The organism is Virgibacillus salinus (genome assembly GCF_900102415.1).
In the GTDB taxonomy this organism is placed as follows: Bacteria; Bacillota; Bacilli; order Bacillales; family Amphibacillaceae; genus Lentibacillus; species Lentibacillus subterraneus.
On the sequence record NZ_FNKD01000002.1, the window covers coordinates 576,714 to 634,384 of the forward strand.

The window sequence follows — 57,671 nt, forward strand, 5'->3', positions numbered from 1 at the left end:
ATAGGCCATATTATTAGACCACGTTTTAAAATAATCTTCATTCATGGAATACTTTCGCTTCCAAATGAACGCATTTCTACATTATGCTTATGCAGTACCATTCTTACATACCTGGAAGATACATTAGCGCATTTTCCAATTTCAGTTGTACTTTTACCTTTTACATATAACTTAATTACTTCCTGGCCAGTTAGTGTCCTTTTTCGTAACTTCTTAGTCCTCTCACCCATTAATTACTTTCCCCTATGTATAATTACAAGAACATGTGTTCTGTTTAATTGTATACCGGAGATAGAATAAACACAAATTTCACCCATTAAAAATTGGCTTATTGTGAAAATTTATGAGTATAGCCTTAGTTGCTCTTATGCTTTTATTTGACCTGATCCCCGAACAATATATTTCGTTGATGTAAGGGCGGGTAATCCCATTGGACCACGGGCATGTAATTTCTGCGTACTAATACCAATCTCTGCACCAAAACCGAACTCAAAACCATCGGTAAACCGTGTAGAAGCGTTATGATAGAGTGCAGCTGCATCTATTTTGTTAAAAAAAGCTTCCACACTATCTTTGTTTTCTGTAATTATTGCTTCCGAATGTTTTGACCCAAAGGTTTGAATATGTCCAATCGCCTCATCCAAACTACCCACAACACGTAGTGCAACTGTCAGGTTAAGGTATTCAGTTTTAAAATCTTCTTGAGTAGCAGGGAGCAAACTACTATCTAGTTGTCTAGCTTTATTATCAGCCCTAATTTCCACGTTATTTTCATTTAACGCTTGAATTAGCTTCTCAAAGTGCTGTTCAGCCCAATTTTGATGAACCAAAATTGTTTCTGCTGCATTACAAACAGATGGACGCTGTGTTTTTGCATTTACTGCAATTTCTACTGCCATATTTTTGCCAGCACTTTCATCAATAAAGACATGGCAGTTTCCTACACCAGTTTCAAGCACAGGTACTGAAGCATTATCAACCACTGTTTTAATTAAGTTTGCACCACCCCGTGGTATGAGTACATCTAAATATTCTGTGAGCTTGAACATTTTTGCTGCCGTTTCTCTACTCGTATCTTCTAACAATTGAACTGATTCAGTTGGTAACTCACTCTTCTCAAGTGCCCGGTGAATAACACTTACAATAGCCTTGTTTGAATTAATCGCTGATGAACTGCCACGTAATAAAACCGCGTTGCCAGTTTTTAAACAAAGGCTTGACGCGTCTACAGTGACATTAGGTCTTGCTTCAAAAATCATCCCGACAACGCCAAGAGGTACACGTATTTTTTCAAAGTGGAGCCCATTTGGGTTATCCCATCCCTCTAGTACCTCGCCAGTTGGATCAGATAAGGCTGCTACTTGCTGGACTCCTTCCGCCATATCATGAATTCGTTCCTTAGTCAGTTTTAGGCGATCAAGTAAATTATCATTCATACCATTATTTTTACCTGCTTCTAAATCCTTGTTATTCTCTGATAAAATAAACGCTGTCTCGTCTAACAGTTGTTTAGCTATCAGTTTTAATGCATCATTTTTTTGCTTTGTTGTGCACTGTGCAATAGTTGTTGCCAGATCACTAGCTTTTCGCCCTTTATCATTAAGTTCATTCATTTTATCCCACTCTCCTTTGTCACTGATACCCAATTGTTCCGGTGAATAACTTCTGGTCTGTTTTGCATCGTTATTACTTTAGCTTCTTTGCTGGAAAGGCCCTTTATCTGAAAAAGCTCATCAACTGTATAGTTTGTTTGCCCCTTACCGATAAGCTCTCCTTTTTCATTTAATACTTCAACAACATCACCTGATTTAAATGATCCTTCTAATGTTTTTACACCTGCCGGCAGTAAGCTTTTACCATGATGAATGATTGCAGACTCAGCACCTGAATCGATACCAATTTGTCCGGCAATGTTTGAATGGATACCTATCCACTGTTTTTTATTTTTTAATAATGTATTTGGAATATATCCTACATATGTTCCGTCGCCTTCACCAGAGATAATATCAAGTAGTTTGTTGATTCCCTCGCCTTTTCCAATAAAAACCTTAACTCCTACTAATAGTGCTGTTTTTGCAGCTTCCAATTTGGAACGCATCCCACCTGTTCCTACTTTTGAACCAGTATTACCAGCAATAGCAAGAAGATCATCTGTAATTTTTGCTAGAAAGTTATACTTTTTTGCTCTTGGATTCTGACGTGGATCCCCATCATAAAGACCATTTATATCAGTTAAAATAATTAGTAAATCTGCATGTATAAGACCACTGACTAAAGCGGATAGTACATCATTATCTCCAAATGTTAATTCATCGACAATAACTGAATCGTTTTCATTAATAATCGGCAGTATGCCACGTTTTAAAAGTTCAGAAAGTGTCGAATAAGCATTATTGTATTGTTCTTGTTGTGAGAAATCATGACGTGTCAATAATAGTTGTGCGGATACGATATCTTCCTTTTGAAATTGTTCAAAATAGCTTTGCATAAGGAGTCCCTGTCCGACAGCTGCCGCAGCTTGTTTGCCTTGTATTGTTACTGGCCTTGTTTGATATCCCAATACAGTAAAACCTGCTGCAACAGCTCCTGAAGTTATGAGTATTACTTCATTGCCTTCTCGCTTCAGTTTAGATAGTGCTGCAACGTGCTCCGCAATTTTCTCTTTCGAAAGACCACCGTGCGAATTAGTTAATGAACTGCTTCCGATTTTGACGACAATACGCTCTTTTGCCAAATAGATCCCCCCTTCTTATATTGTTAAAACAGTGAGAAAATTAAGTGTTTTATTTTGGGTATTAAAAAACCTCCCATCCTTCAAAGGACGGAAGAAATTTTTCCGATCGATCTGTGTTTGATCTAACCATAAATTAAACGGTATATACTATTTTCAACTAAATGCTTCGTCTTTTATTATCTTTTCATTGAAAATATTATAAGTTTATAAGTGAAATCCGTCAAGGTATAGCTTGACTAATTTTAAGCACATTAGATATATGCCTTTATCTATTCATCATCTGTTGTAATCCACGTTTTCCCATCTATATTATGTTGCACGGCCTCCTCAAGAGGCGAAAGCAGACTATCTTCCTTCTGATTTTCATTCTGCCCTGGATACTGTTCAAATCCACTTTCTATTACATCATTTAATATGGCTGGACTGTCTGTCTCCTCTTCTACATTTTTAATTTGTTTCTCAAACTTATTTCGCTTTTTCATTTTATGCCTCCATCCGTAAAGTATATTAATTCTTATTATCCCTATTTTTAATTTTTTTATTAGTTACTATAAGAATTCGTATTAATTTTCTCCATGCTTTTTAAGCACTCTAAAATTAGGAGATGATTTAATGACAGATAAAAGAAATACAATTAATGGTGATGAGGCAAAAGAAGGTTTCATATCTGACCCTGGTGAAAAAATATATTGGTATTAGAACAAATAAAAACAACCAATTCGCTAATCCTTTTGATGCGACTTCTTTAAGAAGAAACATAAACAGGAGAAATTAAACAAAACGTTATAATAGTACTGAGAGGGTGCTTGGACCTTGTGGTATCAAGCATTTAATTTTAGCCGTGCCGTTAAGAATTTATATTTCTTTCTTACTGCATAAGTGCAACTGAGTATTGGTGATAAGCCAAGCTTTCTAATGTATAAAAAAATGGCCACAATAAAGCGAACAGAATTCATACTGTTCGCTAAGCAGATATTACGAATAAAATTTTCATACTTCACTAATATCAAAAGAAACAATTCTATCTGTATTCGGATTATAAACAACATTTCCCCGAACTTTAATTCTTTCCTGTTGTGATTGCAAAGTATATTCATATGTTTCTTGCGTTTGTGTAGGAGATACTTGAGTTTCTCGTATGAAGTTGTATTCTCTTATATTGTAGTCAGGATATGCTAATTGAGTAAGTTCCAGTAAATATTTCCCCCATTTCTGCTGCTCTAATTCTGGGTTAGCAATAATTTCAACATCAATAACTCCTTGTGCTGTGTTTGCTCCTAGTGCTTCAAAAGCTCTTCGATGAAGGTTAATTTTGTTTTGCGGATAACCAGAAACCTCATCCACCACAGTTAACAAAAGTTCCCTCCCTGTTTGTGGGTTTCTTACTTTTATTGTTTGACGACATTCATATGGGGAATTTTTACCAACCGCTGCTGTCATATAACGATTTTGAGACCAAGGAATACCACATTTAGTTTCCTGACCTCCCTCTGTCCAGGTTGCCTGACCTCTAATTGGCTGTTGACGGTTGTAATAATCATAATAGTATCGATTATATGGACCACGTGGCTGCATATAATAGGGGTTATTTACATACTGGTATCCATTTATATTGTAAGGATCATTAAAAAACATACTTTTCCTCCTATCTTAAGTAGAACATTCTAGATAATATATGCACCGTATAATTGGCCTGTTACAGGAGCCTTGTTTAAAATGATTGTTCTTAGACAAGTTTATTTGAAAGTATAATAAGTTAGTTGGAAAGGAGTATGCCATGAGACATCTTGATTGGCAGATGATGCTATTTATTGGTTCATCTCTTTTGCATGATTATTGGGTTTACTGGGGGCTTCCAAGAGTTTACTGCTGGAATATTAAACGAAGGCAACTACAATCAGCAAGTAATATGAATAAAACGAAAAAAAGCTAGCTTAAGCACCAGCTTTTTTACTAATAATTATGTAGTTTGCTTTAAATATTTGCTTCCTTCTCGAACACTTAGTTTTGCCAGCCTATTTTCAGAAATAAATTGCTTTACTGACTTGGGATTTGTCTTAGAATATTCTCTCAAGGCCCATCCAATTGCTTTTTGAATAAAAAATTCCTTGCTATCCTTATTTTGTTTAATGTACCGATACAATAATTTATCATCTGTTTCGCTTTTGTACTTTAATTGAAAAAGAATTGCTGTTCGTCGAAGCCATAAATTATCCCCATATGCCCATCCTTCAATAGTCTCAGAAATAACATCAGGGTTGTTTCTGGCAATCTCTCCTACAGGTTTCTGAGCAAGCATATCTACCGTATCCCACCATGACTTTGTTGTAATTAAATGTTCGATAAAGTAGATATCATCTTTTTCAAGTTTTTTTAACGATCTGTCAATATAGTCAAGAGCGGCATTCTGAAATTCCCGCTCTTCCTTCTTCCATAACATTAATACAAATTCTTTTTGAAATGGCTCTTTTAAAATTCCGCTTTCATTGTAAAACTTTTTCATAATAGCTCTCCTCTCGGGTGTTTTAATACCGAGAAAAGGGAATTTATCTTTCATATATCGCTTCATTGGTATAGCCTGTTCTAGATCCTGGTTCTCCTCAAATAACCTTATTAGATATTCCAAAACGTATACTCCTTCTAAAATCGGACTATTTATTTTCAAACAGATTCATACTAAGATACCGTTCCCCAGTATCAGGTGCCATGCATAAAACTTTTTTCCCTTTACCAAGACGTTTTGCTACTTCAATTGCAGAATAGACTGCAGCTGCTCCAGACAATCCAATAAATATCCCTTCCGTTTGGGGTAGTTTTTTAAACATATCAACTGCATCTTTATCATCAATCAGCATTATATTATCATAAATAGACGTATTTAAGATATCTGGGATAAAACCAGGGCTTGTTCCAACTAATTTGTGTTTACCAGGCTTTCCACCTGATAAAACTGGCGATCCCTTTGGTTCTGCGACGGTAATTTCAAGGTTAGGGATTTTATCCTTCAACACTTCTCCAGTACCCGTTACAGTGCCACCAGTTCCAGCCGTAGCAACAAACGCATCCAATTCCCCATCCATCTGTTCAAAAATTTCTAATGCAGTGGTCGAGCGATGTATATCTGGATTATCGCTGTTTTCAAACTGCTGTGGTATAAAACTTCCCGGAATTTCCTGCTGCAGTTCTTTCGCTTTTTCAATCGCACCTGGCATTTTATCTTTACTTGGTGTCAGCACAACTTTCGCACCAAACGCTTTTAAAATATTTCTTCGTTCCTGAGTACTATTGTCAGGCATTACTAAAATTGCTTGATAACCTTTCGCTGCTGCATTCATCGCTAATCCTATTCCTGTATTACCGCTAGTTGGTTCGATGATTGTATCTCCGGGTTTAATTATTCCTTTATCTTCCGCAGCCTTTATCATATTATAAGCCGCACGATCCTTTACACTTTTGCTGGGATTTTGTGATTCCAGCTTTATAAAAATATCTGCTGCTTCTTCTGGTACAATATTGTTTAAACGAACTACAGGTGTTTCTCCAATTAATTCTGTTATGTTTTGCGCTACCCTCATAAGTTAAGACAACCTTCCTATAATAAACTTTTCCCTTTTTCGTAAAAATCCTTCATATCTTCTTCTGGTACGAGCGCTCCACCCGTCGCCCATGAGATATGTATTGCATTCTGTACATTCTGTACATCTAACTTCTTTTCGTTGGCATAATCATGAATTCGTTGTGGTCCAACAAGTCCAGCGGTTGCAGACGGTTCTAAGAATATTCCTTCAGAATCGGCTAGTAATGCTACCAATTTATATAATTCATTGTCTTCAATTGTATAAATACCACTAACCAATCGATCACTAATGACTGTCGCAAAGCTAGATGGACGTCCTACAGCTAGACCATCAGCTTCTGTCCGATTATCAATTCCAAAGTCCTGAACACTCACATTACTCATTTTCCTAGTAAGTAAACCGATCAATACTGATGGCGAATGTGTTGGTTCTACAAAGAAACAATGTACATGATCCCCGAAAACTTGTTTTAGTCCAAACGTAATACCGCCTGGTGCCCCGCCGACACCACATGGGAGGTATACGAACAACGGATGTTTCTCATTTACTTTTATATTTCTTTCCTCAAGTTGTTTCTCCAGCCTTAATGCTGCAACACTATAGCCTAAAAATAAATGCTTAGAATCCTCATCATCGACAAAATAAGCTTTGGGGTCTGTAATTGTCTTTTGTCTTCCTGCACTTATAGCTTCACTAAAATCACCTGTGAATTCGTGTACAGTTGCTCCTTTTTGGCGAAGCAAGTTCTTTTTCCATTGCTTTGCATCCGCTGACATATAAACAAACACATTGAATCCAAGCTTTGCACTGATTATACCAATACTTAATCCTAAATTGCCTGTAGACCCGACTCCAATTGAATACTGACTAAAAAACTCTTTAAACTTCTTGGATGATAATATTTCATAATTCTCACCACCAGTTAACAATCCTGCTTCAAAAGCCAGTGATTCTGCATGCTGTAATACTTCATATATTCCACCTCTTGCTTTAATTGAACCAGCAATAGGCAGGTCATTATCGCATTTTAAATAGAACTCACCTTTAAAAGAATTTGAAATTTCTCTTTCCATATGAGATATCCTTTGTAAAGGTGATTCCAGAATTCCTTTCGACTGCTTTGTTTCAGGAAACTCTTTTACTATAAATGGAGCAAAACGCTTCCATAGTAACTCCGCTTTATCCATGTCATCTCTTGTTAACGAAAAAATACTTGAACTTCCTTTGTTTTGTAAATTTGGATTCATCCAAACTACCGGTTTTAAGTCAATTATATCTTTTAGTATAGGGTACTTATTTTTCCATTCGATTAGTTCCTGCTGTGAATAGACTATTTAAATCACCCTTCCTGTTATTACTATCTCCTATTCAAATTTTATCATGACATGAAATCCAATTCTAATTAAAACGATCGATTTTCTGCTGAATTCTTTGGAGATATTCATAGCTTAACAGACCGCACCCACCTCGAATAATTTCAGTTGCATACAACTCAGTCGGCTTCATTTCAGCTGATTTCTCCATACCAATAAATGTAATGGCATGATATATCAATCTGTTAATTGTAACTGGCACTATAGCAGGGCGATAGGCATTTACATAAACACCTTCCCGTTTATACAAGTATTCCATTGCCTCATGTGGTATTTTATAGACTTTTCCCTCCACTTTTTCCTTACTATTTTCAACCAAATCTGCCTTACCACCATCATGTGTACTTCTTGAGAATTTAAATTCGAAGCCATTTAAGATTCCTCTACCTTTTAAATTTGCAAAGTATTGATCTGCACCTGCCAGCTTAAATCGTTCGTCATCCATACAAGAACCATAGGCAAAATATAATATTTCATCTTGTTTTAAATAATTGTATACGAGCCAATCTCCAGAAGGAATTCGTTTAGTGAACTTATGTAATGCTTGACCAGCAGTATAAATGATTGCCCTTATTTCTTCACCTGAATCGTTGTATACAGGAACAGTAGTTCGATTGTATAGATTATCCCAGTAACCTTCCTCAAAACCTTCTAAACTATCAATTGCTTTCAACTGTGATTCTGTTACCTCGTATAATTCACCATATATCCAATCCGATTTATTTTCTTTCATGGCCGGATAACCATTATTCGTATCATATAAAGATCCGTTAGTTCGGCATTGCTCAAAAATACATGTAGCACCATCTAAAAAATGGTGATTTCGCTCTCCCTTTCTTAACGTTCCATACACAAATACATTCGGCATCATGTTCCTCCTAATATTATTCTTTTCTTTATTTTATTAGAAAACTTGGCTTATCGCCACGCCTTAATGTTCTAGATAAGCCTTAATGCACTTATGCCAGTAAGAAAGTATGCTTAAATTCCTAGAATTTTTTCAAAAAGTCCTTTAAGTGATACAGAGCACAATCGTTTTATCCTTTTTCTGCTAAACTATGAATGTTTTCGTATAAGGGGATACACTGATAGAATTTGGTCATCGTGTTATTGGGGCTATTTTGTTCTTCATGACTATCATTTTATTTATCAAAATAAGAAAAGAAAATGAGAGCTTTTTCAAAGTTAAAGTTGCTAATTGGATGCTCGGCTTATTAATTCTGCAATTAATTATGGGAGCAATCGTTGTTTTTTATCACCTTCCATCAATTATCATCACAATTCATTTACTTATCGAGATGATATTTATGGCGATTTTAATCTGGTTCTGGCGAAGTGATCAACCAAAGGGTAAAATAGGAAGCACTTTGATAAAACATTTAAATATACTCAGTATATTATTATTTATGACGATCGGATTAGGAGCATATATAAAGCACCAGCATTACGGTCTTGCATGTGGATGGCTTGGATGTAATGACAGTGTATTACCTGCCTCACTGCCCGAATTATTACAAACATCTCACCGTGCTCTAGCCTTTATTGTAACAGGTTACATTATATTTTTAGCTGTTCAGATATTCAAAGAACATAACCACCCATTAAAGAATCGGATAATGGTTGCTCTTGTCGTAGTAATTTTACAAATAATTGCAGGTATTGCAACGATACTTTCTTTGGTATCACTTTCCATGGCAGTGTTGCACCTTGCCATAGGAACTATACTCTTTGCAATAATTATAGAAGGAAGAATTATGTCCACGAGATAAAAAGAGGAACTCATATAGCCTTATATGAGTTCCTTTTTTAAATTGCTCTATTTTGCAGCGTCCATAACCTTTATCAATGTATTTTCAATATCATAGGCAAAATCATAAAGTGAATTATCTTTAGTAAGTTTAATCAACTCTGATGGTCGGGGCATACCTATAAAAGTCTTACCTTCAGATTCATAGACCGTAATTTTGCAAGGAAGGAAGAAAATAACCAACCATGTGATTTTTTTCAAGTAGTTCTTTTGCAGCTTTAGGGTTACACACTTCCAAAATACGATAATTCGGTTCATAATCTAGTCCCTTACTCTCTAAGGTCTTTTTTACGTCAAAATCCCAAAGTACCCCAAAACTATCCTCTTTTAATTTTAATTCAAGTGATTCAACAGCATCGTCAATACTCTTAGATGTCTCAACGGTATAGTCAAACATTTAAATGCCTCCTTCTAAGCATAAATTTTCTCTTTCAACCACCATTCTAACATACCTATACACCTATTAGTATATACCTTGCAACCATTAACCGCAAACATTCCAAGGGGTATATACCAGTACACCCATAGGTATGTTTTAACCAATATAAATTATACCCTTGCGCCTATATGTATATACCGTCTGATTGTATTAATAGTAACGGCTATGCGCCAAAAGCTTAGAAAACTTTGCATATCGGCAAGCCCTAATATAGAGATAAGCCTTAGTTGTACTTATGCAGTATGAAAGGATTTATTCTTTTGATCTAAAACTTTAATTTTTAGTGGACACAGGAGACGCTATTTCTATATAAAAGTGACATTTTCGAAGTTATCCGGACACAGAAGCCCTTATTTTACATATATCATGGTTAATAGAGGGCGTTTGTGTTAAATAAGGTCCCTGGTGTCCGCAAACACCACCATTTTCATGAATTTCTGCAAAATAAGGTCCCTGGTGTCCGCAAAAACTCATAGGTGGTGGCTGCGCATCCGGCAGACATATTTGTTTATTAACTGAAAATAAAAAAATGCAAAGCATGCTTTGCATTTCAACTACGCTAATTAACCAATTTAATTAAATTATTAAATTCCAAATCCGTAAACTTTTCTTCTATTTTTTTCTTATCATAACTCCATTTTGCTCGCTCTAAGGAACATTCAATAGGTACATCACACCTGATTTCAGCTAAATCTCGTGATAGGTGAAGCATATCTAAATTCTCACTTATTTTTGTTTGTACTCCTTTTGGCAACCTATCAATATTATCCAGTATATTTTCAATGGTTTCATATTCCTGTATCAATTTTAAGGCAGTTTTTTCACCTATTCCTTTAACTCCAGGGTAATTATCAGACGTATCTCCCATTAATCCTTTAAGATCAATCATTTGCTTTGGTCGAATACCTTTTTTCTCGTAGAATGTTTCATGACTGAATACATCATAGTTTCCTTGCCCTTTTTTCATGATCGCAACACTGATGCCGTCATCTACAAGCTGGAGTATATCCTGATCGCCAGTAAGAATTATAACATCATTCTCAGATGCATATTGGTTTGCCAGTGTTCCAATACAATCATCCGCTTCGAAATTTTCCAGTCCGATATTCGGCAAATTAAATGCCTCTGCTACTTCTTTTATAAGATCGAACTGAGGAATTAACTCCTCTGGCGGAGCCGATCTATTCGCTTTATATCCATCAAATAATTCTGTTCGAAATGTTTTACTTCCCATATCCCAGCAGCAAACTACATGTGTCGGTTCAAACTTATCTACTGCGTCTAAAAAATAGCGTAAAAATTGATAGATACCATTTGTTGGTACGCCTTTACTGTTTTTCATAAAGTTTCCCCGAAATGATGTGGCAAAAAATCCACGAAAAAGTAATGCCATTCCGTCAACTAGCAATACATTGCTTTGTTTTGACATAGTGTCACGCCTCCATTTTCTCCTGTACAGCTACTATTGAATTTACAATACGATTCTTATCTTGCAATGTATCTATATCCACAGGCTGATCCGTTACCATTGATAAGTAATTATCAATGTGTGTTCTTACGATACGTTTTATTTCCTCTTTCATATCATCAAGTATAACATTCCATTGTTCAGTATAAACATCGCTCATTTTCTGATGACTTTCTTCAATATATCTTTTTGCAAATGGAGATAAGCGATTAAATATGTCTTCCTTCATTTGTTCTTTTTCATTTTTTACAAAGAATGCTTTGGTCCCATTAAACCTTTTCAACTCTTTATGAAACGTCTGTACATCGAGTTCTGTAAAAGCCTGATTATAGGCAGGTGTTTCAAGCTCAGTATTGTCGAAATCTGGAAGCAGGAAGTTGTTATCTATCAGGTTGCTTTTGGTAGAATAATCAAGCTGTATATCTTTTTTCATCTCTGTGATAAATGATTCTACTCGAAGGGAGACTGCTCGTAACTCCTGCATTAACTCATACCCAGCATAATCCAGCAGATTACTTAGGCTTTGTTCCAATTGTACTTGGGCTTTCCTGCCGGATTCGGTGATCGTAGTTGGGTTAAACGTTTCTTTAAACATATCATGAAAACGAATTGATTCACGTTCCAGAACATAATATAACTGTTTATCCAATTTCTGTTTAATTTTTTGTACGTAGACATCATTATCAATTTGATCTACCAATTGCTCTAAGGATGATTGTTTCTTATATAAATCCTCGCGATAATTTTCTTTTTCGGCTGCATTTAATTGTAACGAGTCTATATAATTTTTAATAGATTGTGAGGCACGATTGATATCCCGGCCGACTGACTGGATTGTGAGTGCTGCTAATTCATAATGGATAAAGCTGTTAAACGTTTCCTCAAAATTTCTCATTTGATGATTTGGCACTTCATTATTTAGCTTTTCCCGAAGTGATTGCTTACTTGAAATCGGATATAACCTTGGGAAACGAATGCCTAATTGTGTTAGCTGCTCTTCAATATAATTCATTACCATCTTAAGTTCCGAGTTATCTTCAGCAAGGTCAGCGGCATTCATGATAAAGAACATTTTATCAAGTTGGAAGGCATCCTTCACTCTTCCCAATTGCATTAAGAAGTCCTTATCCGCCCTTGCTAATGCATGATTGTAATACGTAACATATAAAATGGCATCTGCATGCTTAATATAATCAAATGATACGTTTGTATGGCGTGCATTTACCGAATCTGCTCCAGGGGTGTCAACCAAGGTGATACCATCTCTCGTTAATGAGCAATCATAATAAAGGTCAATGGATTCAATATAGCATGCTTTTGTTTCTTCCGTTACATAGCTTGAAAACTCACCTATACCAATTATTACTTCTTGTGCTATAGCATCCTTATTGTAACTAAATCCATTAATAATCGCATTGAGATATGTCTGATGTGTTTGATGAAGCTGGTCACTCCTATGAATATTATTCTTCATTATCCAATCAAGCAGCTCTTCAAAATTAAGCGCTTCTGGAGAAAAATGCCTGGTTAGTGATCTTATATCATCAACAAGTGTCTGCTCATCCTTAAATTTAACAACAACAGTTCCGTGACTATAAGTTTTATTTACTGGGTTAATACGATTAATCACTGCTGTGGTTGGATTAGGTGAAACGGGCAATATATTTTCGCCTATTAATGCGTTAGCAAATGATGACTTGCCTGCACTAAACGCACCAAATAGAGCTATTGTATACGTGCGATTATTTAAACGAACTTGTTTTCTAGTTAAATCGTCAATGATGGACTGAAAACCTGGGAGTTCATCAATTGTTGCAATCGTGTTTTCGATATTTGTTAGGACATTATCTATCGAAACAGTTTTATTTTGTGTCTGTTCTTGCGTTTCATTAACAACTTCTGTTTGTGGTATAGCCTTGGAATTAAAGTCTTCGGTTGTCTGTTTGATCGCTTTGTATCTTAGCTTAATTGCATCATTTATTTGATGCCATATTTGGTCACTTGGATTTGGTTTATCCAAGGCTGTATCAACCAACTGATATTTTTCACGCAAATCTGTTTTAAGTTCTTCCTGTCTTTCTTGTTGTTCATAAAGATGATAAAGCTGTTCTTGTTCATTTTCATTCTTTACAATTTCAGCATTTATCTCATCTATAAAACTATTGTAAATTAAATCCCATAATTTCAATGCTTCCATTTTAAACCTTTTCTTAATATCAGCACTAACATCATTTGTGTAATTTAATATATAGTCGCCATTAACTGTTGCTCCAGGATTTTGTAAAGATAGAAGCACCTCTTTATCATAATCAATCGAAAATTGCTGAATTTGTTGTACAAGATTTTGGTCATGTATATTGTACTGCTTCAGCAGATTCAGGAACTTGTCACGAAGTTTCCACTGAATTGCAGCATCGATACGTTCCAGTAAGTGATCATAAAACTTGTTTAAACGTGTTTCTCTCTCTTCTTCCGTTTTCTTTTTAGAGGCAAAAAGTCCTACTTTAAAATCTTTTATTTGTGATTCTAAAAATAGTTCTGCTTTATCCCGTAAATCCGAGGGCAACAAATACGCATTTTTTAGGGTTGCATTTAGATTAGCTAAAAAATCTCTTTCCATTTCCTTAGGTTTGCTTTTGAGGTTTGAAACAATACTATTAATATTCTCTAATTGTATTGATAAAGTTTCATATTTGTCACTTTCACTTGGTGAAACTTCTGCCAGGCTTTCCTCATAAATGCTATCCAAATAACGTTTGTGTTCATCAATAACCTGTATAACCGATCGTTCTGTATTTAAGGTAAATTCCTTATCAGATGTCATCAGTGTATTAAGTTTATCTTTGATTACTGGGAATTCATTGTAAGCTGCATTACTATCTATTAAGGAAGTATAATAGGTTACTTCTGGAAATATATTCCATTGATCAAACGTTTGTTTAATTTTTTGTTTGAAGGTTTCAAAGGTTAATTCACTTTCATCATGTTTATCAATCTGGTTTATAATAATATAAAACGGAATATTATTATCTTGCACTTTTTTCAAAAATTGCAAATTAACTTCTGATTGAACATGATTATAATCCATAACATAGAACAATGCATCTACAAGGTGTAATGACGACTCTGTCATAATTCGATCGGCATCATCTGCTGCATCTATACCTGGTGTATCGATAATAACGCATTCATCTGGAAGAATATTTTCCTTTGTACTAATCTCTATTTCTTTGATGCTTGCTTTATCCTTTGCATACTCCTTAATCATTTCAATATCATAAGGTTCTTCATATTCCACTGGCGAGGTATCATGAAAATAAACACGGGCAATTCCTTTACCTGATTTTATTTTAACAACATTTGCGCTTGTTGGAATAGGGCTTTTCGGCAATATAGACTTCCCTAATAGACTATTGATCATTGATGATTTTCCAGCAGAAAAATGACCAGCAAAGCTGATCATTAATTCTTGTCTGTTAAGTTTTTCATAGACATCCAGAATTTTATTAGCATGTTTTAAGTCATCATTTTCAACCATTGCCTGATATAGTGCAGCTAAGTGCTGAAGATTAGTTTGAGCTTGGTTTTGTTCTGTTATGATCATGAAGAAAATCCCTTCCAATTAACAATTCTAGCAACTATTATACTGAATTTCTGACGTTATTTCTACCCTCTATATTTAAATTTATTTATAAGAGTAAACGTTTCATCGAAAGAACGTGAGACGTACTTTAGTGAAATCTAGGACTTTTCCTTATTGATAGGTGAAATAATCTTTGTGGAAATAGACCGAATGATATCCCCTCTGCTAATAACCCCCACAACTTTAGAATCTTCGTCAACAACTGGGATTTTCTTAAAATGATATTTGGATAAAATAGTTAGGGCTTCTTCCAGATTATCATTAGGGTGCACTGTATGCGTATGTCTTTTATTCATAATTGTGTCCACTTTGTTATTAATATTATATTCAATTTTATCTCTCAAGTCTTCTTCCTCACTTACTAGCACAATTGTAAACATATCATATACTGTTCTACCTTTAGGTTGAATACAACGAATAACATCTCCATCGCTTATCATACCAATTAAACGATTTTCCTCATCAACTACAGGTACCCCACCGATTTTATTGGTAACTAAAGTCTCTAATAATTGTTTTATCGTTTTATCTTTCGTAATGCTAATTATATCTGTGATCATAAAATCTTTTATTTTCATATGGCACCCTTTCTTAATTATGTAAAAGAACCAACCAGTTCAATACGGTTGGCTTTGAGTTAATCCAGCGTATGATATTGACCACCATAAAATAATATAGGATCTCCACCATTCATTTTTACGTCAGTTACTTCAGCAATGAATATCATATGGTCACCAGCATTAGCTGTTTCTTTAACATGGCATGAGAGCGTTGCTATGGAAGCGTCTAGAACAGGAACATTGTCTTGTCTCAAATATGCTATCTCCCTGTCATTATTGATTTGTTTTGCAAAAATCATAGATAAATCCTTCTGGTCCTCGGCTAATATACTTAACCCAAATTTCTTAGTAACTTGTAATTTATCATACATTCGAGCTTTTTCATCAATTGAAATAGCAATCAATTTTGGATCCAATGAAACAGACATAAATGCATTTACAGTCATTCCCATGATTTCACCATTGTATTCGGTTGTTACTATAGTGATACCTGTTGCAAATTTACCCATAGCATCACGAAAAAGTCTATTATCCATTACGAAGTATCCCCTCTTTCCTTCTAGAACATTCTAATTTAGAATATCATTTATAAAGGGAAAATTGAAATAAATAGTGTTTATTGTAATATGTAGTTTACATAATAATATTATAACAAACTATGGTTAGCTTTTAGGTATTTTAATATATTATGACTTTGTTATAATACGTAATTGAAGGCTTTGGTAACTTTACCAAAGCCTTCTCGTAAATAAACTAGTTATACTGGATAAACGCCATGTTTTCTTTCGGTGAACGTTGTATTTTTTTCCTCATACAGGTTGTAGCGTTTAATAAGTTCATTCCTTAACTTATCCGGATCTACGATTGCATCAACAACCATCTCTGACGCTAATCGATAAATATCAATATTGTCTTTATATTCTTCCTGCTTTTCTTTTATAAATGCAGGTCTATCTTCTTCTGGCAATTCAGCAATTTTATTCGCATATACAGCATTCACAGCTGCTTCAGGTCCCATAACTGCAATCTGAGCGGTTGGCAATGCTATGCAGCAATCTGGGTCAAATGCAGGACCAGCCATTGCATATAATCCCGCACCATAAGCTTTACGCACGACTACTGAGATTTTAGGTACAGTTGCTTCACTCATTGCTGCAAGCATTTTTGCACCATGTCGAATAATACCTGCACGTTCCACTTTTGTACCAATCATAAACCCAGGAATATCCATCAGGAATAATAATGGAATATTAAATGCATCGCACAATTGAATAAATTTAGCTGCCTTATCCGCTGAATCCGGGAATAAGACGCCACCTTTCATCCTAGGCTGATTTGCAATAATTCCTACTGATTTGCCATTTATTCGTGCAAGTCCCGTGATTAATTCTGGTGCAAATTTCTTTTTAACTTCACAAAAACTATCCTCGTCAATAATCCTGTTGATAAAATCGTACATGTTAAATGGAGCATTTTGATTTTCGGGAATTATATCTGTAATCGACTTTTCAAATACTTTAATCTCTTTGGAATCAGCAACGTTAGGCTTTTTTCTGAAGTTCGCTGGGAAATAGCCAAGATATTTTTTTGTGTATTCAATTGCTTCTTCTTCAGATTTAACCAATACATCGCCACAGCCTGAAACAGAACAATGCATTTGTGCTCCACCCATTTCCTCCAGGCTTACTTTTTCACCGATGACTTTTTCTGCCATACGTGGTGACCCTAAATACATTGATGCGTTTCCTTCAACCATAACTACGATATCACAAAATGCCGGAATGTATGCACCGCCTGCTGCAGAAGGTCCGAATAAAAGACAAACCTGTGGTACGCGGCCAGACAGCTTTATTTGGTTATGGAAAATTCGACCGGCGCCACGACGACCAGGGAACATTTCTATTTGGTCAGTTATTCTTGCACCAGCAGAGTCTACAAGATAAAGCATTGGTATCTCCAACTTCTCTGCTGTTTCCTGTATACGGATTATTTTTTCGACAGTCCGTTTGCCCCAGGAACCAGCTTTTACTGTAGAGTCATTTGCCATCACACAGACAGCCTGACCGCCAATTTGGCCAATTCCAGTTACAACTCCATCAGATGGTAAAGAATCATCCATACAATTTGCAAAAAATGCATCTTCAACATCTATCTGATCATCGAATAATAACTCCAGACGTTTACGAACGAATAACTTGCCTTTTTCTTCATTTTTCTGGTGGTACTTTTCCTGGCCACCTTTTTTAATTTCTTCAACTCTTTGTTTGAATTCTTCGATATATGACATTTAGTACCCTCCCTGCTTCTATTTACCTTGATAGACAGGTTTTCGTTTTTCCTTAAATGCTTGTAAACCTTCTATTCGATCCTCGGTAGGTATTGTTTCTTTATAACATAAATGTTCAATAGCCAAACCAGTTGTCATATCGGTTTGAATGCCTTTATTGATTGCCGTTTTTGCTTGTCTGAGCGCAATAGGTCCATTTTCAGTGATTTGTTTTGCCATTTCTGTAGCCGCATCTAGTAATGCATGTGATTCCACGACTTGTTCTACCAGTCCAAGTTCTAGCGCTTCATCAGCTGTTAAAGACTTAGCGGTAAAAATTAGTCGTTTTGCCTTACCTAGCCCTATTAATCGTGTAAGACGCTGTGTTCCACCAGCACCCGGTATTATGGCTAGTGATGTCTCTGTAAGCCCTAACTTAGAGTGATCAGCTGAAATACGTAAATCACAGCCTAATGTTAGTTCGAGACCACCTCCAAAAGCAATTCCGTTGATAGCGGCGATAACTGGCATTTTCATATTTTCAATGTTTGTTACAGTTTCACCAATATATTTAACTGCGCCAATCACTTGATCTTCAGACATTTCTTTTCGTTCTTTAAGATCAGCTCCGGCGCAAAAAGACTTTTCTTTTGATCCGGTTATAATTGTGCACCTTATTTCATCATTCGTGTTTATTTGGTGAACATACTCATTCAGTTCATCGAGTAGTGCCTTTGACATCGCATTCATAGCTTCAGGCCTATTAAGCGTTAAGACTGCAATATGATCTTCTACTAATTTATAATCTATAAGCGCTGCCACTATTACTATTCTCCCTTCCTATCGTTCACTATTTATTATTTTCATTTGATGACTGGAAAGACTCGAAACATAATTTTCAATATATAATGCCGATTCAATCACTTTATCAATATTCATGCCAGTTTCAATTCCCATCCGATGTAACATATATAATAAATCATCTGTGGCAAGGTTTCCCGAAGCGCCTTTAGCATAAGGGCAACCTCCAAGACCACCTACAGCACTATCGAAATTTGTTATACCGTGATTTAATGATACTAAAACGTTTGCGAGTGCGGTCCCTCTTGTATCATGAAAATGCATTGCCAATTTATCTTTCGGAAAATATTTTAATAGTTTTGTTAACACTTTATCCACTTGAACGGGGTCAGCTACACCAATCGTATCACCAATAGAAATCTCGTCTACACCCATTGTGAACAATCTATCACAAATAGATATTACTTTTTCAACATCAATATCACCTTCATAAGGGCAGCCAAAAACAGTAGACACATATCCTCTAACTTGTTTATTAGACTCTTTAGCTTTACTGGAGACATTTTCTATAATTGGTAAAGTTTGGTCAATAGTTTTGTTTATATTGTTTTTATTATGTGTCTCACTCGCTGATAGAAACAGACAAATTTCATCGACGTTTACTTCCAAAGCACGATCAAGTCCCTTATTATTAGGGACCAAAGCGGCATAGGTAACATCAGGATTCCGTTTAATTTTTTTTGCTACTTCAGTTGCATCCTTTAGTTGTGGAATCCAGTCCGGATGTACAAAGGATGAAACTTCAATATAGGAAGCCCCGGTTTCAGACAACATATTAATCCAGTCAATTTTTGCAGCTGCCGGAACCAGTTCAGCCTCATTCTGCAACCCATCACGTGGACCTACTTCATTTATTTTAACTTTGTTTGGAAAGTTCAATCGCAACCCTCCTATCTATTCTTAGAAAACTTTGCATTCGTTAAAGGGATTCTTTATGAAAGCATACTTGCTTTCTTAAAACCCCTTGTACTTTGGAGTGCATGCTTTAGTGGCAAACACTTATGCAGTAAGATAGTATTTAGACTATCTTAACTGCGATCAAAGTTAGTTGCTACTCTATAATGGCAATTACGTCGCCTTCATTGACGAAATCTCCCTCTGAAACTTTCAATTCCTTTATTGTTCCACCCGCTTCAGCAGCAATTGGAATCTCCATTTTCATTGATTCCAGAATAACGATATCTTGCCCTTCTTCAACTTTTTCACCAGCATTAACTGTTATTTTCCATACACTTCCTGCCATTGATGCTTTAACTTCGTTCATGATAAATTCCTCCTTATTTTGTCTTAACTTGTGGTAAATAATATTCTTGGACAAACCCTGTCGTCGTGTTTCCTTTTTTAAATTCTTCATTATCAATAATAGCCAGCAACATAGGTATATTCGTTTTTATACCTTCTACTTTGTATGTTAATAATGCTTCTTTTAATAATGAGATAGCTTCATCTCTAGTTGATCCTTTCACTATTAATTTTCCAATCATAGGATCATAATATGGAGTTACATCATAATTTTCTGCTACGGCAACCTCATTACGACAGTACTTCCCGTCAGGCATCTGAAATACGGAAATATGTCCTGGTGATGGAAAGAATGTAACTGGATCCTCTGCATAGATTCGTACTTCAATTGCGTGACCATCAATTTGTAAATCGGATTGTTTAATCGAGAGTTCTTCTCCGTTTGCTATCGCAATTTGGTGTTCAACAATATCTTGGCCAGTTATTTCTTCTGTTACTGGATGTTCAACCTGAATTCTCGTATTCATTTCCAGAAAATAAAAGTTCTCCTCTTCATCCACTAAAAATTCAATTGTACCAGCATTGGTATATCCTAAGGACTTTGCCGCTTTTACTGCAGCTTCCCCCATTAATTTACGAGTTCTGTCAGATATAAACGATGAAGGAGCTTCTTCTATTACTTTCTGATTCCTGCGCTGAATGGAACATTCTCTCTCAAATAAATGGATTACATTTCCATGGTTATCTGCTAGAAGCTGTATTTCTATATGTCTGGCATTCTCCAGTTTCTTCTCTAAGAACATAGCACCATCACCAAAAAATGTTTGAGCACGTTTTGAATTACTTTCAAATGCTTTCATAAGCTCTTCATCTGTTTGTACAACCTGCATGCCGATTCCACCACCGCCTGCAGAAGCCTTTAGCATGATTGGGTAGCCGATATCTTTCGCAATTTCAATCCCATCTTCCGCAGATGCAATAGCGCCATCAGTTCCTGGAACAACAGGGACACCTGCCCATTTCATGGCATTTCTTGCTTCAATCTTACTGCCCATTTTTTCCATAACTTTGCTTGTTGGTCCGATAAACTGAATACCTGCGTGTTGGGATTTCTCAGCAAATTCTCCACTCTCGCTCAGAAATCCATAGCCTGGATGAATCGCATCAACTTTTGATTCTTTTGCAATTGAAATTATTTTATCGATGTTTAAGTAACTTTCATTAACACGTGGAGGTCCAAGTAAAAAACTATCATCAGCCATTGACACAAAAGGTGCTTTTTGATCTGCTTCTGAGTAAACAGCTACTGTTTGTATATCCAGCTTCTTGCAAGTCCGAATAATACGAGCTGCTATCTCCCCGCGATTTGCTATAAGTACTTTTTTTATCATAAGCTCTCTCCTATTGCCGAATTTGTTCGACTGCATATTCTTTTAGCTTAAATTTTTGTATTTTACCGCTCGCAGTCATTGGATATTCATCTACAAATGCTATGTGCCTTGGTATCTTATGCCTTGATATATTGCCTTCGCAAAAGGCTCTAATATCATCTTCAGTTGCCTTCGCGCCATCTCTTAATATTACCCATGCCATTACCTCTTCACCATATTTTTTATCTGGAATGCCAACAACCTGAACATCAAGAACTTCTGGATGCTGATAAAGAAATTCCTCAATTTCACGTGGATATATATTTTCACCGCCACGTATAATCATATCTTTCATGCGGCCGGTAATTTTCAAATACCCATTTTCATCCATGACAGCAAGATCACCGGTATGTAACCAGCCATCACTATCGATTGCATTGTTTGTCGCTTCCTCATTATTATAATACCCCTTCATCACATGATAGCCTCTGGTGCATAATTCACCGGGAACACTTTGAACCTGCTCATCATTTGTACCTGGTACTATAATTTTCACCTCAACATTTGGATGAACCTTTCCTACTGTACTCGCTTTAAGTTCGGCAGGATCATCTGTCTTTGTTTGGGTAATCACAGGTGATGATTCGGTTTGTCCATAAGCGATTGTGATTTCTTTCGCACCCATTTTATTCATTACATCGTTCATTACTTCAATTGGGCATGTTGACCCCGCCATAATACCTGTACGTAAATGAGAAAAATCATACTTTGAAAAATTAGGATGATTCAATTCTGCAATAAACATAGTTGGCACTCCATGCAATCCGGTGCATTTTTCATCTGAAACAGCTTTCATAACTTTTTCGGCTTCAAATTGCTCCACGATTACCATTGTTGTGCCCTTGGATACGGCCGCCAGAACGCCTAACACACACCCAAAGCAATGGAAAAACGGAACTGGAATACATAGCCGGTCTTTATTAGTTAATTTCATACAGTCAGCAATTTGATTCCCGTTATTAACGATATTAGAGTGGGTCAGCATGACGCCTTTTGGGAATCCAGTTGTACCCGATGTGTATTGCATATTGATAACATCATGATGGTGTAAGGTCTTTTTTCGTTCATCAAGTTTTTCGTCGGAAATTTGATTTCCATTTTCGATCATTTCGTCCCACGTATAGGCATTGGAATAGTTATCATCGCTGATTATAACGACATTTTTTAAAAACGGTACATTCTCAGAATGTAACTCTCCCTTTTTTGCATCCTCAAACTCAGGGCATACCTGCTTCAACACGTCGACATAAGATGTTCCTTTATATGATTCTGCTAAAATAAGTGTTGTTGATTCAGATTGTTTTAATAGATATTCAAGCTCTTTCGCCTGATAGCTTGTATTGACTGTAACAAGAACCGCACCCATTTTTCCTGTAGCAAATTGGCTGGTGATCCATTCCGGTTTATTATCGGACCAAATAGCTACGTTTTCCCCTTTTTCAATTCCTAGTGACATCAAGCCTTTTGCAGCTTTATTGGCGATTTCATTAAATTCTTTATATGTTTTTCTTAAATTTAGTTCCGGGTAGACAACTGCTTCTTGATCTGGATATAAATTCACTTGCTTTTCCAATAGCTCTCCAACTGTTAAGTTTAGTAAAGACATGAATTTTCTCCCCTCATAGGTATTATCAGCATCCTAACTGTCTAGCAATTACCATACGTTGTATCTCAGATGTTCCTTCCCCGATTTCCAATAATTTTGCATCACGCAAATATCTTTCAACTTCATATTCGCGCATATAGCCATATCCACCATGAATTTGTATTGCCTGGTTTGCGTTTTTGAATGCTGTCTCGGTAGCATAAAGTTTTGCATATGCTGCTTCCTTCGAGAATGGCTTATTATTATCCTTCAGCCATGCGGCCTTGTGAACCATATTCCGAGCCAGTTCAGTTTCCATTGCCATGTCAGCAAGCTTAAATTGTATTGCCTGAAAACTGGAAATTGATTTACCGAACTGTGTTCTTTCTTTGGCATACTCCAGAGCCTTATTTAAAGATGCTTGAGCAATTCCTAAGCCTAGTGCGGCTATTGAAATTCGTCCACCATCTAAGGTGTGCAAAAACTGCTTAAACCCTTTATCGGGATCTCCCAGTAAATTTTTCTGTGGTACACGTACATTATCCAATACAATTTCAGCTGTATCTGAACCACGTACCCCCATTTTGTCATAGTTACTATTTATTGTTACACCTTCAGTATTCGTCGGTACAATTATTGCACTGATAATATTTTTACCTCTGTCATCTTTACCAGTAACAGCTGTAACGGTTATTGTATTTGAATAGTTAGCATTAGTAATAAAACATTTCTCACCGTTAATTACAAAATCATCGCCATCTGCAACCGCAGTAGTCTTAGTTCCACCGGCATCAGAACCAGCGTTTGGTTCCGTTAATCCAAAGGCTGCAAGTGTTTTTCCCTGTGTAATTGGCGTTAAATATTTCTCTTTTTGTTCTTCTGTTCCAAAATAATAAATAGGACTTGCACCTAACGAAACTGTTGCTGCATAACTTAGTCCAGTGCTTCCACATACTTTACCAATTTCTTCAACAGCTAGTGCATAAGATAACGTGTCCCCATCTGAACCGCCATATTGTTCAGGAAATGGTATCCCCATTAATCCAAGCTCACCCATTTGTTTAAATATATCTTCTGGGAATTTAGCTTGTTTATCAATTTCGACTGCCCTAGGTCTTATTACATTATCAGCGAAATCCTGAACCATTTTCTTGATCATCATTTGTTCTTTTGTTAATTCAAAATTCATGTCAAACCTCCTATTATTATAAGAACAAGACCGACTGGTTGGTCTGTTCGCTTCAATAAAAAAAGAAAGCGGTTTCTTTTAATTGGTAAAAAAAGGCTTTTCAATTAATTGATCTACGTATTTACTTTCCGATAAAGATTCGACAGTTAATACTGCATGTAAGATTAAATCAACGAATATATCGCCAATTTCATCAATCGATTTTGGACCTGATTGTTTATACCACTTATATGCCCAATTCACCATTCCGAGTATCGCCATTCCGGTAATTTCTACAGGTAAATCCTTGCGAAATTCGCCGCATGCCTTACCTTCCCTTATGGCTCTTAAAATTATCTGTTTAAACTGATCACGTTTTTTCTTAATAAGTATTTCATATTCTGGTTTTAAGTAAATATTCTCCTGATAGAAAACAGAGATGTGTGGTTTATAAAGATCGAATACTTTAACAAAATCCTTTATTATTGCTTGCAGCTTTTTCGTTGGTGACTTATACGTTTCATTCGCAATTGTAGCTTTTTCCAAAACATAGGTTATGAATGTATCGTGAATAACAAATAATAATTCATCTTTTGATGTAAAGTGATGATAGAATCCACCTTTGGAGGTCCCTACGTTTTCCACGATTTGATTAACTGTAACACCGTGATAGCCATGTTTTTCAAACATTAATAATGCTTCTTGGATTATTTTATTTCTTAAATCCGTTATAAACCCTCCTTCCATAAATTTAATTTTACCTTATCATATTTTTCTGAATATAGAAAGGGGAATTAGAATGATTTAGAAACAGAAGGCGGTTTCAAGCAGGCCAAAATGGCTGCGCATCATAGGATTTAATAACTAGTATTACCAATAAGTTATTAGAAAAATGAGATGCTTTTACCGAGGAAGAAAATGTAATCAAACATAAAAAATTACTAGTTAAAAAATTGATAGATTCACTTAAATTAATTTAAAAACCAATCTAACCAATAACGGCCGATAACAAAGCATTGCCTATAAGTACTTTAATGGACATGAGGGGCCATATTTAACGGAAAACAAGCAATATTAGGTTTAAGCGGACACCAGATACCTTATTTGCTAGAATTACCCCTATTTCACTTGGATATATGTTAAATAAGGGCACATGTGTCCGCATATCCCTTTAACCCGAAATAGCAGCTCCTGTGTCCACTAATTATCTGAAAACAAGTGGTGTTTAGTTTAACAACAGCTATTAGAATGAAAAAAGGCTTGTAGAAACCCAAGCCTTTCTCATAAATTATTCGGCTGATTCATCAAATGGTTTACTGTAAATAGCTTCCTTCCAGACTTCACTTACTTCACCTTCATTATCACTGTCTATAACGAATGACCCATTACTGTAGCGATCACTTGTGGATAACTCTAACGGGTATAAGCTATGTGTATTGCCTTTAGCAGTTCTAAAACATATCGTATCATTTTCATCGACTATAAATAATCCTTTTACACGATGTGGTTTACTTTTTAATTCACGAAGCATGATTAATCCTCGTTTAGCACGACTGGATTTCTCAAACTCACGAAGCTTCATTCGTTTACAGGCACCACGTTGTGTTACGACAACAATCGATGGCTCTGACAAATCATCGAATACTTGACCATTTACAACATACTCATTTTCTTTTAGCTTAATTGCTTTAACGCCTGCTGCACGCTGGCCAACTACAGATATCTCTGACTCATGATACCATAAACCAAAACCTTTATTTGAAGCAACAAATACGTCAGAATTCCCATCTGTCTGAAATACATTAATTACTTCATCATCACCTTTAAGATTTAGAGCTATAAGCGCTTTTGAGTGCCGCTGAGCATTATATAATGCCAATTCACTTCGTTTTACCATACCATTCTTAGTGAAGAAAACAAGATAATTTTCATCGTTAAATTCGCGTACAGGTACACCCTGAATAATGCGTTCATCTTTGTCAATGCTCACGATATTAGAAATATGCTGTCCAAGATCTTTCCATCTGATATCAGGTAAGGCATGTACAGGAATATAAATGTACTTCCCTTTATTTGTAAATAGAAGTAAGTTATCTGTTGTGTTTAGTTCAGTTAAACCAACTAGGTAATCTTCTTCCTTCATTGCAAAGTCTTCTCCATTTGAGGCGCCATACGAACGGATACTTGTCCGTTTTACATAACCATCCCTCGTAGTTGATACTAAAACATCTTCACTTGCAACAGTTACTTCAATATTAAAGGTCAATTCTTCAATTTTATCTTCAATAACTGTTTTCCTGCTATCGGCAAATGATTTCTTTAACTGTTTTAGGTCCTTCTTGATTGTTTGGAAGAGTTTCTTATCACTGGCGAGTATTGACTCCAGTTCTTCGATTGCCTTCCGTAGTTCTTCCGCTTCCTTTTCAAGAGACGTTATATCAGTATTTGTTAAACGATACAATTGCAGCATAACAATTGCTTCAGCTTGTGCCTCCGAAAAGTCATATGCTGATATTATACGTTTTTTTGCATCTGATTTATCTTTTGATGCACGAATTGTTGCGATAAGTTTGTCTAGAATCGATATTGCTTTGATTAAGCCCTCAACTATATGTGCACGATCATTTGCTTTTTTCAAATCAAAAATAGTCTGTCTTGTTACTACTTCTTTTTGATGTGCAATATATGCGTCCAGAATCTGAGGCAGTGATAACAACTTAGGAGTCTTGTCCTGAATTGCTACCATGTTGAAATGATACGTTACCTGTAAGTCTGTATTTTTATATAAATAATTTAAAACACCTTGACTATTAGCATCTTTTTTCAATTCAATAACTACACGTAGTCCCGTACGATCAGTCTCATCACGTACTTCAGCTATGCCTTCCACTTTTCGATCAATTCGTAATTCATCCATCTTTTTAACCATATTAGCTTTATTAACCTCAAAAGGAATTTCGTCAATTACAATCTGCTGGCGGTTACCGCGAACATCCTCGACTTTTGCTCTCCCGCGAACAACGACTTTACCTTTCCCTGTTTCGTAAGCTTTTTTGATTCCATCAATACCTTGTATAATGCCACCGGTTGGAAAGTCTGGTCCTTTTATAGATGACATTAAATCTTCTAAAGTAGCAGTCGGTTTATCAATTTTCATAATAACTGCATCAATAACCTCTGATAGGTTGTGAGGTGGTATATCTGTTGCATAACCTGAGGAAATTCCAGTAGATCCATTTACAAGTAAATTCGGAAACTTGGCTGGTAATACAACAGGCTCTGAAATCGTGTCATCAAAGTTTGGTATAAAATCGACTGTTTCCTTGCCAATATCACGGAGAAGCTCTGAAGCAATACTGGAAAGTCTTGCCTCTGTATAACGCATCGCTGCTGGTGGATCACCATCGATGCTACCGTTATTACCATGCATTTCAACTAAATCATTTCTAACTTTCCACTGCTGGCTTAAGCGAACCATTGCTTCATAAACGGAAGAGTCACCATGTGGATGATAATTCCCGATTACTGTACCAACCGTTTTGGCAGCCTTACGAAAATTTTTATCATGTGTATTTTTCTCTTCGTACATTGCATATAATATTCTGCGCTGAACAGGTTTTAAACCATCACGCGCGTCTGGTAGTGCACGATCTTGAATTATATATTTACTATACCTTCCAAATCTATCACCAATTACTTCCTCGAGTGGAAGGTCTAAATATTTTTCAGGTTGTGACAAACCAATCCCCCCTTGTTAATCTCTGTCAAAATTGTCTGTATATCTTTCAGTAATCTTTTTTTGTAAGGCTCTTCTTCATATATATTGCTCTTGAACCCTTGCGGATGATATAAACTAAGACACTGCAACAATACTGATTTCCGCTCAGACCCACGATAGCCAGGAAATACAAGAAGACTCCTGCGGGACAGCGATACAGTCCAAGACCTCACAAGCCAGTGAAGAATGAATTGGTGAGGAGACTTGGCGCGAGCCCTGAGGTGCGCGAAGTGTATTTCCGGAGCGGTGATCATCGCTCAAGAATTTTTCCGCATTACGTCGCAGTTTATAGATTTTTGTGTCAAAAACAACAAACTTTTAGAAAACAACCTTTCAGATTTATATTAAGTATGAATTTTATCGTTCTCTAAAATACTAGCGTCTTCTGCCATACCGAATTGGACATTACCCTCGATCCATTTTCTTCGTGGATCAACTTTATCACCCATTAATGTAGTAACTCTTCTTTCGGCACGAGCTAAATCTTCAATCGTTACACGAATGAAAGTTCTGCTCTCTGGGTTCATCGTCGTTTCCCATAACTGGTCCGCATTCATTTCACCCAGACCTTTATATCGCTGAATTATATAGCCATTCTTAAATTCCTTTATGGCTTCTTTCATTTCATCATCATCCCAGGCATAAACAGTCTTTTCTTTTTTACCTTTACCTTTAGAGATTTTATAAAGTGGTGGTAAAGCGATAAAAATCTTTCCTGCTTCAACTAAAGAACGCATATATCGGTAAAAGAAGGTCAATAGCAGTACCTGAATATGTGCGCCATCTGTATCGGCATCTGTCATAATTATAATCTTATCGTATTGAACATCCTCTAAGTCGAAATCTCCTCCAACACCAGCTCCGATAGTATGGATAATTGTAGAAATTTCTTCGTTCTTAAATACATCCTCTAGTTTTGCCTTTTCTGTATTAATAACTTTACCACGTAATGGTAGTACTGCTTGGAATTTGCGGTCCCTGCCTTGCTTTGCAGATCCCCCAGCAGAATCACCCTCCACTAAATAAAGCTCATTCTGTTTTGGATTTCTGGATTGAGCAGGAGTAAGCTTTCCACTTAATAATGAATCTTTACGTTTTTTCTTTTTTCCAGACCTTGCATCTTCCCTTGCTTTTCTGGCTGCTTCACGTGCTTCTTTTGCTTTAACAGCCTTTCGAACTAACATGCTCGCAACGTCAGGGTTTTCTTCTAAAAAGTAGGATAATTTTTCAGAGACAACTGAATCAACTGCTGAACGTGCTTCTGATGTTCCAAGTTTTCCTTTTGTCTGACCTTCAAATTGTAGTTTTTCTTCAGGTATTCGCACGGATACAATAGCTGTAAAACCTTCACGAATATCTGTACCTTCTAAATTTTTGTCTTTCTCCTTAAGGAGTGCATTCTTTCTGGCATAATCATTAAATATTCGTGTAATCCCTGTTCGTGCACCGGATTCATGAGTTCCGCCATCTTGCGTTCGTACATGATTCACAAAAGATAGCATACTTTCTGCAAAACCATCATTGAATTGAAATGCAAAATCAACCTCAATTCTCTGCTGTTCCCCTTCAAATGATACAACAGGATGAAGTGTATCCTTCTCTTCGTTCAGATAAGAAACAAAAGATTCAAGTCCATCTGGAAACTGATATTCTTCTTTTACTTGGTACCGCTCATCTGATAGCTCAATCTTCAATCCCTTTAAAAGAAATGCTGCTTCGCGTAAGCGTTCCGTTATTGTTTCAAAATTATAAACAGTTACGGAAAAAATGCTAGGATCGGGCTTAAAGTGAATAATAGTACCTTTCTTTTTTGTTGTACCTTTTTTCTCCAGTGAACCGGCCGGCTTACCACCATTCTCAAAGCGCTGAATATATTTTTGTCCATCTCGAAAAATGGTTACTTCTAACCATTCAGAAAGCGCATTTACAACGGAAGCCCCAACACCATGCAAGCCACCACTGGTTTTGTAGCCACCTTGTCCGAACTTACCTCCAGCGTGCAATACTGTGAAGATAACTTCTGTCGTTGGTTTCCCTGTATTGTGCATACCTGTTGGAATCCCTCTGCCATTATCTTCGACAGATATGCTGTTATCCTTATGTACTGTCACTTTAATCACATTACCATAACCTGCTAATGCTTCATCGACAGCATTATCGACTATCTCAAAAACCAGGTGATGTAATCCGCGTTGATCCGTACTGCCTATATACATTCCAGGTCTTTTTCTTACAGCCTCAAGACCTTCTAGTACTTGAATTGAATCATCTGTGTATTGTAATGATTGCTTTACCATTCAGCTGTAGACTCCTCTCCGAACTATAAAATTGTTATTGTTAATATTTTTATATTAGAACAAACGTTTGTAAATGTAAAATTACTTCTTTAATAGCAACTATATAAAACTATACTAACTTAAGATACGATAATAAGTATACTATAATTTAAGTAGAGCGCAAAAAAAGAATGACCAATCAAGGCCATTCTCATATCAATCTTCTTAAACGAGAATGGAATGTGCTACCTTTATGCACATATCCATTATAACCATAAAGTCCCGTTCTGTTAAATAATCATATGCTTCCTGGCTACTGAGACCTTGCTGCGCCCAGAACACTTTGCAGTCTGTATTTGCAGCCTCTTCTGCAATTGCAGGCAAAAATTCTGATCGCCTGAACACATTAATAATATCAATCGACTCTTTTACATCAGATAAAGAATTATAGGCTTTTTCACCGAGCACATTATCAACTTTAGGATTAACCGGAATAATTTTATAACCTTTATCCTGCATTATTTTTGAAATTTGATAAGATGTTCTATCAGGATTATCGGAGAGACCCACGACTGCTATAATTTTTGCCGAGTCCAAAACATCCTTAATTTTATCATTAGTCGGATTTTCCCATTCCACGTGTTATACCTCCTCTATTTATCAATTAAACCTTGCTCCTCTAAATACTCACGAGCAACAGTTTCTGGTGGTTTATCTTCATAATCAACCTGGTAGTTCATCTGACGCATTTGATCATCGGTTATTTTACCACCGAGTTGATTTAATATTTTTTCTAGATTGGGATATTTCTCAAGTGTGTCCTGACGTAACAGAGGTGCACCCTGATACGGCGGAAATAAATTTTCTGGATCGTCCAGCGTCACCAAATCTTGCTCTATCATATAACTGCTCGTTGCGTAAGCGTCAATAACATCAACTTCACCATTCGATAATGCATCCTGACGAATTCCTGGTTCCATTGTTTTCACATTTGCGATATCCAAGTTATAAATTTCCTGCATTCCAACATACCCATCGTAACGGTCTTTAAATTCTAGTGTGAAACCAGCAGTTATATCATTCTCTATTTTATTCAAATCACCAATCGATTTTAGGTTATGCTTATTAGCAATCTCTTTTGTTGTTGCAACAGCGTATGTGTTATTAAACTTCATAGGTTCCAGCATAACCATACCGAACTCTTCCATCATTCCAAGTCTTGCTTGCTCATAAACTTCATGTTTTTTATTACTATTCGCTTTTTGTTCCAAGTGAGTTACGATAGCTGTTCCAGTAAATTCAGGGTATATATCTATACTGCCATTTTCTAAAGCACTAAATACAAATGACGTTTTGCCTAATCCTGGCTTAAGTTTAACATTTAAATCAGTCTCTTCTTCAATAAGAAGTTTGTACATATTTATCAATATTGCTGGTTCTGAACCAAGTTTTGCTCCAATAGTTAAATCAGCCTTCTTGGCTGAAGTAAACAATAAGGGTGATGCAACAACTAATACAGCTATAATTAACATTGCAATAAAAGATTTAAAGCCTGTTCGCTTAGAGACACGTTCAAAGCCTCGCAATATAAAATCAAGGGCGATTGCCAATAACGCAGCAGGAATTGCACCTAATAATATGAGGTTTAAATCTGCTCCTCGATCAATACCCAATAGGATAAGTTCTCCTAACCCACCAGCCCCAATTAATGCAGCAATAGTGGTTGTGCCAACAATTAGTACCATTGATGTGCGAACACCAGCCATTATAACAGGCATAGCAATTGGAAGTTCTACTTTTGTTAATCGTTTTAATGAGTTCATACCCATACCAGTTGCAGCCTCTTTTAAAGCTGGATTCACTTCTTTAATACCCGTATATGTGTTTCGTAAAATTGGCAGTAAACCGTATGCTGTTAAGGCAATGATTGCAGGGGTTGTTCCAATACCAAAGAAAGGGATCAAAAATGCCAGAACAGCTAAACTTGGTATCGTCTGCATAACAGCAGATACACCAATTATTGGTTCTGCCACGCGTTTGTACCTAGTCAGAATCAGCCCTAATGGGACGGCAATAATTATTGCAATTATTAATGACATTAGTGAGATTTGTAAGTGTTCCCAAATTGTCTCTAGTAATATATCCTGTCTTCTTTGAAAAACGGAGATAAATTCCTGCATTAGTGGATCACCCCGTTTTCCATTTTAGTTTTGCTTTTTAGAAATGAAACAATATCCTTATAGCTAAGTGTAGCAACTAACTTGCCTTCTTTTAGTACAGGGAACACAAGTTGGTCACTAGTTTCTAAAATCTCTGCTGCTTTATAAAGCGGCATATCATTATCTAGATATTGAACAGATCGCTCTTGGCCATCCTCCACAGCCCCAACAAACATATCATTTTCATCCTTTACAATTAACAACCCTCGACTTGGAAAATTATTTTCTTCAAACTCATTTTTTGATATGACAATCGATAGGGATTGATCTGCTATAACATCAATAGCAGTTTGCCATGGGGACTTTCTTTCACCAATAAAGTCTTTCACATATTGAGTTGCTGGTCTTAAAATAAGTTGCTGTGGCGTGTCTACCTGTACAATTCCACCATTTTTCATAAGACATACTTTATCCCCAAGAGCCATAGCCTCATCAATATCATGCGTGACAAAAACGATTGTCTTTTTAATTTCCTTTTGCAGTTTTCTGATATCACTTTGTAATTGTTCACGACTGATTGGATCAAGCGCACTAAAGGGCTCATCCATTAAAATAATATCAGGATCAGCAGCTAACGCACGGATAACACCAATCCGCTGCTGTTCGCCACCAGAAAGTTCATTAGGCATTCTTCTCTGGTATGTGGACGGGTCAAGTCCAACCATATTAAGCAATTCTTTATTTCTTTCCTGAATTTTTTTTCTTTTCCATCTTTTCATTTCGGGAACAACAGCTATATTTTCCTCAATTGTCAAATGTGGAAACAAGGCAATTTCCTGAAGCACATATCCAATGTTCCATCGCAGCTCATGAATATTGTAATCGTTAATATTTTTTTCATTTATGTATATATTACCTGCTGTCGGTTCAATAAGTCGATTGATCATCTTCATAGTTGTCGTTTTCCCACACCCGCTTGGTCCTATTAAAGTTACCAACTCTCCTTCATTTACTTTCAATGAGAAGTCTTTTATAGCCTTGGTACCATCTGGGTATACTTTTTTCACATTTTTAAATTCAATCACAGACCTCTTCCTTTACACATTGATTTTAGTTTTATAGCAATAACTTTTACCCCTAACTACTTACTTATAAACATTATACCGAACTAATTTAGTTCATTAAAGGTTCTTTGAATAACTACTTCATGGTAAAATAATATATAGCTTAATTTTTACAGGAAGGAAGGTAAGAGTGTGGAATATATAGTATTTGCAATTATTGCGTATTTATTGGGTTCCATCCCATCAGGGCTTATTGTTGGTAAGCTTGGCTACAAAATTGATATCCGAGAGCATGGAAGCGGCAACCTGGGTGCAACAAATACATTTCGAATCCTAGGAATAAAAGCTGGAATCATTGTTACGATAGCAGACATTTTAAAAGGGACGGCTGCGACACTTGTCCCACTATTCTTCGATGTCGAAGTGTACCGGTTAGCAATCGGGTTATTTGCAGTTTTAGGACACACTTATCCCTTATTCGCTAAGTTTAAAGGAGGTAAAGCAGTTGCAACATCCGGAGGAATTTTATTAGGTATCAATCCTCTCTTATTTGCAATTATAGTTACATCTTTCATCTTAACATTATATGTTTCCAAGTATGTTTCACTATCTTCAATGATAACAGGAATCGTCGCAGTCGTTATCTCCATTATTTTACAAGATATAGGTCTTATTATTGTTACTGTTGGTTTGGCTGCTTTTGTATTTTACCGTCACAGTGAAAATATTAAACGAATTAAGAATAAAACAGAACCAAAAATTAAATGGATGTAGACCACCATTAAGCCAAAAAATTGAATATTAATTTTTGCTTAAGTATACTGTGGTTATGTAAGTTTAGAAAGGGGTCACCGATATGGATAAAATAAAATCATTCCCAAAAAAGCAGTTACCGAACAAAATTCAACGACATAAACTATTTGGTTCTGTGCAGCCCGGCCCAAGAACGAAGCCTAGTGAAAAAAAAGAAATGGCAGATTTACAGAATACAAAAAAAGACTTCTTATTTGACCTCGATGAAGTAGGTATTGAGAATGTTAAACATCCTATTACTGTTAAGAGCAGTTTAGTACCAAATGAACAAACTACAATTGGAACATTTAAATTTTCTTCAAGTATAGATAAAGCAAGTAAAGGTACAAATATGAGCCGGTTCACTGAACAGCTTCAATCATATTATCAAAAGGGATTTACAGTTGACCTTTTGACACTTAAGACATTTACGAAAGATTTAGCAGATCGTTTAAAGCAATCGGACGCTGAAGTTGAGGTCAGTTTTCCCTGGTTCTATGAAAGAAAGGGACCACAATCGAATCTCCCAGGAATGAACCACGCTGACATTACGCTCAACGTGAAATATGATGACGTTAAAGGCTATACTATACAAGCTTCACTGGCATCACTTATTACAACACTCTGTCCTTGTTCCAAGGAAATAAGTGAGTATAGTGCGCACAACCAACGTGGACTTGTTAAAATGACTGTATCACTAGCTGATGACTTTGACGAAAGATTATTAGATTGGAAAGAAACATTACTAGAAGCAGCTGAAAGCAATGCAAGCTCCAGACTGCATCCGGTATTAAAGCGACCCGATGAAAAAATGGTTACTGAGCAGGCATACGAGAATCCACGGTTTGTGGAAGATATGGTGCGCTTGGTTGCAGCTGATATATATGAAATGCCTTTTGTCACCAAGTTCAGCGTAAAATGTCGCAATGAAGAATCTATCCATATGCATGATGCCATAGCATCAGTGACATATGATAAACTGCAAAACGAAATGAATGAAGGCTAGCTATATGAAGTACATCTTCATTGGTTTAATAAAATTTTATCAAAAAGCCATTAGCCCATTTAAGCCACCAACCTGCAGATTTCTTCCAACATGCTCAGAATATGGATTGTTAGCCTTTAAAAGGTTTGGTGTTATTAAAGGAGGCTATTTAACTATTAAGCGTATAAGTAAATGCCATCCTTTTCACCCAGGTGGGGTTGATGTAGTACCAGATAAGAAAGAATAGTAATCCGTAATTCTTCAAGGAGTTGAAAGGATTGAATATACAAATAACTAACGAAGCTGCAAAGTGGTATAAAAAGGAATTCGAAATAGATCATCAAACACAATTACGATTTTATGTCCGATATGGGTTTGGTGGGTTTATACCAGGATTCTCATTAGGGGTTAGCTATGACACTCCAAAAGATGTGCACACTTCATGCAATGCAGAAGGAATAAAGTTTTTTATTGAGAGTAAAGATGCTTGGTATTTTGATGATAAAGATTTAAAAATAGAATTAAATAAACAAGCACAAGAACCTGAATTTAAATACTTGTAAGAGACCGACTCAAAAGGATAATTTGAGTTAACAAAATCCAAATAAATAACCCCGTACCGCTATAAGAATGGTACGGGGTTACTTGTTTAACACTGATTTTACTTACACTAGTGGGGCTTTAGATTTTGAGAAATTACTTTTGGGTCACTCTCTTTAGTTATTGTTATAAGTTAAATTTTCTAAGATGACTCCATTGCTTCTCACTCGTTAGTATCGATTTTTGCTTCTCACCAAATAAGTCGAAATGGGGATATTTTTCGTCCATATGAATCCAATTAGGCTGAAGATTGTATAACTTTCCCCAAGCAATTAATTTATCTAAATCGCTACAGCCAACTTTTGTGACAGTATAGCATCCCGGAAATCGTTCATCCATCCAGTAATGTGTTAAAAAAGCAATGCGGCCACTACTTACTTCTGATTTCCATTCTATTAGGTCTTTTCTAGCTAAACCGAAAGCCATTAGGATTCCCCATTTATTTGTTTCATATATGCTTGATGCCACTCAGGGAATGCTTTTCTTAAAGATATCGGACGAAATGTATCTTTATGTACAATAACATGTTTGGTTGTCCCGCTAACAGCAATATCACCATCTTGATTTATAATGTTATAAGCATAAACAGTACGAATTCCATCATATGTTTCAACCCAGGTTTCTACTGCAGTATCTTCCCCATAACGAATTGGTTTTTTAAATGAGATTTGCGCGTCTACAACCGGGGATACAATATTTTGTTCTTCGATATCTGAATATAACAACCCTAAGTTTTTTATAAACTTTGTACGACCGATTTCAAACCAAACCAAATAGTTTGCATGATAGACAACCCCCATTTGGTCTGTTTCCTGATACCTTACTTCTATTGGTGTACGTACTTTATTCAACAAATATCCACCCTTTCATTACCATTACATCCAACATTTTATCACAAATCTATGTTTAAATAGGATACTTTGCTTAGTTAGAAACTTGACTTATCGCCAAGTCCTTATGGCATGGCGTGTCACTTATGCAGAAGAAAGCGTTTTTACCTAACGGCCATAGAAAACCTCAAACCATTTCATGGCTTGAGGTTTATCTGATCATGACCTTGATTCGTCGCTGATTTCCTGTCGCATTCCTTCAACAGCTTGTTCTCGCCGTTCGTTTTTTGCTTTTATATTTTCTTTTTCTTTACCAGATGAAAATTCCATTGTTTCATCGGCTTCTTCCATATTCTCGAGTGTATCCTGCACCATGTGCTGGAGTTTTTCCACGTTATCACTGCGATCATCAGGTTTCGGTTTGTTGTTATGTTTATCAGTCATTCGACTACTCCTTTTTATTAAAATTATATCCCACCTTTTACGGTGATCTTTTCTTAATTTTTACTTTAAACCGGATATTATACAATATTAAAAAGAGCATCAAATTGGGTTACAATTTAATGCTCAACTTATTGATTGCTTCTCCAAAACCGAACCACTTAATTTAAGGAGACCAATGCCATTATTGTTCCGTTTTCTTTTTGTTAAGCAAACGGTGCTTCATTTCAAAACCTTCCTCAATTTCTTCTAAACGTGTTCGGTCTTCTAAAATCTGCCTTCTATTTTCTTTTACCAGCTCATCAAAAGAGAGTCTTTTCTTCAGTGAAATAGTAATCCACTCCTTTTTACAAGTAGTATTACCATTTCTTAGTAAATATATAATTTATTTTAACTTGTCTAACATTTTAGTCATATACTCATATGTCATCGGACCAGATTTATGAGGCTGTTGAATCTTGCCATCCGTTCCAATAAAATAGGTTGTCGGGATGATAGTAACACCATATTTTTCACTGGCATCCATTTTCTTATCTAAAGGGACTGGGTAAGTATAGTTATGTTTCTTAATATATTCTTTGGCTGCATCAACACCAACTTCATTCCCTGTAAGATTCACAGCAACAACTTCTACTTCATCTTTGTGTTCTTCATAAAACTTTTGCATTTCAGGCATTTCTTTTTTACATGGGTTACACCATGATGCCCAAAAATTTAAAATAACTTTCTTCCCGCGTAAATCAGATAGTTTGAACGTGTCACCTGAAAGTGTCTGCAGTTCAAAATCTGGAGCCATTTTTCCAGGTTTAATCCCAGTCTGTCCGGGAGCTTTAATACCAGCTCCTTCAGCATTGCTCTCAGTTGTACCTGAACCACTTGATTCTTTCGTATTATCATCAACAAAGCTAAAAATAACAATGATACTAAGTGTGACTAATACTGCTATTCCAAGTAATTGTTTTATCATTATGAATCCCCTGCCTATATCCTTCAATACTCATATCGTATTGCTATTTTATGTATATGTAAAGCATATTGGAATATTGTTCATAAATACTTCATATCAGAAAACTTGGTTTATACTGATTTCTAAATTTCTTATTAATTTCCTATCAATGTAAAAGAGCCAATGTATCGTTAGTCCGATACATTGGCTCTTAAAATTTTATTTTAGTTTGTTACGTAAGACCATTTGAAGAATACCACCATGACGGTAATAATCAATTTCAACATCACTGTCAAAACGAGCAATTACATTAAATTCAGTAGTCTTGCCATCTTCAGCAACTGCTGTAACCTTAACAAGATCATGAGGTTTTACGTTCTCATCAATTTTCACATCAAATGTTTCTCTACCAGTTAAGCCTAGTTTATCAGCACTTTCACCTGCTTCAAACTGTAATGGAAGTACACCCATCATTACAAGGTTTGAACGGTGAATTCGCTCGAAACTTTCTGCAATAACAGTTTTAATACCAAGTAAATCTGTACCTTTTGCAGCCCAATCACGTGAAGATCCCATACCGTAATCTTTGCCACCTATTACTAGTAAATCTGTACCGTTTTCCTGATATTTCATTGCAGCATCATAAATCGGCATAATTTCTTCAGTTGGCCAATAGGTTGTGTAACCACCTTCAGTTCCTTGTGCCAATAGGTTACGTATACGAATATTAGCAAACGTACCACGCATCATTACTTCATGGTTACCACGACGTGAACCATAGGAGTTAAAGTTTCTTGGTGATACATCTTTTTCTTGCAGATACTTTCCTGCTGGCATATCTTTTGCAATAGCACCAGCTGGTGAAATGTGGTCAGTAGTAACAGAGTCTCCAAACTTACCAATAGCTCGAAGTTTGTTTAATGGCTCCACTGCCCCTTTTTCTTTAGTTAGGCCTTCAAAGAATGGTGGATTTTGAATGTACGTTGAATCATTATCCCATTCGAATAAAGGCTCATCAGTTGTTTGGATTTGATTCCATTTTTCATTTGAATTAAATACGTTTTCATATTCTTTACGGAAAATTTCAGGTTTTACAACACTTTCTACAGTGTCTTTGATTTCTTCCATTGATGGCCATATATCAGCTAAGTAGATTGGCTCACCGTCTGCATCTGTTCCAAGTGCCTCTTTTGTTAAATCAACATCAACAGTTCCTGCGAGTGCATATGCAACAACTAATGGAGGAGATGCTAAATAGTTTGCTTTCACAAGTGGATGGATACGTCCTTCAAAGTTACGGTTACCTGATAGTACCGAAGAAACAGTCAGATCACTTTTCGAGATAGCTTCCTCGATTTCCGGACGAAGCGGTCCTGAGTTACCAATACAAGTTGTGCAACCATAACCTACTAAGTTAAATCCTAAGTTATCAAGATATTCATTTAAACCTGAATCCTCTAAGTAACGCGTAACAACTTTAGAGCCAGGCGCAAGTGATGTCTTCACATATTCAGGCACAGTTAAACCTTTTTCGACAGCTTTTTTCGCCAATAGTCCTGCACCTAACATTACATATGGATTAGAAGTGTTTGTACACGATGTAATTGCAGCAATAGCAAGTGCACCTGTTTTCATAACAGACTCTTTATCGTTAGTATGCTTAACAATTGCCTCTTTATCAAACTCAGATTTGTCCATACCAAAACCTTGGTTACCTTCTGGTGCTGTAATTGCTTTATTAAACTCTTTTTTCATATTGGACAAAGAAATTAAATCCTGAGGACGTTTTGGTCCGGAAAGATTTGGTTCCAACTCAGATAAATTAATTTCCACTAGTTCAGAATACTCAGGATCCTCTTGATCTGATGAATACCAAAGATCATTTTCTTTACTGTACTTTTCAACTAAGTCGATATGTTCTTCACTTCGTCCTGTTAGTCTCATATAACTTAACGATTCTTCATCTACTGGGAAGAAACCGCATGTTGCGCCGTATTCAGGAGCCATGTTTGAGATTGTTGCACGATCAGCAAGTGGCATATCTTTTAGACCAGGTCCAAAGTATTCTACAAATTTTCCAACTACTTTCTTCTCACGCAGAACCTGTGTAACCTTTAACGCTAGGTCAGTAGCAGTTGTTCCTTGTGGAAAGCTCCCAGTAAATTTAACACCAATTACTTCTGGAGCTGGAAAATAAGATGGCTGGCCAAGCATACCTGCTTCTGCTTCAATACCACCTACCCCCCAGCCAAGGACTCCCAAACCATTAATCATGGTTGTATGAGAGTCTGTACCAAATAATGTATCAGGAAACGCTTCATACGATCCATCATCATTTTCTAAGCCATGAACAACATTTGCAATGTACTCAAGGTTTACTTGGTGTACGATACCTGTTGCTGGTGGAACAGCACGATAATTTTCAAATGCCTTTTGTGCCCAATGCAAAAATTCATAACGTTCACCATTACGTTCAAATTCAAGATCCATATTTGCTTTAAGTGCGCCCGGTGTACCGTATTGGTCCACTTGTACTGAGTGATCAATAACTAAATCAACTGGTACCTCCGGATTAATTTTATTTGGCTCTCCACCCAAGTCCACCATCGCCTTACGTAGTGAAGCAAGGTCAACAACTGCTGGAACACCAGTAAAGTCCTGGAGGATTACACGTGATGGTTTGAAAGGAACATCTACACCTTCCCCATCCTTAGTTCCCCATTTTGATAGCCCTTCGATGTGATCATCTTTGATAACATGACCATCTCTTTGGCGAATAAGTGATTCCAAAAGAACCCGTATCGAAAATGGCAGACGTGATACTTTTCCGAGTCCTGCATCTTCAAGTGCTTTTAATTGATAGTAATTATACGTTTTACCATTCAAATCAAACTGCTTTTTTGCATCAATTCCCATATAAGATATACCCCTTTCTGTCATCCTTAATTGTCATATCCTTCAAGGGATTTTGACAAAAATATTATTCTACTAATATATCTTATATGAAATTATTATATAAAACAAATGTTTATTACCCGATGCCATATATTAATAAATTATTAAAAGTGATAATAAATACTTATACTACAATAAATATAATTGGAATAATAGTTATAATTTCAAATTACTTTGCTTCTATTTGTTTTGGTAAAATAATTCTAAAAGTACTTCCTTTATTCTCATTTTGCAGTATCTCTAGCTTGCCATCATGCCTCTCAAGAATTTGTGTTGTAATCATTAACCCGAGTCCTGTACCAGATTGCTTCGTAGTGAAAAAAGGTTCTTTTAATTTATGTATAATTTCTTCAGGTATACCAGGCCCTCCGTCAATTACATCCAACAGAATACTATCTTCACTTGTTAAAACATTTAATTGGATATTACCTGGTTCTTCCATTGCTTCTATAGCATTTTTAACGATATTTATTAGTACTTGTTTTATTTGCGAACGATCACAATAAACAGTCTGACTGCCCGTTTGTTCAAAGAGAATATCGATATTCTTGAGCTTGGCCTGGGGTCGTAAAAGCGTAATAACATCTACAACCATTTCTTGTACTTTTTCAATTTGCTTGTTATCCGTTAGGGGTTTTGATATGAAAAGTAGTTCTGAGGTGATAGTTTCCATTTTCTCAATTTCATCAATCATGATCTTATAATATTCTTCTTTTCTATTCACTCCAGCCTGCAGAAGCTGCAGAAACCCCTTTAACGAAGTCAAAGGATTTCGAACCTCGTGGGCGATACCGGCAGCGAGTTGACCAGCAACTGACATCTTTTCCGAGCGAATCATCATTTCTTCTGCTTCTTTTTTATCAGTAATATCTTTTACTGCAGCAGCATAATAAATGTTATCATTTGAATCTTTTATTTGAGAAACCAAATTCTCAGTCCATATATTTTTTCCATAAATGTTTTGGATCATTATATTAAAAAGTTGGGATGAGTCCTGATTTGTGTCAAAATGATTTTTTATGTATGTTACATCTTCATTAGAAACTTTTTCATACCACTGTGTACCAAGCAAATCTGTTACCTTATAACCTAGCAATTGTTCAACTGATTTAGATATGTAGATAATTCTTCCGTTTTTATCCCATATAGCTATAAATCCATTTGTGTTTTTATCTATCCATTCAAGTATAGAAGGTGGTAACGCTGCAATATTATTAAAGAAACCTTGAGGATCAGGAGTAGTGGTGGGATTTTGTTTATTTTTGTTATTTTCTACCTGTTGGTTACTATCTTTATTCTCCAAGGCATTCACTCCTTATTATGGAATTTTATACAAATTAATTTTATACACTAATAAATATGACAAATTAAACTAAAATATGATAGACATATGAATGATTTCATCCTTTTATAATTGTATAAAATTATAGTATAATTAACGTAGATTGTAAAAATTTCTTTTAAAAGGAAAATGTGATATACCTAATTATTGTCATGTTACTATAAATAACGATAAAAATAAATGTTTCTTATGGAATATCTTGTAAATAGAGGAAATGGATTTCTTATCTAATAAAGAATCAGGTGATATTATGTCAGTAATTGTTGATTATTTAATTGTATTGTGGGGCTTTTTACTAATATGTTTAATGGGTATTGGCGGCTTTTTTATGTTTCGCAAGTTTTTAAAGCGATTACCAAAAGAAGACGGCAAGTCGAACATGGATTGGGAAGAATACTATATGGAAAAAACAAGTCATATGTGGGAAAGTGAAGAGAAAAAATTATTAGAAGACCTTGTATCCCCTGTTCCTGAATTATTCAGGGACATTGCACGGCAAAAAATCGCCAGTAAAATCGGAGAAATTGCATTACAGAAAAAAAGAAAGAAGATCAGCCAGGATGTACTTATAGAAGGTTATATTTTAGCCACACCAAAACGAGATCATAAGTTTTTAAGAAAAAAGATGCAACAAAAGAATATAGATATTACACCGTATGAGTATTTATTTGAATAGGAAACTTAGCAGTTAACTTTCTTAACTGCATAAAAAAACGCGTTTATACTTAAAGTATAAACGCGTTTTTAGATTTTAAGTTCCTGAGTATACAATCTGTTTTTCCAGCTTTTTGAACTTATAAAGCATAGCAATTCTCCATGTCACAATCATACCAAATGCAAGTAAGAAGAACATTCCACTGGTCTCACCAAAGGATATTGTAGCACCTATTGCAAGCTTCATAATTATTCGGGCAAACAATAGTCCAAACAAAATAAAAATAAATGATTTTGACGGTATTAGATAAATATCTTGATCCCTGATTTCAAATTTGGATGTTTTAATAAGAAAAACAGAAAAAATAACTCCAACAGAGAATGCTTCAATAACCTGCGCCCAATTAACTTGAAATTCAGGAAAAATAAACATCAATGCCCCAGTACTCATGAATAATGGTGGTAAGATAATCTTTTTCACAGAAGCTGGCTGTTTTGATGCCTTTAACCGTATAAATATCATCGTAACAGCCATAAAACATGCAACAACTGTACTTGCTATTAACCAAAACATGAAGTATCACTCTTTCTTATTAACTAGCTTATATGTTCGAATTCATGTAGAACCCTGCTTATTGTATCTAATACCCGATTTTCATCAAACGGCTTAACAATAAAATCTTTAGCACCAATTTCAATCGCTTCTACTACGACTTTTTGTTGTCCCATAGCGGAACATACGACGATTTTAGCTTCAGAATCATATTCCATAATTTCTTTAATGGCATCTATTCCATTCATAACTGGCATTGTAATATCCATTGTAACTAAATCTGGCTTCATTTCCTTGTACAGTTTAATAGCCTCTTCACCATTTTCTGCCCCGCCGATAACCTCATGTTTGTCTTCTTTAACAATTGTTTCTAAAGTAACCCGCATAAAATTCGCATCATCAACTATAAGTATTCTTGCCATTAGATTATTACCCCCAATAATCGTTATCGATCATTCGCTACTGATAGAATGATCGTAATTGTTACTCCTAATACAGTTATATATACTCCGATGTCAAATAACATTGCAGTGGCAAGCTCTATTTTACCAAAAATAGGAAAGTGGAAGTAACCATATGTATGTGATAGAAAAGTTTCATTAAAAAAGAAAGATCCGATACCAGTTCCAACAGCAAGTAATAAGCCACTGGGTATCAAAATTCGATAATTTACAGGCAGGATTTTCTCAAGTGCCTCTAATCCATAAGACATATACATCAGTACTATTGCTGATGCAGTCATTAGTCCACCAACAAATCCACCACCAGGTGCATTATGACCAACTAGAAGTAAATACATGGAGAATCCTAATAGAATAAAAACTATTAATGATGTCGTGGTGCGCAAGATGAGATCATTTGGTCTATACATATATTTAATACCCCTTTTAATTGAATATAAAGAATATTGGTGGATACTTTCTTATATTTACTTAACAGTTCATCTTATTAAAGTGTAATATAAAACTTTCAAAAAATCTACTCACTTTACCTAAAAACCCTGAAACCCAAACCAACCAGCTAAAAATGCTGTCAATTTTGTCATCCAGTTAAAGAATAAGGCGATACCCATAAAAATCATAATGTAGCCCCCAACTTTAACTATTTTCACACTATGACGCTTAATCCATCCTAATTTGCCAATAAAAAATGAAAGAATTATAAATGGCAATGAAAAACCAAGTATATAACTTATCATCATGATCATACCAAGGTCAGGCTGGGTGGCTGCAAGTGATATTACGATCGCTAAAATAGGACCCATACATGGTGTCCATCCTAACGAAAAGGCCATACCAATAAGAAATGAACCAAAAAAACCGGCTGGTCGGTTCTTAAAAGTGATTTTCCGATCCTTCATAAGGAATTGAAAATTAAAGATATCTACAATAACAAGGCCAAAAAAGATAATTAAGATAGCTCCAATTTGCCTTATAATAACTTTGTACGTTGTTAAAAATTCTGATACAAATGAGGTGGAAAAACCAAGTATTATGAAAATACCAGAGAAGCCAAGTAAAAAGAAGATCGTATGTAATAAACTTTTTCTATTAAGCATCTTGTTGTCTTCTTTAATCTCATTTACACTCATACCTGTTATGTAAGATAGAAAAGCTGGATACAAAGGTAATACGCAGGGAGAGATAAATGATAAGAATCCCGCTCCAAACGCTAGGAATATATTTATTTCTGACATGGTAATCCTCCTAATTAGAATACTGCATACATTTTAACAGAACTTTCTCTAATCAAAAGCAATTGAATTTGACAATTATCCAACACTTGCCTTGAAGTAAAAAAACCCTGTTATCTTCTAGTAACAGGGATTTATATGCATTACCACTTAAATAATCAATAAGTGTTATTTATTGTTTTGATTATTCATTGAACGCATCATTTGATTAATTTTTTTCTGTGATGGTTTCTGTCCCATTTGCATCATTAATGTACGTAGCATTTGTTCATTAATTGGTGGATTCTTCTTTAAATAGTTCATCATATATTTTCTTGCAATAAAAAATCCAAGAGCAACACCTGCAATTAATGCTCCAATACCTATTAATATAACCCAGATCATGTCCATTCAAGCTTTCCTCCTTCGTGTTGTCTCTCATACAGTATAGTAAATCAAAGATAAGAATACAATACTTGTCCTGTCTTGTTCTTCTTCCCTTGTATAACTGGAGAAATCCAACCATAATTTCTTAAATCATTTCCCACTATAAATAAGTACGGTTGGAATAACCGCAAAGCAGGAAATAATAATTCTTCGGCATCATGTATCATTTCACTTCGAAAGTTTATCTTTTTTTTCTGTATATGTAAAGAAATATATTGGATATCTTTATAAATTTTAAGTCGGTTACCTTCAACTTTCATATTACTGTTATTTGGGTGATTATTTGTAATATGAGAGATTAGTGATGATTTTGGGAAGTCTAACGTAATATACTCATATTGCCGTTCAAGATCTTCTCTATTTTTGTTCATTTGGTATTCTTTTATAAAGCGGTACAATACTTCACTGTTATGAAAAAAATGATGCGCAAATTCTTCTTTTATCCAGTAAATAGAGTAATGATTCAACAAAAACCCTCCTCATTTACCTTCAATTATACGCATTTTAGTTTAAAATTTTGTCATACCGCGTTGCAAACAAGCACTAGTTTTGTCGATAAGGGAACAAAAGCACAAGCGCCTGTTCAGCGCCGTATGGACTGCGCCCGCGCATCGCGGGTGGGTCGACGTTGCCGCGCAAAGCGGCGGTCTTAGTCGATCTTCCTTTTCCCTGAGATAAAGGATACACGAAGAGCGTAAGCGATTCGATGTTGACTTATCGTAGACACGGGGAGGGAAGTCCACTGGCGCTAGGCGCTGGAGCTGGACGTCGCTGACTCGGAAGTCCAGTTATCCACTGTACTTATATTTTATAACTTCCTATACAATTAGAAAACTTGTCATTCGCCAAACCTTAGGCGAATTGCCTTAGTTGCACTTATGCAGTAAGAATTTATTTATACCTTCTTAACTGTTAAATTAAGATGACCCTACCAGTAAGGGCCATCCTAAATATATCAAAACTTATTTTAATAGTGATTCAACATGGTCAACAACGTTTTCAACAGTAAAACCATATTCTTCAATAACTTTATCGCCTTTTGCAGATGCACCAAATCCTTCAATTCCTAAAACTGAGCCTTGGTCACCAACATATCTTTCCCAGCCAAATGGTGACGCCATTTCAATTGCTAACCGTTTTTTAACATTAGGCGGAAGCACATCATTCTTATAAGCTTCACTTTGTGCGTTAAAACGGTCCCATGATGGCATACTTACAACATTGACATCAATACCTTTTTCTTTAAGGGCATCTTTAGCTTTAATAGCCAGCTGCACTTCAGATCCTGTTGCTAATAATAAAGCATCAGGTGTTTGTTTTTCTGTTTTGCTTATTACGTATGCACCCTTTTTTACACCTTCATAGGCATGTTCTTTTGTGCCTTCTAATGTAGGTAATCCTTGTCTTGTCAGTACAAGTGCAGTCGGTTTGTTTTTCGACTCTAGTGATAAGCGCCAAGCAGCTTGAACCTCGTTGCCATCAGCTGGACGAATTAGTGATAGTCCTGGCATTGCTCTTAATGATGATAACTGTTCAATTGGTTCATGGGTTGGACCATCTTCTCCAACCGCAATTGAATCATGCGTAAATACATATGTTACAGGTACATTCATTATTGATGAAAGACGAATTGCCGGACGCATGTAGTCACTAAATACAAAGAATGTCCCAACATAAGCTTTCAGCCCACCATGTAATGCTATACCATTTACCGCAGCTGCCATGGCAAATTCACGTACACCAAACCACACATTTTTCCCAGCATAGTTTTTACGGGAGAAATCATTTTCATCTTTAATTGTAGTCTTGTTAGAACCTGCTAAATCAGCACTTCCTCCAAAGAAATAGGGAACTGCATCTGCAACTGCATTCAGTACTTCACCGGAGGAAGCACGAGTTGCACTTGAATCTTTCCCTGCCTCATAACTAGGGAGATGTTTATCCCAATCTTGAGGTAACTCATCATTTATTGCCAATTCTAACTCAGTTGCAAGCTCTGGATACTTTTCTTTATATGTGTCAAAAAGCTTATTCCATTTATCCTCTGCATCAGCACCATCTTTTCCAATCTTCTCTTTAAAGTCTGCATAGACTTCATCTGGAACTTGGAAATCATCATGTGACCATTTATAATACTCTTTTGTTAGTTTCACTTCATCTTCACCAAGTGGTGCACCATGGGATGCTGCAGAAGCAGATTTATTTGGTGAACCGTAACCTATAACAGTTTTTATCTCAATTAACGTTGGCTGTTCAGTATTCTGTTTTGCTTCATTAATTGCATTTCGTATAGCTGTTAAATCGTTACCATCCTCTACATGTATAACTTGCCACCCGTAAGCCTTGAAGCGGTCTTCTGTATTATCTGAAAATGCTCTATTCAAATCACCATCTAGAGAGATATCATTTGAATCGTATAATGCAATCAACTTTCCAAGTCCTAAATGACCAGCTAGGGAAGCTGCTTCGTGCGAAATGCCTTCCATTAAATCGCCATCACTAACAAGAGCATACGTATTATGATCAATTATTGATAACTCATCCTGGTTATATTTTGCTGCAAGATGTGCTTCAGCAATTGCCATTCCAACTGACATTCCAAGACCTTGTCCTAATGGACCAGTTGTTGCTTCTACTCCATCTGTATGATGGACTTCTGGATGTCCTGGTGTTCTTGAATTCCATTGACGAAAAGACTTTAGATCATCAATAGTTACATCATATCCTGATAAATGTAGCAACCCATATAATAGCATGGAACCGTGTCCAGCAGACAACACAAAACGATCACGATTAAACCACTTTGAGTTACTCGGGTTTTGTTTCATAAAATCAGTCCATAAGGTATAAGCCATTGGAGCGGCCCCCATCGGTAGGCCTGGATGACCAGAGTTAGCATTTTCTATTGCATCAATTGCCAATGTACGTATCGTATTAATAGATAATTGTTCGATATCTTGTGACAAAAAAATTCCCCTTTCCACTTAAAAGTTGTTAACATCCCTTTTTATTCTATAATGAAACATATCCTGTAACAAGTAATAAATTAAAATTGTTTATTCTTAATGTTTTTTGTTTCTATCCTGCAAATCACGTACTTTATCAGGGGTAACATCATTTCCTTCCTTATCCATTACAGTCATTGATTTAAACTGATTTTTAAATGATTTTCGTACATTTTTTAAATATTCCTGTCTAAGCTCTTTTTGCTCTGCTTTTTCTTGTTCTGTTAACTCTTCTTCTTTTGATTTCTTTGCAAGTTCATTTATACGTTCTAACTTTTCTTTTGATATAATCTTTAAAACCTCCTAGAAAACACTTAAAAAGACAAGAACAATTTTTAATGTCCCTGCCTTTTAATATTACTTTACATGGGTATTAGATTCAAGTTTTTCAAACTCCTGATACCTCCGGTGAACAGTTGCTTTGGAAACCGGGTGACCTAATCCATTTAATGTAGTTGTAATTTCCTCAAATGTTAAGTTATTTTGCCTCATCCGCACAACTTCTTCTATTGGAAATACTTTTCGTTCTCTACCAGGTGCATGGTGTCGGTTTGATAAGTTTTCACTTGGATCAAATCCTTCATTTATTGCCTTTCTCATCCCCCGTTTAATTTTTGTATTATGGATTTTACGTTGATATTCTTCTACAATACCAACTATTTGCAGGACCATTGAATCTGACTCAGACAACTCAATCTCTCCGCCTTGCATTCCTGTATATATGGAAATATCTAATTTCTGTAACTGATGAAACAAGGCTATTTTAGTATTCCCCCGCCCTAACCTTGTTTCATCCTGTATTAACAAACATTCTGCCTTCTTTTCAGAAAAAAATTCAAGCATTCGAAAAATACCATCTCTATTTATCTCATACCCGCTCTCTTTTTCTTCAATACAATCCACAACGGTAAGCATATGATTGTTTGCAAGGGCCATTAATTCCTCTTTCTGTCTCTTTAATGATGTCTCTTGTACTTTTTTGTCTGTACTTACACGACAATATATTATTGCTTTCAAAAGTTTTCGCTCCTTACGCTATGCACTTGTTATCATGGAGAAATATAAGAAACCTAATGCCAAAGTAAAAGCAACTAAATAAAATACATCTGTCTTTGTTACTTTTCCAAACATATTAATCAGTCCTTTCTTTTTCAATATAAGAACCTTTGTTCGTATTAACCTCTATTAACCATTATATACGAACATATGGTCTTGTCAATAGTTTTCTCGAACGAATGTTTGCTTTTTCCAAAAATAGGTGGTAAACTATCATTAATAAATCCTATGCGTGAGGTGTTTGATAGATGAATAAACTTTCTAAAAGACAGGAAACAATACTTGAGTATATTAAAGAAGAGGTAGATGGCAAAGGTTATCCACCATCGGTTAGAGAGATTGCAGAAGCAGTCGGACTTGCTTCAAGTTCAACTGTGCATGGGCATTTGGCGAGGCTTGAAAGTAAAGGCTTCATTAGAAGAGACCCTACTAAACCAAGAGCTATAGAGGTTTTAGACCTATCTGAAGAAAGTCATATTCCTAGGGAAGAAGCAAGATATGCACCAGTTATTGGTAAAGTTACTGCTGGGATACCAATTACTGCGGTAGAAAACATCGAAGAATTCGTTCCATTACCTAGTTCCAGCGCCGGACCTGATGATAACTTATTCGTTCTCATCATCGACGGTGAAAGTATGATAGAAGCTGGTATTTTAGACGGGGATATGGTTATTGTGAAACAGCAAAATACTGCGCAAAACGGAGAAATTGTTGTTGCAATGACTGATGAAGACGAGGCAACTGTAAAGAGATTCTTTAAAGAAAAAAATCAAATTCGCTTGCAGCCAGAAAATGCCACAATGGATCCTCTCATCTATCAAAATGTAACAATACTAGGTAAGGTAATCGGCTTATACCGTAATATTCAATAGAACAAAGGCGCAAGCGCCTGTTTAGCTCCGTATGGACTGGACTGACCCGTGTGAGATAAAGGATACACGAAGAGCGTAAGCGATTCGATGTTGACTTATCGTAGTAGACACGGGGAGGGAAGTTCACTAGGCGCTAGGCGCTGGCCGGTGAAAACGCCACGTCCTGTGGCGTCACCGGCACTAGTACGTCCTGTACGTCGGAGCTGGACGTGGCTGATTCTGAAGTTCAGTTATCCCACAGCACTTAAATTCTATAGTACGCTTAACAAATAAAAAGGCTTCCGTCAATAAAATGACGAAAGCCTTTTTTTCTTTAATATGTTGATAGATATTGTTCTCTTTCCCAAGGGTGTACAGTCGTACGGAACATATCCCATTCAATTTCTTTCGCTTCAATAAAGTGTTCGTATAAGTGTTCGCCTAATGCATCTGTAACAACTTTGTCTTTTTGAAGTTCTTGTAACGCATCCATAAGTGTTGCTGGCAAATCTTTTATACCATTTTTCTCTCTTTCTTCTTTATCCATCATATAAATATTACGGTCTACAGAAGTAGGTGGTGTTAATTTCTTACTAACTCCTTCCAATCCAGAAGCAAGTAATACGGCCATGGCCATATATGGATTAGCTGCAGGATCAACACTTCTAACTTCAATTCTTGTACTCAAACCTCTTGAATACGGAATTCGAATAAGCGGGCTTCGATTTGTCCCAGACCACGCGACGTAACAAGGAGCTTCATATCCCGGTACAAGTCTCTTAAATGAATTAACTGTTGGATTTGTAACTGCTGTAAAGTTTGTTGCATGTTTAATGACACCGGCTGTAAATTGATAAGCGACATCACTAAGCTGCATATCTCCTTTTGTATCAAAGAAGCTATTTTCGCCATCTTTAAATAATGACATATTAACATGCATACCAGAACCATTTACTCCAAACAATGGTTTAGGCATAAATGTTGCGTGCAGATTATGTTTCCTTGCAATTGTTTTAACTGCAAGTTTAAATGTTTGAATATCATCACAATGCTTAACAGCATCAGAATATTTAAAATCAATTTCATGTTGTCCAGGTGCAACTTCATGATGAGATGCCTCGATTTCAAATCCCATTTCTTCCAATTCAAGAACTATATCTCTGCGGCAATTCTCACCAAGATCCGTTGGTGCCAAATCGAAATAACCACCACGGTCATTCAACTCCATTGATGGGTCACCTTTTTCATCAAGCTTGAATAAAAAGAACTCTGGCTCTGTTCCAATATTAAATGCATCAAAGCCTAATTCTTCCATTTTTTTAAGGTTTCGTTTTAGGTTATACCTTGGGCACCCTTCAAAAGGTGTTCCATCTGGATTATAAATGTCGCAAATAAAACGAGCTACCTTACCTTTATCAGAAGTCCATGGAAATACCACAAATGTATCTAAATCAGGGTACAAGTACATATCTGATTCTTCAATACGAACAAATCCTTCAATAGAAGAACCATCAAACATCATTTTATTATCTAAAGCTTTATCCAACTGGCTAAGTGGAATCTCAACATTTTTGATTGTTCCAAGCATGTCTGTAAATTGCAAGCGGACGAACCGGACATTTTCCTCTTCTATTTTCTTCATAATTTGTTCTTTTGTAAAATCTGAGCTCATCTAACTGCCTCCTAGAAAATTTTTATTTATTTAGTGAAAAAATCGAGAAAGCTCTCCTTGGCGCATGCTCGATTTTCCCATTCTCCCTGCATCAATTAACTCATTCTTCAGCATTGTACGTAACTGACGATCTGATATTTGAGGATTAGCTTTTTCTTTTTTCTGTGTATTTTCTTCTGTGATGATGTGCTTAATACCAGCTAAATTAATTCCTCTGTCCATCAGATTTTTTATTTCTAATAAACGGTCAACATCGTTAAAAGAAAATAAACGTTGGTTACCTGTTGATCTTTCTGGGTGAATTAAATTATGTTCTTCATAATATCGAATTTGTCTTGCAGTCAATTCAGTTAATTTTTTAACAATGCTTATTGAAAATAAAGGCATTGAACGTCTATCTTGATCGTCCATTATAATACCTCCTTTTATTCATCTAAAATAACAATAGCATATGTAATGTTTATTGTCAAATTTATGTTAAGTTACCTAACACATGGCATCCTTTCTATATTTCCTGTTGAATAGATATAAAACCTTTATCCACTAAATTTTCAACCGCAGCTACTAAGGCTAATTTTACATGTGAATATGTTAAGCCGCCCTGAACAAATGCTGTATATGGGGATCTTAACGGCCCGTCTGCTGTCAATTCCAGGCTTGCTCCCTGCACAAATGTACCTGCAGCCATAATCACTTTATCCTTATACCCAGGCATTTCACTTGGATGTGGTGTAACAAATGAATTGATCGGTGAACTGTGTTGAATTGCCTGGCAAAAGGCTATCATATTTTCCTGATTTCCGAATGTAACAGATTGTATTAAGTCTGTTCGATCAGCTTTGTAATGAGGGCTTGTCTTAAAACCGACTAACTCTATAAATCTTGCAGTTAGAATTGCACCTTTCAAAGCTTCTCCAACAATGTGAGGTGCCATGAATAATCCTTGAAACATTTCCTGCAGCATATTAAGTGTTGCCCCAGTTTCCTTTCCAAGACCTGGGGCAGTTAAACGGTGAGCACACTGAAGTACTAGATCTTTCTTTCCAGCTATGTATCCTCCAGCTCGTACTATTCCACCTCCCGGGTTTTTAATTAGCGAACCAGCAATAATATCTGCACCTATATGTAATGGTTCTTTTTCTTCAACAAATTCCCCATAACAATTATCTACAAACACAATTAAGTCTTTATTTATATCCTTTATAAAAGTTACCATTTCTTCTATTTCATCAATTGTGAATGACGGTCTGTCATCATATCCTTTTGAACGTTGTATACCAATTACTTTTGTTTGATGGGAAATCTTCTGTTTAATTCCATTATAATTAACCTTACCATCTTCCAATAAGTCTAATTCACTGTATCTGATGTTAAAATCAGCTAATGATCCTGTATTAGATTCATGAACTCCAATTACTGATTCTAACGTGTCATATGGCTTACCTGTTATATATAATAGTTCTTCATCAGGTCTCAATAAACCAAATAATGTCGTGGATATGGCATGGGTACCCGAAACAATTTGAGGTCTGACAAGTGCATCTTCTCCACCAAACACATCCGCATACACCGCTTCTAATGTTTCCCTCCCTAAATCATCATACCCGTATCCAGTAGTTGGGTTAAAATGACTATCACTAACACGGTTCTCTTGAAAAGAATCAAGTACCCGTTTTTGATTGGTCTCTACTATAGTTGCGACATTTCTATGTTGTGTAGTGCAATCCGCTTCTGCTTGTTTCATCAATTCTTTGGCCATTAGTGCATTATTACTCCTTTAACAAACTTTTTAATGGGTGTTCTTGTCGCATGTATCCTTCTACTACATACTCATTCTGCTCTTCTTCATAGAAACGGTCACTTATTATTGTCTCGTGTTCCAACCGATTCAGCATCTTTCCCTGGTCGGGTGTTAAATCAAGTTTATACCAATCCCACTCATCTTTTAGTATTTCTTCTATTTTTATTTGAAGCTTTTGAATATCTTCTTGATCAAACGCACTAACAAGGATGTTTGGGTGATTCATTGCAATAAAGTCAGTATCAATTTTATCGTATTTATTATAAACAGTAAGCATCGGTATAGTATGTGCATTTAAATCACGTAGTAAATTGCTTACCGTGCGCTGATGCTGGTCAAGGTCTGGGTTCGCAGCATCTACTACATGTAAAATAAAATCTGCTTCTGTTACTTCTTCTAAAGTTGATTTAAAAGAAGCTACCAATGATGTTGGCAGATCCTGGATAAAACCAACAGTATCTGTTACAAGTGTTTGAAAACCTGATGGTAACTGAATTCTTCTTGTCAATGGGTCGAGTGTGGCAAATAACTGATTCTCTTCATGTGAGCTACTTTTTGTTAACCGGTTAAATAATGTCGATTTTCCAGCGTTGGTATAACCAACTATGGCAATTTGAAATGCATCATTTGTTTTTCTGCGTTTACGGTATTGTTCACGTTGCTGCACAACTAATTTCAACCGTCTCTTGATATCGAAAATACGTCGTCTGATATGGCGCTGGTCTGTTTCTAATTTAGTTTCACCTGGTCCACGTGTCCCAATACCCGCACCCAAACGAGACATTGCTTCCCCTTGGCCATGCAATCTTGGCAGCATATACTCCAGCTGTGCTAGTTCAACTTGCAACTTACCTTCCTTTGTATGGGCACGCTGGGCAAATATATCCAGTATCAGCTGACTGCGATCAATCACCCTTACACCAAATCGATCACTTAAGTTACGCAATTGCCCAGCAGATAACTCATCATTCGATACGACAAGATTAATTTCCAGTTCATCAACTGCTTCATTTATTTCTTCCATTTTACCTTCACCAATGTAATATGCTGGGTGAATCTTTTGACGATTTTGCGTCATTACTTTCGCTACTTTACCACCAGCAGTTTTACATAACGAGCTTAGTTCCTCCAAGGAAGATTCAAAATGATCATCATTTTGCTCCTGCATTTTAACAGCAATTATTAATATTTTTTCTGACATTATAAATACCTCTTCCTCTATCCGGACAGTTAATTTTTAGCATTCTCTTGTTTTTATCATAGCAAAGAACCTTCTATATCACAATTCGCATGTCATTCTTCATCGAGTGAAAGGTCGCTACCAGTTAACTGAATTAAATCATTTACGGTAAAATTTTCATTGTTTAATAAACGAACAGCATGTAGCCTAATTGATTGTTCAATTACATTACGAACATATCTGGCATTAGAGAAATTTCGATGGGTTTCCTGCTTTTTCTTATATAAATGGGTTCGCAGTTTCCATTCAGCTTCATTTGTAAGTTCATATTCACGATTATTAACCATCTGCTTTGCAATTTTTGTTAACTGATTCACCTCATAATCCTGGAAATCTAATATAAATGGAAATCTTGACTTTAGACCAGGATTAAGTGTCAGGAAACGATCCATTTCATATGGATATCCTGCTAAAATTAATACAAAGTCATTATGATTATCCTCCATATGCTTTACCAATGTATCAATTGCTTCTTTACCAAAGTCCTTTTCACCACCACGTGCCAAGGAATAAGCTTCGTCAACGAATAAAATACCACCCATTGCCTTTTGAATAATCGCACGTGTTTTCTGAGCAGTTTGGCCAATATATTCACCAACCAGGTCAGCCCGTTCCGCCTCTATAAAATGCCCCTTTGAAAGTAGGCCCATCTCAAAATACATCTTAGCAAGTTTCCTAGCTACCGTTGTTTTACCAGTTCCAGGGTTACCTTTAAAAAGCATATGAAGCACCTGCCTGGAACAAGTAAGGCCCATTTCTTTACGTTTATCATTTATTACAATAGTTGCGTATATTTCTTTTATAGTCTTCTTTAATTTCTCCATTCCTATGAATGATGAAAATTCTGAATCAATATTTGAAAATGGACTACTCTCTGCATTTGGTAATCGGCCGGTATTTTCAAACGGTACATTATTTTTATCATGCAGAACTATATTAATCTGCCCATTTTTATTTCGAAGTTTTTGCGTTTCCACATCATCACCCCTTAGTCACGTTAGTATACGCGGTATATAAAAAAGATGTGACAAACGCCCAGATGCCAAAGCAATATTAGAAAACTTGGCTATTCACCAAGCCTTAGTTGCATTTATGCAGTAATAAAGGATTTATACTTTCTTACCTGCCTAAAAACGGACGCCCATTAAATTAAGAGCGTCCGTTACATTTATTATTCTTTTTCAAGTTCTACATTTTTCACTGGGGCAAAAGTAGAAATAGCATGTTTAAAAATTAATTGTTGTTTTCCGTCTGTTTCTAACAAGACAGTGAAATTATCAAAGGCTTTTAATATCCCTCTTAATTGAAATCCATTTGTCAAAAAAACGGTAGTTGAAATATGGTCCTTTCGAAGCTGATTTAAATATTGATCCTGAATGTTTACTGATTGCGCCATCGCACATCCTCCTCTATTCTATATCTGTATATAATTACTTCTATATTCTTCTTAACATTCCTGCTAATTCATCTAAAATTTTTCTAAATGTTTCATCAATTGTTTCTGGAGTTATTGTGTACCATTGTACATCCAGCTTATTTTTAAACCACGTATATTGCCGTTTAGCAAACCTTCTTGAGTTTCGCTTCAATGTTTCCGTAGCTTGTATCAATGATTGTTCCCCTTTAAAGTAAGGAATAAACTCTTTATAACCAATCCCCCTCATAGATTGACAATTTTCAAAGCCTTGTTTATAAAGCATTTCAACCTCATCTAACAAGCCTTGTTCAAGCATATTATCAACTCGAGCATTAATTCGTTCATATAAAAGCTTCCGGTCCATCTCCAAACCTATAAAAATGGGATTATATGGGGAATCCCTTTTTTGTTCCTTCTGATACTCTGACATAGTCATTCCGGTTGTTTGATAGATTTCCAACGCACGAATTACTCTTCGATGATTGTTTGGGTGAATTTTTGTAGCTTGATCAGGGTCTATTTTTTTTAATCTATTATATAAAGTCAACACTCCTAGGTTGTCAAGCTCTTCTTCAAGCCGTCTAGTGACTGCACCATTACGTTTTTGATCCGAAAAGTTATAATTATACAATGCCGCTTGAATGTACAGTCCACTTCCACCAGCTATTATCGGCAACTTTTGATGTGAAGCAATTTCGTTAATATATTGTTGGACAAGTACCTGATAATCAGCAACAGAGAATGAATCGCTCGGACTTTTAGTATCAATCATATAATGAGGAATGCCTTGTTTTTCTTCCTCGCTAATTTTTGCTGTTCCGATATCCAAGCCTTGGTATACTTGCATAGAGTCGCCGCTAATAATCTCTCCATTGAACGATTCTGCAACTTCTATACTAAGTCTTGTTTTCCCAACAGCAGTTGGTCCAACAATCGCAATCACTGGTTTTTTCATCATCATTCCCCTATATATCTTTATTC

The 57,671-nt window shown here is 36.0% G+C and carries 61 protein-coding genes (2 of these 61 cut by a window edge); 8 read left to right on the plus strand and 53 right to left on the minus strand.

Going from position 1 to position 57,671, the window contains the following annotated elements; translation table 11 throughout:
- The 6 genes from BLS02_RS19405 to BLS02_RS09795 all read right to left on the minus strand — a co-directional run.
- Positions 1-45, minus strand: partial view of an LAGLIDADG family homing endonuclease gene (locus tag BLS02_RS19405; protein ID WP_368073009.1) — the beginning only. It extends 114 nt beyond the left edge of the window; only the first 45 of its 159 coding nucleotides appear in the window; its start codon is at positions 43-45; the stop codon falls past the left edge of the window.
- Positions 42-230, minus strand: a complete 189-nt coding sequence (locus BLS02_RS19410; RefSeq protein WP_368073010.1) for a hypothetical protein — start codon at positions 228-230, stop codon at positions 42-44. The genes BLS02_RS19405 and BLS02_RS19410 overlap by 4 nt, the downstream gene beginning before the upstream one ends.
- Before the next feature lie 135 nt (positions 231-365).
- Entirely contained in the window at positions 366-1,613 is a 1,248-nt protein-coding gene (locus tag BLS02_RS09780; RefSeq protein ID WP_092492819.1) for a glutamate-5-semialdehyde dehydrogenase, read from the minus strand.
- Entirely contained in the window at positions 1,610-2,734 is a 1,125-nt protein-coding gene (proB, locus tag BLS02_RS09785) for a glutamate 5-kinase (protein ID WP_092492820.1), read from the minus strand. The genes BLS02_RS09780 and proB overlap by 4 nt, the downstream gene beginning before the upstream one ends.
- Positions 2,735-3,003: 269 nt before the next feature.
- Positions 3,004-3,216 (minus strand): hypothetical protein, encoded by a 213-nt coding sequence (locus BLS02_RS09790; protein WP_092492821.1) that lies wholly within the window; start codon positions 3,214-3,216, stop codon positions 3,004-3,006.
- 508 nt (positions 3,217-3,724) lie between these two features.
- A complete protein-coding gene (locus tag BLS02_RS09795; RefSeq protein WP_092492822.1) occupies positions 3,725-4,369 on the minus strand; it encodes a DUF3889 domain-containing protein in 645 nt (214 codons plus the stop codon).
- Between the two features lie 142 nt (positions 4,370-4,511).
- Here BLS02_RS09795 and BLS02_RS18955 point away from each other — a divergent pair, with 142 nt between their 5' ends.
- Positions 4,512-4,667 carry a hypothetical protein gene (locus BLS02_RS18955; RefSeq protein WP_175559472.1) on the plus strand — a complete coding sequence of 52 codons (156 nt, stop codon included), beginning with the start codon at positions 4,512-4,514 and terminating at the stop codon, positions 4,665-4,667.
- 27 nt (positions 4,668-4,694) lie between these two features.
- On the opposite strand, the gene BLS02_RS09800 is transcribed toward BLS02_RS18955, so the two are convergent.
- The 4 genes from BLS02_RS09800 to BLS02_RS09815 all read right to left on the minus strand — a co-directional run bounded on the left by BLS02_RS09800 (position 4,695) and on the right by BLS02_RS09815 (position 8,556).
- A complete protein-coding gene (locus BLS02_RS09800; RefSeq protein ID WP_302846740.1) occupies positions 4,695-5,360 on the minus strand; it encodes a DNA alkylation repair protein in 666 nt (221 codons plus the stop codon).
- Positions 5,361-5,385: 25 nt separating this feature from the next.
- Positions 5,386-6,309 (minus strand): cysteine synthase A, encoded by a 924-nt coding sequence (cysK, locus tag BLS02_RS09805; RefSeq protein WP_092492823.1) that lies wholly within the window; start codon positions 6,307-6,309, stop codon positions 5,386-5,388.
- Between the two features lie 17 nt (positions 6,310-6,326).
- Positions 6,327-7,646, minus strand: a complete 1,320-nt coding sequence (locus BLS02_RS09810) for a D-serine ammonia-lyase (protein WP_092492824.1) — start codon at positions 7,644-7,646, stop codon at positions 6,327-6,329.
- A gap of 64 nt (positions 7,647-7,710) precedes the next feature.
- Entirely contained in the window at positions 7,711-8,556 is an 846-nt protein-coding gene (locus tag BLS02_RS09815) for a gamma-glutamylcyclotransferase family protein (protein ID WP_092492825.1), read from the minus strand.
- A 217-nt stretch (positions 8,557-8,773) separates the two neighbouring features.
- Here BLS02_RS09815 and BLS02_RS09820 point away from each other — a divergent pair, with 217 nt between their 5' ends.
- Entirely contained in the window at positions 8,774-9,454 is a 681-nt protein-coding gene (locus tag BLS02_RS09820; protein ID WP_302846742.1) for a COX15/CtaA family protein, read from the plus strand.
- Positions 9,455-9,501: 47 nt separating this feature from the next.
- On the opposite strand, the gene BLS02_RS19415 is transcribed toward BLS02_RS09820, so the two are convergent.
- From BLS02_RS19415 to BLS02_RS09910, 19 genes are all read right to left on the minus strand, one after another.
- Positions 9,502-9,750 (minus strand): DUF302 domain-containing protein, encoded by a 249-nt coding sequence (locus BLS02_RS19415; RefSeq protein ID WP_368073011.1) that lies wholly within the window; start codon positions 9,748-9,750, stop codon positions 9,502-9,504.
- Positions 9,635-9,889 (minus strand): DUF302 domain-containing protein, encoded by a 255-nt coding sequence (locus tag BLS02_RS09825; protein WP_368073012.1) that lies wholly within the window; start codon positions 9,887-9,889, stop codon positions 9,635-9,637. The genes BLS02_RS19415 and BLS02_RS09825 overlap by 116 nt, the downstream gene beginning before the upstream one ends.
- A gap of 601 nt (positions 9,890-10,490) precedes the next feature.
- Positions 10,491-11,360, minus strand: a complete 870-nt coding sequence (locus BLS02_RS09830) for a 5'-3' exonuclease (RefSeq protein WP_092492827.1) — start codon at positions 11,358-11,360, stop codon at positions 10,491-10,493.
- Positions 11,361-11,364: 4 nt separating this feature from the next.
- Positions 11,365-15,003 carry a dynamin family protein gene (locus BLS02_RS09835; protein WP_092492828.1) on the minus strand — a complete coding sequence of 1,213 codons (3,639 nt, stop codon included), beginning with the start codon at positions 15,001-15,003 and terminating at the stop codon, positions 11,365-11,367.
- Between the two features lie 137 nt (positions 15,004-15,140).
- Complete coding sequence (locus BLS02_RS09840; protein ID WP_092492829.1) at positions 15,141-15,620, minus strand: CBS domain-containing protein; 480 nt, start codon at positions 15,618-15,620, stop codon at positions 15,141-15,143.
- A gap of 59 nt (positions 15,621-15,679) precedes the next feature.
- On the minus strand, positions 15,680-16,138 hold the full coding sequence (locus BLS02_RS09845; RefSeq protein ID WP_092492830.1) for a flavin reductase family protein: 459 nt from the start codon (positions 16,136-16,138) through the stop codon (positions 15,680-15,682).
- A 221-nt stretch (positions 16,139-16,359) separates the two neighbouring features.
- Positions 16,360-17,889, minus strand: coding sequence for an acyl-CoA carboxylase subunit beta (locus BLS02_RS09850; RefSeq protein ID WP_092492831.1), 1,530 nt, complete (start codon positions 17,887-17,889; stop codon positions 16,360-16,362).
- 18 nt (positions 17,890-17,907) lie between these two features.
- Positions 17,908-18,690 carry an enoyl-CoA hydratase gene (locus tag BLS02_RS09855; protein WP_092492832.1) on the minus strand — a complete coding sequence of 261 codons (783 nt, stop codon included), beginning with the start codon at positions 18,688-18,690 and terminating at the stop codon, positions 17,908-17,910.
- Positions 18,691-18,708: 18 nt separating this feature from the next.
- On the minus strand, positions 18,709-19,608 hold the full coding sequence (locus tag BLS02_RS09860) for a hydroxymethylglutaryl-CoA lyase (protein WP_092492833.1): 900 nt from the start codon (positions 19,606-19,608) through the stop codon (positions 18,709-18,711).
- A 172-nt stretch (positions 19,609-19,780) separates the two neighbouring features.
- A complete protein-coding gene (locus BLS02_RS09865; protein WP_092492834.1) occupies positions 19,781-19,993 on the minus strand; it encodes an acetyl-CoA carboxylase biotin carboxyl carrier protein subunit in 213 nt (70 codons plus the stop codon).
- Positions 19,994-20,006: 13 nt separating this feature from the next.
- A complete protein-coding gene (locus BLS02_RS09870) occupies positions 20,007-21,362 on the minus strand; it encodes an acetyl-CoA carboxylase biotin carboxylase subunit (RefSeq protein WP_092492835.1) in 1,356 nt (451 codons plus the stop codon).
- Between the two features lie 10 nt (positions 21,363-21,372).
- The gene (locus BLS02_RS09875) at positions 21,373-23,007 is read right to left on the minus strand and encodes an AMP-binding protein (RefSeq protein WP_092492836.1); all 1,635 of its coding nucleotides are present in this window, start codon (positions 23,005-23,007) and stop codon (positions 21,373-21,375) included.
- A 25-nt stretch (positions 23,008-23,032) separates the two neighbouring features.
- The gene (locus BLS02_RS09880; RefSeq protein ID WP_092492837.1) at positions 23,033-24,175 is read right to left on the minus strand and encodes an acyl-CoA dehydrogenase family protein; all 1,143 of its coding nucleotides are present in this window, start codon (positions 24,173-24,175) and stop codon (positions 23,033-23,035) included.
- 78 nt (positions 24,176-24,253) lie between these two features.
- Complete coding sequence (locus tag BLS02_RS09885; protein ID WP_092492838.1) at positions 24,254-24,901, minus strand: TetR/AcrR family transcriptional regulator; 648 nt, start codon at positions 24,899-24,901, stop codon at positions 24,254-24,256.
- 541 nt (positions 24,902-25,442) lie between these two features.
- On the minus strand, positions 25,443-27,893 hold the full coding sequence (parC, locus tag BLS02_RS09890) for a DNA topoisomerase IV subunit A (protein WP_092492839.1): 2,451 nt from the start codon (positions 27,891-27,893) through the stop codon (positions 25,443-25,445).
- A gap of 383 nt (positions 27,894-28,276) precedes the next feature.
- Positions 28,277-30,229, minus strand: a complete 1,953-nt coding sequence (parE, locus tag BLS02_RS09895) for a DNA topoisomerase IV subunit B (protein ID WP_092492840.1) — start codon at positions 30,227-30,229, stop codon at positions 28,277-28,279.
- A 204-nt stretch (positions 30,230-30,433) separates the two neighbouring features.
- Positions 30,434-30,847 (minus strand): CoA-binding protein, encoded by a 414-nt coding sequence (locus tag BLS02_RS09900; protein WP_092492841.1) that lies wholly within the window; start codon positions 30,845-30,847, stop codon positions 30,434-30,436.
- Between the two features lie 14 nt (positions 30,848-30,861).
- Positions 30,862-32,388 carry an ABC transporter permease/substrate-binding protein gene (locus BLS02_RS09905; RefSeq protein WP_092492842.1) on the minus strand — a complete coding sequence of 509 codons (1,527 nt, stop codon included), beginning with the start codon at positions 32,386-32,388 and terminating at the stop codon, positions 30,862-30,864.
- Positions 32,388-33,452 (minus strand): ABC transporter ATP-binding protein, encoded by a 1,065-nt coding sequence (locus BLS02_RS09910; protein ID WP_092492843.1) that lies wholly within the window; start codon positions 33,450-33,452, stop codon positions 32,388-32,390. Before BLS02_RS09910 ends, BLS02_RS09905 begins: the two co-directional genes overlap by 1 nt.
- A gap of 171 nt (positions 33,453-33,623) precedes the next feature.
- Between BLS02_RS09910 and plsY the strand changes: the two genes are divergently transcribed.
- The 4 genes from plsY (at position 33,624) to BLS02_RS09930 (ending at position 35,771) form a co-directional block, all read left to right on the plus strand.
- Positions 33,624-34,205: a glycerol-3-phosphate 1-O-acyltransferase PlsY gene (plsY, locus tag BLS02_RS09915; protein WP_092492844.1), complete on the plus strand. Its 582-nt coding sequence runs from the start codon at positions 33,624-33,626 to the stop codon at positions 34,203-34,205.
- Between the two features lie 82 nt (positions 34,206-34,287).
- On the plus strand, positions 34,288-35,229 hold the full coding sequence (gene folE2, locus BLS02_RS09920) for a GTP cyclohydrolase FolE2 (protein WP_092492845.1): 942 nt from the start codon (positions 34,288-34,290) through the stop codon (positions 35,227-35,229).
- 4 nt (positions 35,230-35,233) lie between these two features.
- A complete protein-coding gene (gene yidD, locus BLS02_RS09925; protein ID WP_092492846.1) occupies positions 35,234-35,455 on the plus strand; it encodes a membrane protein insertion efficiency factor YidD in 222 nt (73 codons plus the stop codon).
- Positions 35,456-35,486: 31 nt separating this feature from the next.
- Complete coding sequence (locus BLS02_RS09930; RefSeq protein ID WP_092492847.1) at positions 35,487-35,771, plus strand: HesB/YadR/YfhF family protein; 285 nt, start codon at positions 35,487-35,489, stop codon at positions 35,769-35,771.
- Between the two features lie 163 nt (positions 35,772-35,934).
- On the opposite strand, the gene BLS02_RS09935 is transcribed toward BLS02_RS09930, so the two are convergent.
- The 7 genes from BLS02_RS09935 to BLS02_RS09965 form a co-directional block, all read right to left on the minus strand.
- Positions 35,935-36,234 (minus strand): hypothetical protein, encoded by a 300-nt coding sequence (locus tag BLS02_RS09935; protein ID WP_092492848.1) that lies wholly within the window; start codon positions 36,232-36,234, stop codon positions 35,935-35,937.
- Positions 36,234-36,659: an acyl-CoA thioesterase gene (locus BLS02_RS09940; RefSeq protein ID WP_092492849.1), complete on the minus strand. Its 426-nt coding sequence runs from the start codon at positions 36,657-36,659 to the stop codon at positions 36,234-36,236. Before BLS02_RS09940 ends, BLS02_RS09935 begins: the two co-directional genes overlap by 1 nt.
- 198 nt (positions 36,660-36,857) lie before the next feature.
- Positions 36,858-37,082 carry a small acid-soluble spore protein Tlp gene (gene tlp, locus BLS02_RS09945; RefSeq protein WP_092492850.1) on the minus strand — a complete coding sequence of 75 codons (225 nt, stop codon included), beginning with the start codon at positions 37,080-37,082 and terminating at the stop codon, positions 36,858-36,860.
- Positions 37,083-37,263: 181 nt separating this feature from the next.
- The gene (locus BLS02_RS19325; RefSeq protein ID WP_342729147.1) at positions 37,264-37,464 is read right to left on the minus strand and encodes an FbpB family small basic protein; all 201 of its coding nucleotides are present in this window, start codon (positions 37,462-37,464) and stop codon (positions 37,264-37,266) included.
- Positions 37,465-38,046, minus strand: coding sequence for a TlpA family protein disulfide reductase (locus BLS02_RS09955; RefSeq protein ID WP_092492851.1), 582 nt, complete (start codon positions 38,044-38,046; stop codon positions 37,465-37,467).
- Between the two features lie 198 nt (positions 38,047-38,244).
- Positions 38,245-40,941, minus strand: coding sequence for an aconitate hydratase AcnA (gene acnA, locus BLS02_RS09960; RefSeq protein WP_092492852.1), 2,697 nt, complete (start codon positions 40,939-40,941; stop codon positions 38,245-38,247).
- A 208-nt stretch (positions 40,942-41,149) separates the two neighbouring features.
- Positions 41,150-42,283, minus strand: coding sequence for an ATP-binding protein (locus tag BLS02_RS09965; RefSeq protein WP_175559474.1), 1,134 nt, complete (start codon positions 42,281-42,283; stop codon positions 41,150-41,152).
- Positions 42,284-42,572: 289 nt separating this feature from the next.
- On the opposite strand from BLS02_RS09965, the gene BLS02_RS09970 reads away from it, so the two are divergent.
- The gene (locus tag BLS02_RS09970) at positions 42,573-42,998 is read left to right on the plus strand and encodes a DUF2621 family protein (protein ID WP_092493239.1); all 426 of its coding nucleotides are present in this window, start codon (positions 42,573-42,575) and stop codon (positions 42,996-42,998) included.
- A gap of 75 nt (positions 42,999-43,073) precedes the next feature.
- On the opposite strand, the gene BLS02_RS09975 is transcribed toward BLS02_RS09970, so the two are convergent.
- The 9 genes from BLS02_RS09975 to BLS02_RS10015 all read right to left on the minus strand — a co-directional run bounded on the left by BLS02_RS09975 (position 43,074) and on the right by BLS02_RS10015 (position 49,670).
- Entirely contained in the window at positions 43,074-43,550 is a 477-nt protein-coding gene (locus BLS02_RS09975; protein ID WP_092492853.1) for a CcdC family protein, read from the minus strand.
- Positions 43,551-43,573: 23 nt separating this feature from the next.
- Complete coding sequence (locus BLS02_RS09980; protein ID WP_092492854.1) at positions 43,574-43,951, minus strand: response regulator; 378 nt, start codon at positions 43,949-43,951, stop codon at positions 43,574-43,576.
- Positions 43,952-43,974: 23 nt separating this feature from the next.
- On the minus strand, positions 43,975-44,400 hold the full coding sequence (locus tag BLS02_RS09985) for a Na(+)/H(+) antiporter subunit B (protein WP_092492855.1): 426 nt from the start codon (positions 44,398-44,400) through the stop codon (positions 43,975-43,977).
- A gap of 120 nt (positions 44,401-44,520) precedes the next feature.
- Entirely contained in the window at positions 44,521-45,225 is a 705-nt protein-coding gene (locus tag BLS02_RS09990) for a cytochrome c biogenesis CcdA family protein (RefSeq protein ID WP_092492856.1), read from the minus strand.
- Positions 45,226-45,390: 165 nt separating this feature from the next.
- Complete coding sequence (locus tag BLS02_RS09995) at positions 45,391-45,612, minus strand: YneF family protein (protein ID WP_092492857.1); 222 nt, start codon at positions 45,610-45,612, stop codon at positions 45,391-45,393.
- Positions 45,613-45,656: 44 nt separating this feature from the next.
- Entirely contained in the window at positions 45,657-46,115 is a 459-nt protein-coding gene (gene sirA / locus BLS02_RS10000) for a sporulation inhibitor of replication protein SirA (RefSeq protein WP_175559475.1), read from the minus strand.
- A gap of 495 nt (positions 46,116-46,610) precedes the next feature.
- On the minus strand, positions 46,611-48,614 hold the full coding sequence (tkt, locus tag BLS02_RS10005) for a transketolase (RefSeq protein WP_092492859.1): 2,004 nt from the start codon (positions 48,612-48,614) through the stop codon (positions 46,611-46,613).
- Positions 48,615-48,710: 96 nt separating this feature from the next.
- A complete protein-coding gene (locus BLS02_RS10010; protein WP_092492860.1) occupies positions 48,711-48,944 on the minus strand; it encodes a DUF896 domain-containing protein in 234 nt (77 codons plus the stop codon).
- Positions 48,945-49,010: 66 nt separating this feature from the next.
- Positions 49,011-49,670: a YneB family resolvase-like protein gene (locus BLS02_RS10015; protein WP_092492861.1), complete on the minus strand. Its 660-nt coding sequence runs from the start codon at positions 49,668-49,670 to the stop codon at positions 49,011-49,013.
- 287 nt (positions 49,671-49,957) lie between these two features.
- On the opposite strand from BLS02_RS10015, the gene lexA reads away from it, so the two are divergent.
- Positions 49,958-50,581, plus strand: a complete 624-nt coding sequence (lexA, locus tag BLS02_RS10020) for a transcriptional repressor LexA (RefSeq protein WP_092492862.1) — start codon at positions 49,958-49,960, stop codon at positions 50,579-50,581.
- Between the two features lie 313 nt (positions 50,582-50,894).
- On the opposite strand, the gene glnA is transcribed toward lexA, so the two are convergent.
- From glnA to BLS02_RS10060, 8 genes are all read right to left on the minus strand, one after another.
- Entirely contained in the window at positions 50,895-52,232 is a 1,338-nt protein-coding gene (gene glnA, locus BLS02_RS10025; protein WP_092492863.1) for a type I glutamate--ammonia ligase, read from the minus strand.
- A gap of 30 nt (positions 52,233-52,262) precedes the next feature.
- Positions 52,263-52,643 carry a MerR family transcriptional regulator gene (locus BLS02_RS10030; RefSeq protein ID WP_092492864.1) on the minus strand — a complete coding sequence of 127 codons (381 nt, stop codon included), beginning with the start codon at positions 52,641-52,643 and terminating at the stop codon, positions 52,263-52,265.
- Between the two features lie 94 nt (positions 52,644-52,737).
- On the minus strand, positions 52,738-53,991 hold the full coding sequence (locus tag BLS02_RS10035; RefSeq protein WP_092492865.1) for a methionine gamma-lyase family protein: 1,254 nt from the start codon (positions 53,989-53,991) through the stop codon (positions 52,738-52,740).
- A 10-nt stretch (positions 53,992-54,001) separates the two neighbouring features.
- Positions 54,002-55,234: a GTPase HflX gene (hflX, locus tag BLS02_RS10040; RefSeq protein WP_092492866.1), complete on the minus strand. Its 1,233-nt coding sequence runs from the start codon at positions 55,232-55,234 to the stop codon at positions 54,002-54,004.
- 92 nt (positions 55,235-55,326) lie between these two features.
- Entirely contained in the window at positions 55,327-56,250 is a 924-nt protein-coding gene (spoVK, locus tag BLS02_RS10045) for a stage V sporulation protein K (protein ID WP_092492867.1), read from the minus strand.
- Positions 56,251-56,444: 194 nt separating this feature from the next.
- A complete protein-coding gene (hfq, locus tag BLS02_RS10050; RefSeq protein WP_092492868.1) occupies positions 56,445-56,669 on the minus strand; it encodes an RNA chaperone Hfq in 225 nt (74 codons plus the stop codon).
- A 40-nt stretch (positions 56,670-56,709) separates the two neighbouring features.
- Positions 56,710-57,645, minus strand: coding sequence for a tRNA (adenosine(37)-N6)-dimethylallyltransferase MiaA (gene miaA, locus BLS02_RS10055; RefSeq protein WP_092492869.1), 936 nt, complete (start codon positions 57,643-57,645; stop codon positions 56,710-56,712).
- A gap of 20 nt (positions 57,646-57,665) precedes the next feature.
- Positions 57,666-57,671, minus strand: partial view of a Dps family protein gene (locus tag BLS02_RS10060; protein WP_092492870.1) — the 3' portion only. 444 nt of this gene lie beyond the right edge of the window; only the last 6 of its 450 coding nucleotides appear in the window; its start codon lies beyond the right edge, outside the window — the gene reads right to left on this strand; it ends in the stop codon at positions 57,666-57,668.

Bases quoted from the DNA above. Each gene is read 5' to 3' on its own strand.
- yidD (WP_092492846.1), top strand. From the start codon at position 35,234: ATGAAGTACATCTTCATTGGTTTAATAAAATTTTATCAAAAAGCCATT.
- BLS02_RS18955 (WP_175559472.1), top strand. From the start codon at position 4,512: ATGAGACATCTTGATTGGCAGATGATGCTATTTATTGGTTCATCTCTT.
- BLS02_RS09885 (WP_092492838.1), bottom strand. From the start codon at position 24,901: ATGGAAGGAGGGTTTATAACGGATTTAAGAAATAAAATAATCCAAGAA.
- BLS02_RS09875 (WP_092492836.1), bottom strand. From the start codon at position 23,007: ATGTCTTTACTAAACTTAACAGTTGGAGAGCTATTGGAAAAGCAAGTG.
- BLS02_RS09955 (WP_092492851.1), bottom strand. From the start codon at position 38,046: ATGATAAAACAATTACTTGGAATAGCAGTATTAGTCACACTTAGTATC.
- BLS02_RS09880 (WP_092492837.1), bottom strand. From the start codon at position 24,175: ATGAATTTTGAATTAACAAAAGAACAAATGATGATCAAGAAAATGGTT.
- lexA (WP_092492862.1), top strand. From the start codon at position 49,958: ATGAATAAACTTTCTAAAAGACAGGAAACAATACTTGAGTATATTAAA.
- BLS02_RS10035 (WP_092492865.1), bottom strand. From the start codon at position 53,991: ATGGCCAAAGAATTGATGAAACAAGCAGAAGCGGATTGCACTACACAA.
- BLS02_RS09835 (WP_092492828.1), bottom strand. From the start codon at position 15,003: ATGATCATAACAGAACAAAACCAAGCTCAAACTAATCTTCAGCACTTA.
- BLS02_RS09795 (WP_092492822.1), bottom strand. From the start codon at position 4,369: ATGTTTTTTAATGATCCTTACAATATAAATGGATACCAGTATGTAAAT.
- BLS02_RS09865 (WP_092492834.1), bottom strand. From the start codon at position 19,993: ATGAACGAAGTTAAAGCATCAATGGCAGGAAGTGTATGGAAAATAACA.
- hflX (WP_092492866.1), bottom strand. From the start codon at position 55,234: ATGTCAGAAAAAATATTAATAATTGCTGTTAAAATGCAGGAGCAAAAT.
- hfq (WP_092492868.1), bottom strand. From the start codon at position 56,669: ATGGCGCAATCAGTAAACATTCAGGATCAATATTTAAATCAGCTTCGA.
- parE (WP_092492840.1), bottom strand. From the start codon at position 30,229: ATGGTAAAGCAATCATTACAATACACAGATGATTCAATTCAAGTACTA.
- BLS02_RS09780 (WP_092492819.1), bottom strand. From the start codon at position 1,613: ATGAATGAACTTAATGATAAAGGGCGAAAAGCTAGTGATCTGGCAACA.
- BLS02_RS10030 (WP_092492864.1), bottom strand. From the start codon at position 52,643: ATGGACGATCAAGATAGACGTTCAATGCCTTTATTTTCAATAAGCATT.
- glnA (WP_092492863.1), bottom strand. From the start codon at position 52,232: ATGAGCTCAGATTTTACAAAAGAACAAATTATGAAGAAAATAGAAGAG.
- BLS02_RS09985 (WP_092492855.1), bottom strand. From the start codon at position 44,400: ATGTATAGACCAAATGATCTCATCTTGCGCACCACGACATCATTAATA.
- BLS02_RS19415 (WP_368073011.1), bottom strand. From the start codon at position 9,750: ATGAACCGAATTATCGTATTTTGGAAGTGTGTAACCCTAAAGCTGCAA.
- BLS02_RS09840 (WP_092492829.1), bottom strand. From the start codon at position 15,620: ATGAAAATAAAAGATTTTATGATCACAGATATAATTAGCATTACGAAA.
- BLS02_RS09790 (WP_092492821.1), bottom strand. From the start codon at position 3,216: ATGAAAAAGCGAAATAAGTTTGAGAAACAAATTAAAAATGTAGAAGAG.
- folE2 (WP_092492845.1), top strand. From the start codon at position 34,288: ATGGATAAAATAAAATCATTCCCAAAAAAGCAGTTACCGAACAAAATT.
- tlp (WP_092492850.1), bottom strand. From the start codon at position 37,082: ATGACTGATAAACATAACAACAAACCGAAACCTGATGATCGCAGTGAT.
- acnA (WP_092492852.1), bottom strand. From the start codon at position 40,941: ATGGGAATTGATGCAAAAAAGCAGTTTGATTTGAATGGTAAAACGTAT.
- BLS02_RS09830 (WP_092492827.1), bottom strand. From the start codon at position 11,360: ATGTCAAAACAAAGCAATGTATTGCTAGTTGACGGAATGGCATTACTT.
- BLS02_RS09815 (WP_092492825.1), bottom strand. From the start codon at position 8,556: ATGATGCCGAATGTATTTGTGTATGGAACGTTAAGAAAGGGAGAGCGA.
- BLS02_RS09850 (WP_092492831.1), bottom strand. From the start codon at position 17,889: ATGTCATATATCGAAGAATTCAAACAAAGAGTTGAAGAAATTAAAAAA.
- BLS02_RS09845 (WP_092492830.1), bottom strand. From the start codon at position 16,138: ATGGATAATAGACTTTTTCGTGATGCTATGGGTAAATTTGCAACAGGT.
- BLS02_RS09990 (WP_092492856.1), bottom strand. From the start codon at position 45,225: ATGTCAGAAATAAATATATTCCTAGCGTTTGGAGCGGGATTCTTATCA.
- BLS02_RS09970 (WP_092493239.1), top strand. From the start codon at position 42,573: ATGTCAGTAATTGTTGATTATTTAATTGTATTGTGGGGCTTTTTACTA.
- BLS02_RS19410 (WP_368073010.1), bottom strand. From the start codon at position 230: ATGGGTGAGAGGACTAAGAAGTTACGAAAAAGGACACTAACTGGCCAG.
- miaA (WP_092492869.1), bottom strand. From the start codon at position 57,645: ATGAAAAAACCAGTGATTGCGATTGTTGGACCAACTGCTGTTGGGAAA.
- BLS02_RS09980 (WP_092492854.1), bottom strand. From the start codon at position 43,951: ATGGCAAGAATACTTATAGTTGATGATGCGAATTTTATGCGGGTTACT.
- cysK (WP_092492823.1), bottom strand. From the start codon at position 6,309: ATGAGGGTAGCGCAAAACATAACAGAATTAATTGGAGAAACACCTGTA.
- BLS02_RS09870 (WP_092492835.1), bottom strand. From the start codon at position 21,362: ATGATAAAAAAAGTACTTATAGCAAATCGCGGGGAGATAGCAGCTCGT.
- BLS02_RS09825 (WP_368073012.1), bottom strand. From the start codon at position 9,889: ATGTTTGACTATACCGTTGAGACATCTAAGAGTATTGACGATGCTGTT.
- BLS02_RS09905 (WP_092492842.1), bottom strand. From the start codon at position 32,388: ATGCAGGAATTTATCTCCGTTTTTCAAAGAAGACAGGATATATTACTA.
- BLS02_RS09975 (WP_092492853.1), bottom strand. From the start codon at position 43,550: ATGTTTTGGTTAATAGCAAGTACAGTTGTTGCATGTTTTATGGCTGTT.
- BLS02_RS09935 (WP_092492848.1), bottom strand. From the start codon at position 36,234: ATGGCTTTCGGTTTAGCTAGAAAAGACCTAATAGAATGGAAATCAGAA.
- BLS02_RS09995 (WP_092492857.1), bottom strand. From the start codon at position 45,612: ATGGACATGATCTGGGTTATATTAATAGGTATTGGAGCATTAATTGCA.